Below are 57,671 nucleotides of genomic sequence, written 5' to 3'. Positions count from 1 at the left end.
TCATCGTCAGCGTCAACGGCAAGCAGATCCCGTTCACGCCGCTGCTCACCGCGCTCGCGGGTCGGCAGCGACGCCTGAAGCTCGTCGACAACTCGTACCTGTCCCTGGCCGACCCCGCGTTCGACCGGCTCAAGGAACTCATCGACGAGGCCCGCGACCTGGACGAGTGGGAGCCCGACCAGCCGATCGCCGTGACGCCGCTGCACGCCGGGCTGTGGACCGAGTTCGACCTGCTGGCCGACGAGACCTCGCACGACGAACGCTGGCAGGCGATCACCGCGGGGCTGCTCGGGGCGACTCCCCCGGGTGACGTCCCGGTGCCGGACACCTTGCACGCCGACCTGCGGCCCTACCAGCACGCCGGGTACGCGTGGCTGTCGTTCCTGGTGACGCACGGCATCGGCGGGGTGCTCGCCGACGACATGGGTCTCGGCAAGACGCTGCAGGTGCTCGCGATGGTCGCCGCCCGTCGTGCCGCGGAGCCCCACGCTCCCCCGTTCCTGGTCGTCGCACCGACCTCGGTGGTCGGCAACTGGGCGGCCGAGGCGGCGAAGTTCGTGCCGTCGCTGCGGGTCGCGACGGTGACCTCGACGTCGCTGAAGGACCCGGGGCTCGTCGCACGGACCGCCGCCGCGTCGGACGTCGTCGTCACGTCCTACGCGCTGCTCCGGCTCGACGCCCAGGCCTGGACCGACCTGCCGTGGTCGGCGCTGGTGCTCGACGAGGCCCAGTTCGTGAAGAACCCGCAGTCGCAGACCCACCGTGTCGCATCGGAGCTGCAGGCACCGGTGAAGTTCGCAATCACCGGCACCCCGCTCGAGAACGGGCTGACCGACCTGTGGGCACTGTTCCACATCGTCGCGCCGGGGCTGCTGTCGACCTGGACCCGGTTCGGCGACGACTACGTGAAGCCCCTCGCCTCACCCGAGCTCCGGGGCGAAGCCCGCCAGGAGCTCACCGGGCGGCTGCGTCGACGGATCCGGCCGCTCATGCTCCGGCGCACGAAGGAAGCCGTCGCGTCCGACCTGCCCCCGAAGCAAGAACAAGTGGTCCGGGTCACGCTCGACCCCGCGCACCGTGCGCTGTACGAGCGCACGCTCAACCGGGAGCGGCTGAAGGTCCTCGACCTGATCGACGACCTTTCCAAGAACCGGATGATCGTGTTCCGGTCGCTGACGCTGCTGCGGATGCTCGCGCTGTCGCCGGCGCTGGTGTCCGCCGGAGCGTCCGGGTCGGCGTCGTCCGACTCCGACGTCACATCCGGCTCGACCCCGATCCCCTCGGCCAAGCTCGACCTGCTGCTCGACGAACTCGAACAGCTCGCGGCAGAGGGGCGACGCGCCCTGGTGTTCAGCCAGTTCACCTCGTTCCTGCGGATGGTGTCCGACGCCCTCGACGCCCGCGGCATCGGCTACGAGTACCTCGACGGCTCCACCCGCAAGCGCCCCGAGGTCATCGAACGCTTCCGGCAGGGCACCGCCCCGGCGTTCCTCATCTCGTTGAAGGCCGGCGGCTTCGGACTCACCCTGACCGAGGCGGACACCGTGTTCGTGCTCGACCCGTGGTGGAACCCCGCCGCCGAGTCCCAGGCCGTCGACCGCACGCACCGCATCGGCCAGACCCGGTCGGTGAGCGTCCAGCGGTTCATCGCCGAGGACACCATCGAGGAGAAGGTCCTCGCCCTCGCCGCCCGCAAGGCCGAGCTGTTCGCCACGATGATCGACGACGACGCCCTGTTCGCCGACGACCTGACCGCCGACGACATCCGTTCCCTGCTGACCTGACCCGCCGCCTGCCGGCTCCCCCGCTGTTCGCCCGCCGCCGCGCTGCCCGCCGCCGCGCTGCCCCGCTGCCCCGCTGCCGTGCCAGATCCGCACCGTGCGAGATCCGCCAACCCGTGCGAGATTGCCCGCCCCGTGCCACCCCACAACTCCGCACCGAACAACACCGACCGCACACACCGACCAACCCCGCACCGTGCCCACCACGCTGCCCCGCCGCCGCGCCAGATCCGCACCGTGCGAGATCCGCCAACCCGTGCGACATTGCCCGCCCCGTGCCACCCCACAACTCCGCACCGAACAACACCGACCGCACACACCGAACAACACCGACCGCACACACCGACCAACCCCGCACCGTGCTCACCACGCTGCCGCGCTGCCGCGCCAGATCCGCACCGTGCAAGGTCGCTCAACCCGTGCGAGATTGCCCGCCCCGTGCCACGCCACAACCCCGCACCGAACAACACCGACCGCACACACCGACCAACCCCGCACCGTGCCGCGCGCGCCGCCCCGGTATGTCGGTCACGCACGAGATGATCGTCCCTGTCCCGCCAGACCCGCACCACCGCACCACGTTCCGCCCCGCACCACCTGGAGTCCCACCGCATGACGTCCCGCCGACGCCGCAGCCGCATCACCCTGACCTCCGTCCTCGTCGTCCTGGCCCTCGCCGTCGGTGGGTACGCCCTCGACGCCACCGGGGCCCTCGGCCCGGACGCCGACGCGGCCGGCACGACCGACGCGGCCGGCACGACCGCTGCGGGCGGCACGACCGCTGCGGGCGGCACGACCGCTGCGGGCGGCCCCACAGCCGTGGAGACGACCACGATCGGACCGCAGGACGCGTCGTCGGGGGCGAGCCCGGCCTCCAGTCCGACCGTCAGCCGCGGAACCGACGCCGACGCGGTCCGCGCACGCACCCAGCTCGCCGACCTGCCCGTCAAGGGCAAGGCGGCGGCCACCGGCTACGACCGCACCGGCGACTTCGGCAGCGCCTGGCTCGACGTCGACCACAACGGGTGCGACGCGCGGAACGACGTCCTCGCCCGCGACCTGGCCGGCATCACTCGCGAGGGTCGCTGCAAGGTCCTCACCGGCACCCTCGTCTCGCCGTACACCGGTGCGCGGGTGGACTTCGTCCGCGGCAACACGACCTCGACGCTCGTGCAGATCGACCACGTCGTCGCGCTCGAGAACGCCTGGCGCACCGGAGCCCAGCGCCTCACCGAGACCGAGCGGCAGGCACTGGCGAACGACCCGGTGAACCTGTTCGCCGTCGACGGCCGGTCCAACTCGCAGAAGGGCTCCGGCGACGCGGCGACCTGGCTCCCCGCGAACAAGGCGTTCCGCTGCACCTACATCGAGCACCAGGTCACGGTGAAGACGAAGTACCACCTGTGGGTGGCCCCGGCGGAGCGGGACGCGATGGAACGCGTGCTCGGCGCCTGCTGACGTCGGGCGGCCCGGCGCCGCTGAGTGTCAGCATGGAGGCCCGGCGCACCTCCGCCCCGCGTGGCAGGCTGCGGACATGGCTGAGCAACTCACAGTGCCGCAGGCGTTCGCGCTCCTCCAGGTCGAGCCCGGCGGCCGCAAGTCCCTCGACGGGCAGACGCTGGACACCGGTCTCGCGGGCGCGGTCCTCGCGGACCTCGCACTCCGCGGTGTCGTCTCGCTGCAGGACGGCCTGGTCACCGTCGTCAACGGCGCCGCCACGGGCGACCCGGTGCTCGACGGCGTCGTCGGGTCGATCGCGGCATCGGGTGCGCCGCGCAAGGCGAAGTGGTGGGTGAGCCGGCTCGGCAAGCAGCGGCTGCGCGACGACGTGTTCGCCGGGCTCGTCGCCAGCGGCATCATCAGCGTCGAGCAGGGCAAGGTGCTCGGCCTCTTCCCCACCACGAAGCACCCGGAGCGCGACGGAGCCCCGGAGGCACTGCTGCGATCGGGCATCGCGGACGTGCTGGCTCGGCGGGCGGGCCCGACACCGTTCTCCGCTGCGGTCATCGGGCTGCTCGACGCGACGAACACGCTCCGCAAGCAGTTCGGCGCGGTCGACAAGGGCCTGGTCGAGGAGATCACCTCGGGGACCTGGGCGAGCCCCGCGGTGCAGGCCGTGCTCGAGCAGATTCGAGCCGCGGCGATGATCGTCATCATGGCGGCGACCACCGCGACGGCAACCACGGTCATCACGAGCTGAGGTCGGCCGCGGGCACCCGCTGGGCACCCACTGACGAGGCCGTTGCGCGACAGGTGTAGTCTACTTTTATCGATGCGGATGCATTGATCGGACTCGCTGCTCCGCCGCGGACCCCGAGCCCTTCGCCGTCGAAGACCTCAGGAGGCCTCCCCCATGCCCGAAACCACCACCGGCACCACCCGCTTCACCGACCGTGTCGTCCTCATCACCGGCGGCGGCTCCGGCCTCGGCCGTGCGACCGCCGTCCGCCTGGCCGCCGAGGGCGCTGCGCTCTCCCTGGTCGACGTCTCCGAGCAGGGTCTCGAGGCGACGAAGACCGCCGTCCTCGACTCCACCCCGGACGCGCAGGTCCTGACGACCGTCGCCGACGTCTCCGATGAAGCCCAGGTCGACGCCTACGTCAGCGCCACGACCGAGCGCTTCGGCCGCATCGACGGCTTCTTCAACAACGCCGGCATCGAGGGCAAGCAGAACCCGACCGAGTCCTTCACCGCCGCCGAGTTCGACAAGGTCGTGTCGATCAACCTGCGTGGCGTGTTCCTCGGGCTCGAGAAGGTCCTCAAGGTCATGCGCGAGCAGGGCTCCGGCATGGTCGTGAACACCGCGAGCGTCGGCGGCATCCGCGGCATCGGCAACCAGTCCGGGTACGCCGCCGCCAAGCACGGCGTCGTCGGACTCACCCGCAACTCGGCCGTCGAGTACGGTCGCTACGGCATCCGCATCAACGCCATCGCCCCCGGGGCCATCTGGACGCCCATGGTCGAGAACTCGATGAAGCAGCTCGACGCGGAGAACCCCCGCAAGGCGGCCGAGGAGTTCATCCAGGTCAACCCGACGAAGCGCTACGGCGAGGCCCCCGAGATCGCCGCCGTGGTCGCGTTCCTGCTCTCCGACGACGCGTCCTACGTCAACGCGACGGTCGTCCCGATCGACGGCGGGCAGTCGGCCGCGTACTGAGTCCGTCACCTCCGACACCCGGCGCACGTCCGCGTGCGCTGGGCGTCGACCTGGAGGCGCGGCTCGGCCCCGCCGTCTCCTGCGGGCGTGACAGCATGGTCGGCGTGAGCAACGACGAGACGAACGGATCAGCCTTCGGCCGAGGCGTCGACAAGACCCCACCGACCGCTGCCGCCGAGCTGCGACGGAGGATGGCCGCCTCTCCGGCGGGCTTCCTGCGCAGCGCGGCGTGGGTGCCCTGGAAGCCGGCGGGCAGTCCGGAAGCCGGCAGCGTCGCCCACGTCATGATCCGTGACAAGCCGTTCGTGCCGGTCTTCACCGACCCCGGCGAACTCGCCGCCGGCCTGCCCGAGGCCGAGGGTCGCCCGGTGCCGATGTCCGAACTCGTGTCGGCGCTGCCCGAGGAGTTCGGCATCGTGGTCGACCCGACGAGTGCCGAGGCGGCGAACTTCCTGCACGCCGACGTCCTCGCGCAGATGCGGGTGCAGATGCAGAGCGGTGTCCCGACGAGCGACGACTGACCCGCACGCTCCCACCGTCCGCGGCGGGCGAGTGCGGAGCGTTTTCCGCTGTGTGACGGTTCTGGTTCACGATCCGCGGGGTTCATGAACCGAAACCGTCAAGCGGGCGTCAGGAACCCGACGCCGCCCCGACCACCGCAAGCGTCAGCGCGAGGGCGATCGCCACCGCCGCAGCCGTCCCGAGCGCGACGAGCCACCCGAGCGGCCGCTTCCGACGGACCTTCGCCGCGAGCACTCCGCCTGCAGTGCACACGACGACGAGGACGATCGCCTCGACCACTGCGGTCTGCATGCCCATCGACCGGTTGCAGACGCGCGTCGAGGACTCCCAGTCACACCCGTACTGCGACACCGTCCCGAGGACCCAACCGAACAGCACCGCGAAGCCGCTGAGCATCGCGATGACCACGAACAGGGCGATGGTGACGACCAGGTCGACCGTCGACGCCGTGTTCGCCTTCGGCGCCACGACCGAGCCCGGCACTGGTGCTGCTGCCGGCTGTGGTCCTTGCGCTCCTGCAGACATCGTCCCCCGCTCCCCTGGCCCCCTCGGCCTTCTGCAGCCTAGAGGATCCGCCCCGTCGCCTCGATCAGCGGCCCCGTTCGACGAGCTCGATGAAGCGGGACAACAGGGACAGACCGGCGATCGACGGGGGCAGGCCCGTGGTGAGCGCCGGCGAGTGCACGAGGTACGCCGCCCACTTCGCCCGCGAGATCGCCACGTTCAGCCGGTTGGGCATGAGCAGGAAGTCGAGCCCGCGCGGGATGTCCGCCGCACTCGACGCCGCCAGGGACACGATCGACACGACGGCCTCGCGGCCCTGGAACAGGTCGACCGTCCCGACCTGGGTCCCGGTGAAGCCCGCGCGGTCCAGCTCCTGCCGGATCAGGGCTCCCTGCGCGTTGTACGGCGCCACCACGATGACGTCCTCGTCGGTCAGGGCACGCGTGTCGGAACCGTCCGTCCAGGTGCGACCGACGACGTCACCGACGAGTGCGACGACGCGGGCGGCCTCCTCGGCCGACGACGTCGTGTTGCCCGCGTGGACGACCGGCACGGGGCGCACACCGGCGTCGACACCGTCGAGGTGCCGACCGGAGACCATCGAGGCCAGCTGCCCGTCGTAGGACAGGGCCGAGACGGACTCGGTGAGCGCGGGCTCCATGCGGCGGGTGCGGGCCAGGAAGTAGCCGAACTCCGGCGGCAGGACGTGCTGCCCGTCGGCGAGCCAGCCGAGCGCGGACTCGTCGACGGGCTCGGGGTGCGAACCCTGCGACACTTGCGGGAGCTGCTGGGGGTCCCCGAGCAGCAGGAGCCGGGTCCCCGCGACCGACGAGGCGATGGTCGGGGCGAGGGAGAACTGTCCGGCCTCGTCGACCACGAGCAGGTCGAGGGAACGACGCTCGATCGTCGACTCGTTCGCGAACGTCCACGCCGTGCCACCGACGACACCGCCGGTCCCCGAGCCCTCGCACGACGACAGGAACGCGGCGACCGCGGCACCGTTCTTGACGGGCGTCCACGCGGCGGCGTCGAGGTCGTCCTCGGTCGCGCCGGACTTCGGCACCTTCACGACCCGGTCCGCGGGGACGCCGGCGTTCACCACGGACGACAGGAGGTTCTCCGACGTCGCGTGGGACTGCCCGACGACGCCGACCCGCCAGCCGTACTCGCGGACGAGCCGTGCGACGACGTTCGACCCGACGTAGGTCTTGCCCGTGCCGGGAGGGCCCTGGATCGCCAGGTACGAGCGGTCGAGGCCGAGCAGGGTCGACACCACGGCCGACACCGTGTCGTCACCCTGCACCGGGACGATCGCACCGCGCGGGGGCACCCGACGCAGCAGGTCGAGCGCAGGGTCGGGCAGCATCGCCGGCAGCTCGTCGAGCACGGCCTGCCCCCACCACGCGATCGCCTCCGGCTGGGGCTTCGCTCGGGGCGGTGCCGACGGGGCGAGGGCCACCGGGAACTCGTGGTGCGGCTCGCCACCGACGGGCAATCCCTCTTTCACGAGGACCTCGACGGCATCCCCGTTGTCCCACACGTCCATGATCACGGCGCGCGACGACGCGCCCTTCGACCCGGGGCCCGGTGAGGCGACCGAGGGCGGAAGTGGGTCGTCGTAAACAAGGTGGGGCGTGCCTCCAGGCCGGAGCCGCGAGCCGGGCGCGAGCGTCCCCGACAACCGGAGCTCCCGCGACTGCGAGCGGGCACGCGGCAGCGTGTCCCAGTCGCGCTCGACGGACGCGCGCTCCACGACCAGGACGTCACGCGTGTCGGCCCAGTCGTCGACCGGGTTCCGCAGGCGGTCGAAGTGGTCCTGCCAGAAGGTCTTCGCCTCGCGGCGGTGGTAGTCGATCGCGGCTGCGGCGAGCGCCAACGCGGTTTGGTCCGGAGTGCGGTCGAGGGCGTCGACGTCCTCGAGCTGCGCGGCCAGGGCGACGTACACCGGATTGGGTTCGCGCTCGACGGGGATCGGCGGGACCTCGAGCTCGAGTGCCGGGTCGGCCGCGTCCGGGTCGTCGGTGCGCAGCGAGCGGAGCCAGTCGCGCAGGCGCAGGGTCGAGCGGCAGTCGTAGGCGTTGTAGTCGGCGACCTGGTCGAGCATCCGCTGCCCTTCGACGGCGTCGCCGCTCCGGAGTGCCTCGATCGCTTCGACGTAGGCGGTGATGCTGTCCGCGGCGTTCGTGACGTCGCTCTCGCGCAGGTCCGAGCCCATGTACAGCGGCTCGAGCTTCTTGATCGAGTAGCTGTGGCTGCCGACGACCAGGGCCTTGCGGACGATCGGGTACAGGTCGACCAGGACGCCGGCGCGCAGCAGGTCGTCGACGGCATCCTCACCCACGCCATGCCGGGCGGCGAGCGACAGCAGGTGCGTCCGCTCGTACGCCGCGTAGTGGTAGACGTGCATGCCCGGGTACTGCTGCCGCCGGGCCTCGATGAAGGCGAGGAACTGCTCCAGCGCAACCCGCTCGTCGCGGATGGTGTGCGCCCAGAACGCGGTGAACTCGGCGCGGTCGTCGACCAGGCCGAACAGGTAGTCGAGGCCCCAGTGCACGCCGTCCTCGGTGTGCAGGGGGTCGCCCTCGAAGTCGAAGAACACGTCACCTGGGTCGGGTGCAGGGATCGCATCGAGCGCGCGGGCGTCGAGGACCTCGAAGCGCGGCGTCACGGGCTGGCCCGGCCCGTCGGCACCGTTCCGTCGGGCGGTCTCCGTCTCGATCTGGAGGCTCGCCTGACGTACCAGCCGATCCTGCGTCGCGCGGGACAGGCCCGGTACTGCCCGGGTGCGGACCGCCAGGTCGTCGATCGTCCGCACCTCGTGCTTGATGAGCTTCGCCCGCTGGTCCAGGCGCATGCCGGCGACGAGCACGAGGTCGCGGTGCTCGGCCACCTGGGTCGAGCAGACGGCGCAGCGCCCGCAGCTGGAGTACCGCGGGTCGCCCCACTGCAGTGGCTCGTCGGCAGCGATGCGCTCGGCGATGATCCGCTGCAGCTCGGCGCGCTGCGTGCGGTACACCGGCGCGATGTCGGCGAGGTCGTGCGTCGTGGTCGTCCGGTCGCCGAGCACCAGGTGCACCTGCTGTCCGGTCGGGATGCCGTGCGCTTGCATCTGCTCGGCGTACGCGGCGAGCTGCAACAGGGCGCTGATCTTGGCGTGGCGGGCGAGCTTGGTGTCGTAGACCTCGTACTCGCCGCGTTCGTTGCGGATGATGAAGTCCGCGAAGCCGATGAACCCGGGGGCGTCGGCTGTCGGCGCCGCGTGGAACGTCGGCTGGTACAGCACGTCGGCACCGTCGGCGAAGGCCTGTCGTGCTTCGGCTGCGGCGCGTGCGTAGTCCGGCTGGGCAGGGCGGTCGAACTCGACGACGGCGCGGGTCTGCTTGAGGATGTCGAGGTAGTCCAGCTCGTGCTGGTCCCCCAGCCGAGCCGTGCGCTCGAGCATGTCGTCGTGCACGTCGGGCAGGGCTTCCCCGCGACCGAGCTTGGCGTCGAGGCGGCGCAGGAACGCCCACTCGCAGGCCGACCACGTGCTCAGGTCACTCGGGCTGAGCAGCACGTGCCCGTCGACGCCGATCTGCATGCGCTCCCCCTCGTCCTCTGGTGCGCTGAAAGCCTAGGGGCGAGCGCCGACACCGCTCGCTCGGGCGGTCAGCCGGCGACCGGCACGAACCGCGGGCCGTCGTACCCGTTGCGGGTGACGTGCGTGGTGAAGTCGGCGAGCGACCGGACCCAGTGCCCGCGTTCGCCGTACAGCGCCTGGTAGACGACGACCGGTTCCTCGGTCTCGACGTCACGGGCGACGAGCAGCACCTCGTAGTCGTTCCCCTTGAAGTGCCGGTACCGCCCAGGTGTCACGTCGATAGTCACAACCTCGATCGTAAGCAGGTGAGCCGGCCGCCGCCGACGCTGGAAAGGTGCGCTGTTCACGCCGCAGGTGTCCCCACCCCGGCGGGCGGCTCGTCTGACGGCTGAACGACGCGACGGCCGCGCCGAACCGCCAGACCGCCGGACCGCCGGACCGCCAGACCGCCCGGCACCGTCACGAACGGACACGTGCTTCCGTGCGGACAGCACCACGACGTACGGTCGCACCATGACCGTCATCGTGGCCGTCGCCGTGCTGGCGGGGGTTCTCGCCCTCGCCACCGTCCTCGGGCTGCTCCTGCGCTCCAGGACCGGCCGCGCGAAGCCCAGCCCGACCGCGCCCGACGGCACCGCCAGCACCGTCGACGGCCTCGCCTCCGCCGATGCGTTCGGCAGCCGCGCCACCCTCGTCCAGTTCTCCACGCCGACGTGTGCTCGTTGCCCGGCCACGCGCCGGTTGCTCGACGCCGTCGCAGACCACCACGAGGGCGTTCGACGCATCGAGATCGACCTCGCCGAGCACCCCGGCCTGGCGAGCCGCTTCAACGTCCTGCAGACCCCCACGGTCCTGCTCGTCGACGGTTCCCGGACCGTTCGCACCCGCTTCGGAGGCCCACCCCGCCCACCCGAACTCGCCGCAGCCCTCGACACCGTCCTGACCACAGGCAGAACAGACACCACACGCGGCACAGGTACCTCAAGCACCACCGGCACCCAGGAGTCCCGATGACTACCACGACCGACACCGACCGCGGCATCGACCCGCGCTCCCCGCGCTTCGGCGCCGCGATCACCACGGTGCTCCTCGCCGCGACGATCGTCCTCACGCTGATCCCCGCGACGTGGGTCGCCGGCATCGTGCTGCTCGCGGTCATCGTCGTGCTGTTCGCCGTCGGAGGCATCGCCGGCATCCGCCGTCACCCCTACGGCGCACTCTTCCGACGGGTCGTCCGCCCGCGCCTGGGCCCGCCCGCCGAACTCGAGGCCCCGGAACCCCCGACCTTCGCCCAGCAGGTCGGCCTGTTCGTGACCGCGGTCGCCCTGCTCCTCGCGCTGCTCGGCGTGCCGTACGCCGCCCCGATCGGTGCCGCGGTCGCCCTGGTCGCCGCGTTCCTCAACGCCGTCTTCGACGTCTGCATCGGCTGCCTGCTCTACGTGTGGCTGGTCCGCGCGGGCATCTTCCGTCCGCGGCGCGGCGTCGCCTGACGGCCGGGAGGCGCGACTCACCCCCGCGGCGCAGGCCGCGCTGGCAGGGCGGTCCGGTTTGGAGGCGCGCCTCGCCTCCGCGACGCACGCGAAGCGGGCGGTCCTCGTGGGTTGGAGTGCATGGGGGACTACGAGGGCATCGCCCGTCGCGCTCGGCGGCGGACGATCTGGATCGCCATCGGCGGGGTCGTCGCGAAGGCGGTCGTCGGGCTGTTGCTGCCGAGCGGCGACGATGCGCTGAGCCGGTTCCTGACCGTCCTCGGGTATGCCCTGGCGCTCGGCGGGTTGAGCGGGACCGGTTCGATCCTCCCGTCGACGATCAAGCTGGCTCAGACGATGCAGTGGCCGGTCCGCGAGCTCGACCGAACGGGACGACGGAGCGACCGCCGCGCCGTGTTCGCCGGGAGGCCGATCGAACCGCGCGACTCCGAGATGGCGCATCGTGCTTTCGACTGGGCTCGGAGTGCGGCGCTGTCGATGCCCCTCTCGCTCGCCCAGTTCCTGCTGCTCTACGCCGGGATCGCGGGACCGCAGATCCCGAACCTCATGAGCGACGACGACTCCTTACGGGTCAAGAGGAGAACGGCGGAGGCGCCCAGTGCGCACATCACGGTCAAGCGTCTACACCGCGGGGTCAAACTGCGTCGCTGTCTGCCACGTCCTCGAACAGCAGCACGCCGTCCGTCCCGCCTCCCACACTTGGCCAGCGCCGAGAGACGGAGCGCGGGCGATCACCGGACCATCCCTCGACCGCGGGAGGGTCTCAACTGCCTGACGGCTTCGACGATTCGGAAGGGCGCGGATTCAGCGGTGTCCCGAGCTTGGGTGGGTTTCCGGGCACGCAGTGCCCGTAGATGATGACTCCAACGAAGCCGGGATCGGTCTGGAACTGCAATCCGTACCCGTCGGCAGCGGTCCCGCCGTTGTAGCCGTTCGGGTAACCGATGACCGTCCGGGGAGGCGACAACGTCTCGTCCTGCTGTACGCGGATACCTTCCATGCCCAGCCTCGACTTGAGCGCGGCTGCAACACGCTTCGTCACATCATCCGGCGTACCGGAGAGAGGTTGATTCCGGATCGCGGTGAGCATGAACTGCGCCCCCGCTCCACCCTGCGAGGAGCAGCCGTTCCATTCCGACTCGGTCCCCTCGGCCCATCCATCCTCTCCGACAACCGACGTAATCGCGGCGAAGATGTCGAGCACATTCTGATGTGACTCCTGCAACGTCATGGATGAATCCTTGCTCGCTGGGGTGTGGGGTCCGGTGTCAGAGCAGCCGGTGATGAGAGTCGCAACGAGTGCGCACAACGCACCCACGACGGCCCGTCGGTCATTGAGTCGGATCACCGGTCAGTCCTGTCTGCCACTCGTACATGAACCAATTGTCTTTCGTCTGCTGCCGCATCCGATCGAAGGGAGCACCAGCTTCAGGGATCTGATCGCCAAGACCCATCGTTGCCTTCGCAGTGTTGTACTGCGCGGTCGTCGCATTGTCGAAGTACGAGTAGCGACCTTGATCATTGCCCTCGCGACCGTCGTACGGGCCGTGATGGGTGATGCCGTTCAGCGTGTCAGCACCGGACCCTTGCGTCTCGGCGCTGAAGTCATGGGCGCCCCAGGACGGGTCCGTCGGGTCCTGGCGGCCCGACAGGTTCTGCCCGGTGATCGCCCACCCGTCTTTCGCTCCTTGGCTTGCGAACACCTCACCCTTCGGCACCTGCAGTGCGTCGGCGTTCGGCGCAACGTCCGTGACCCCGGCGGACCCGAGGAGCACGACGTGGTCGGCGTGGGTCTTCGTCAGCGCGATCGTTGCCACGTTCGTGCCGTACGAGTGCGCGACGACAGACAGGCTCGAGTCTCTACCCGACGCTGCACGAACTGCGTCGAAGCCGTTCAAATCGGCGACGAGGGCGTCAGCGCCCGTGTGTGCGCGCCCGTTCGCCACGACAGATGCGAACGACAGGTCATCCGCCATCGGCCCGTGATACCCGATCCAGGAGACGACTGCCACATTGGAGGGGGCGGTCTTCCCGAGTACCGCTTGTTCCGCTCGCATACCGGCAGCAATCGTTGCGTAGTTCTGCACGGTCCCGTCCTGGTACGTCGCCGTGTTCATGCCGGGCACGATGTACGTCACGTGCACCGCGGTGTCCATGTCACCGGCGACGATCTGCGCCAACGGCGGCCTGTCATCGACGAGCGAGATGAGCGAGACAGGTTTCGTGTCCAACGTCATCTGAATGTTCTGATATCCGTCGCGCTGCCGTTCCCAAATCTGGAGTTGCGTCCGGGCGGCCGCGGCGGCCGCGGGGCTCGAAGCGCTCTTCAACTGCTTCTCCCAGTACGACGTCTTCTGCTTGGCTTCGCTGAGCTTGTCCGCGAGCACAGTCTTGTTCGCTCGCGCCCTCGCCCAGTACGCGACGCCGTTCAGGTTCCCGAGCGCCACCGGGAGCGCCGCGACGAACGCATCCTGCTCGGCGGAGTGCGCACCGGCCGGACCGGACATCGCGTTCCACCACAGCGCCACGTCCTTCGCGTCCATGCGCGCCAAGCGTGCAGCGATCGCCGGATCGTCCTGCAACGCGGCGATCGACTCCTTGTCAAGCGTGCCGAGCCACGTGAGGAACTGCCCGTCACTCATCTTCGCCACGGCCGCGGCAGACTTGAGCGTGCCGACGACCTCCGGAGCTTCCAGAGCCGAGGCAGCACGTCGATCGGCTGCATCGCGCCGCATCACCAGCTCTTCCCACTGCACGGACAACCGCCCCTGCAGCCCGGCGAGGCTCGCCGCTCCGTTCTGCAACTGTTGGAGCTTCACTGTGTCCGACTCCACCGCGTCCACGCTCTGCGCGGTCGCGGTGGCCGCGCGGATCGCGCGGGCATTCGCCGCGACGTCATCGGCTGCGTTCTGCTGGGCAGTCTGCACTCGCTGCGCTTCGTCCTGAATCTGCTGCACCTCGCGTGCATACGTGCCCAACGCCGAAGCGGCCTCGTCGAGCCGAGCCGCGATGCGCTGCGAACTCGCGGGCACCGTCGCCGCCACCGTGACGAACCGCTCCTGCGCCTTCCCGCTCCACCCGGACTGCGCTGCCTCAGCAGCGTTCACCACCTGCCGAGCCCCGGCACGGACTGCGTCGGCGTGCTGCGTGTGCAAGCGTGCAAGCCGACGGATCCCGTCCGGATCGCCCGCTGTCGGATCGGCAGTCATCGCAGCTCCTCCGCCAGACCCGCGTCCGTCTGCTCCATCTCCGAAACAGCGTCCTGCACAAATCGGCTCAACGTCTCCGCGTCCTCACCGAGCGAACGGACCATCGCGTCCTGTGCCCGCGCAGACGTCGTGAATGCCGATGCCACGACATCAGAACCGAAACACCCACCATCCGCCTCGGAGAGCGCCCGCTCCGAACCGAACTCCGCCGCCGCATTCTTCGCCTTCGTCGCAACCGCATGCATCGCAGACGCATCGACCGTCAAATCCCCCAACGTTGCCCCCTTCGCCCGCCAACGCTCCCCAAGCATAGCCCGATATGTCACCTCTTTGCGAGCGGTCGGGTCCGTCCGCTGGATGATCGCGACGGCCTCAATGCGGGTCGCTGAGGCCGCGGCTCCGACGCTCGACGGCTCCTCGCCGAGCCGGTTGCAATGTCAGTGTCGATTCGATCTTTGGAGCTTCGCGCGCGGCGGCAGACTCGTCTACGTCTACGTCTACGTCTACGTCTACGTCTAGGTCGGCGCCGGCACGCCGGGCCGGCTCGGCGTCCTCGACGCCAGCGAGTGCCCGCCCACCTTCGGCACCGACCCGAGCCAGGTGGTCGGCGTGATCGCCGGCGGCGGCCCCGCTCTGACCACCGCGGTGGAGGGCGCCGAGGACGACGAAGCAGCCGCCGTCCGCGACCTCGACGCGCTCGGCCTGACGGCCGACAACGTGGTGGTCGGGATCAGCGCGTCCGGCAGGACGCCCTACGTGATCGCAGCCATCCTGGAGGCCCGTCGCCGCTCCGCCCTGTCGGTCTCCGTCGCGTGCAACCCCGACTCGGCCGCGGGGCGGGAGGCGGACATCGCCATCGACGTCGTCGTCGGCCCCGAGTTCATCGCCGGCTCGACCCGCCTGAAGGCGGGCACCGCGCAGAAGCTCGTGCTGAACATGCTCACCACGCTCGCGATGGTGCGCAGCCACAAGACGTACGGCAACCGCATGGTCGACGTGCGGGCGACGAACGCGAAGCTCGTCGCCCGGGCGTTCTCGCTCGTGCAGGACGTCACCGGCGCTGCTTCTGCCGACGTCCAGGCGGCTCTCGATGCCTCGGACGGCGAGGTGAAGACCGCCATCGCCGTGATCCTGACCGGCGCCTCCGCTGCCGATGCCCGCGAGCGCCTCGATGCTGCTGCCGGCTCGTTGCGCGCCGTGCTGTGAACCCCGTTTCCCCGTTCGTTTCCTTCCCCCGAGGAGCACAGCAATGCCCGATGCACAGCAACTCGCCCAGCAGATCCTCGACGCCGTCGGCGGTTCCGCGAACATCGCCGACGTCGAGAATTGCATGACCCGCCTGCGGGTCGAGGTCGTGTCCGACTCCTCCGTCGCGCTCGAGGACCTCAAGGCCACCGACGGCGTCATGGCCGCCATCGCGGCCGGCTCGAACCTGCAGATCGTGCTCGGCCCGGGTCTCGTCGACCGCGTGGCCGACGGCCTGGAGGCCCTGCGCGCGGCCGCCCCGCCGGCTGCGGCTGGTGGGCCTGGTGCGTCGCCTGAGGAGCTCGCTGCTCGCGGTGCGTCCATCAAGGCGACCGCGCGGTCCCGTTCCGACGGCCGCACCATGCGCGCGATCCGGAAGATCTCCGCGATCTTCATCCCGCTCATCCCCGCACTGATCGCCTGCGGGCTGATCGCCGGGATCAACGGTATCCTGACGAACCTCGGGTGGGTGCCCGGCGTGACGCCGTTCCTCGGCGTGCTCTCGTCCGGTTTCCTCTCGCTGCTCGCCGTGTTCGTCGGGATGAACGCCGCGAAGGAGTTCGGCGGGACGCCCGTCCTCGGCGGTGCGGTCGGCGGCATCATCGTCGCGGCCGGTGTCGCCAACGTCACCGTGTTCGGCGAGACGCTGGCTCCCGGGCAGGGCGGTGTGCTCGGTGCGCTGGCCGGCGGCATCCTCGCCGCCTACGTCGAGCGCTTCATGCGCCGGGTCACGCCGGACGTCATCGCGCTCATCGTCGTGCCGACCGTGACCGTGCTCGTCGCCGGCTCGGTGACGCTGGGCGTCCTGATGTCCGTCGCCGGTGTCGTCTCGGTCGCGATCGGTACTGCTGCGACTTGGCTGCTCGCGAACGGTGGAGCCTTCGCCGGCTTCGTGCTCGGAGGCCTCTTCCTGCCGCTCGTCATGACCGGGATGCACCAGGGGCTCATCCCGATCCACACCACGCTGATCGACCAGACCGGGTGGACCGTGCTGCTGCCCGTGCTGGCGATGGGTGGTGCCGGGCAGATCGGTGCGTGCATCGCGCTGTGGGTGCGGTTCCGGTCGAACGCCTCGCTGGTGCGGACCATCCGGGGTGCGCTGCCGGCCGGGTTCCTCGGTGTCGGCGAGCCCCTGATCTACGGTGTGACGCTCCCCCTCGGGCGGCCGTTCATCACCGCGTCCATCGGTGGCGCGTTCGGTGGCGGTGTCGTCGGGCTGTTCGACCAGCTCGGGCACTCCGTCGGGGCGATCGCCATCGGTGCCTCGGACCTGTCGCTCATCCCGCTGCTGAACGGGTCGTCCGGGTACGGGTGGGCGCTGCTCGGGTACGGGTCGGGGCTCGTGGTGGCGTACGTCGTGGGGTTCTTGGCGACGCTGCTGTTCGGGGTGTCGGCGTCGGTGCGGGCTGACCTGGAAAACAAGTCCGGTCCTGGGCCAGGATCCGTCGTCGAAAATAATGGGGAACTTACTGCAGTAGCAGAAACACAGGTTGCAGCTCGAGCCCTCGAACCGCAACGACGCAGAATATAGCACCACGCGAACGTGTTCCATCGCGGCAAGCCCGGACTAAGACGCAGAAATTCAGCATCTCTCACCGTCAGGGATCTGCTCGAGTATTGAGATGGAGTAGGGAGCCATGCCGTTAGTGCCACTTTTTCTGGCCCAAGTTGATCGCCGAACTTTGCGTTCCAATGAGACACAAGGAACTAGGAACCGCAAATGAACAACGAAATAACAAAACTGACGTGAACTACCCGAAACGAACCTGAACCGCAACGGATTCCCCTGATTCCCGAACATCAGAAGGCTCGTAACTCGATAGCGAGCCCACCCTCCACAACGCGGGCCGGGGCCCGGGAACGTCGAGCGATGCAATCATCGCAGCCAAAGCAAGCGGCTTTGGTCCCGAAGGCACAAGCACGACCCGGTATTTCTGCGAAGCTGAAGAAATAAGCGAAAACAGCATCGCGTAACTTCTAGAGATCGAATTGAGTGGATAGGACAAGAGAGAGACGGAGTCCACTTCTCCGAACAATGATGCGTGGTTAGCAGTGGCCGCATCCGAAAAACTCGGATCGCTCGAATCGGCAACCATCGCCCAAATCCGCTCTGGCTCCAACAGTTCGACCACCCCGAGCCCTCGATGAAGCTCCATCCCGAGTCCCAAGATGAGACCGATTGGAGCGCTGAGAGGACGAGCGTCCCCAGCGAAAAGCGGTGAAACCGGCCCGGCTGTCAGATTCACATCCTTCAGCGCTGCTGCTCTACTACTTTCGAATGTGGGCTCGGAATAGATGAAACGAGCTTCCAGCGGGCGGGGCGCGTGCGCGAGCAGGCCAATGATGGCAGCAAGAACCTTCCGGGGCATGCTCGAATAGTCAATCGTCACTTCGTCTAGCCCGGCGTCCAGTCGCGCCGAGAGAAACGCCATACCCTCTTGCACTGAGAGTAATGACCATCCCGCCGATTCGAACAGCGCTACATTCTTTCTGTGTTGCTCCGACATTGGCCGGAGCGAATATACCAGTGCTACTCCCGGCGCCGCGAAATAGCCCGCCCTGAGCAGAGCGCTTGAACGCGTTTCGTATCCAGCGCTGGCAATCACGAAGCCTCGAGTTGGCTCCGATAGCACTTGATCTCGAATCTCCACCATCAGCTCCAATCAAACTCGAGCTGCACGTCGCGGTCAGCGCCACCATTTTGCGGCTGGACGATCGACGAGAGCCTGACATCTTTACCAAGCCTCAATGGGAACTCGCGCCCCGGCCGCAGGCCGAAGACATACGCTAGCCGAAATCGCTGGCCGGCGAACGTGTCGAGTACGTCCGGGCTCAGACGGTCCCGGACATGGACTATAGCCCCGGCATAAAGGCCGGTTATGATTGCATCAAGCACAGGTGGGGGTGCGTTTCGATCCACAGTGAAGACGTTCACAGGGTCAGCATGAAATGATCCAAGGTTCGCGTCACTCATATACTTCGCGACCACGTTTACCAAGTCCATGACCGACATTGAGTGCGCCATCGATTCCGGTCGCGGGAGAACACGAAGCAAGGCCTCGAAACGGCTTGACAAACCAAGTAGCGCGGATAGCTGGTACCCGGCGCTGACCTGTGAGCGCTTCATATCCCAATGATCGACCATTTCGGAAAAAGCGATTTTGATCCATCTGGGATTACCTTCCAGCGCAGTGGTCACCGCAGTCACACCAACGAACGGGTCCGTCGCTCGCCGCCCTGACCGTCGGCCGACGACGTTGCCATCCGAGAAGTTGAGCAGCGACCGCCGGAAGACGAGTAACGGATAGACTTTGCGAACCGTCGCCGAGTACTCCTGATAGGTCATCTCATCGATATGCGCCAAATCAACACGGCGACGTCTAACCCACTCGGCGAAGCTATTGTCTTCCAGGTATGCATCTTCTAAGTATGCGGCTATCCTAGCCTTACTCGTCTTACCTCGATAGCCATAATCGAATGTAGAACCGCCAAGAGCCCTTTCCATGGAGATTGCGGGCAATCCGCGTGACTTTAACGTCTCTCGCCAGAGACCGATTGTGATGCGCTCAATGTCGTGCCGAGCCTGACCGGACAGGTGCACTACCCGGAAGTCGTGCCCCGGTACCGGTACACCCGACGACTGATCCGAATCAATGAAACGGTCGAAGGGGCTCATTGACACCTTGATCAACAGCTCGCCACTCCCCCCTCGCACGTAAGCGTTCACTTCCTCGTGAATCACTCTCGGTGCGAGCTCCATCTCGTCAAGTAGAAGAGCCCATTTTTTCCCCACCCGGTCAACAACCCTGTTAAACGTTCGCACACTGAAATCGAGGAGACTTAGAGCGGTCCCATTGCCCAGCTCAAGCGCAGTTTGATCGCCCCGACCAACCGCTATCAGCCTACGGTCGACCTCTTGTTGGAGGCCAAGTAACGTCGGCGCGGCAACATCAAGGCCCCACCCCTCCGCCAAATTGGTGACTAGTTTGCGTTCCTCCCCAGGGCCAATTCGTACTCCACTTCCCGAACTCGGCAACGACAAGTAGCTCGCACTCTCAGTGAAGGCGTAGAGCCCCTGTAACGCAAACAAGGAACGAGCATGAGACTCGGAAGCTTGTTGGGACCACAATTGATCCGTCGGGAGAAATACAGACCAAAAGTTTATTTGCTTCTTGATCTCCTTCGCCTCTGCGCCTTGCCAAGCGTTAAGGCTTTCAGTTGTCAGCATACGAAGGAGGGTAGTTTTTCCACTTCCACGCGGGCCAATTAGGTAGCTGTGATCGGTGCCAGCAATTGATCTGAAGGTGTCTGGCACAACGAAAGACTTCGCGACTTCGGACGCAGTCAGCTTCTTGGCGTTGAACGCTTCAAAGCTAAGCTCTCGATCGATCATTCGGGCCCCTTCACAATTTGCTGTATCGCGCCGCTCGTGGAAAAAAGAATTTCAAGCTTCCGCGCCTGGAGATATTCCACCAGGTACTTTTGGTCCCTGGGCGACATATAAGGCAGATGCGGGATATGTGCCACAAGATCGCTCCACAACCAATGAGGCCTTGCATCCGCCTTCAATAGATCAATGATAGCCCGACCGCTAATTCGGAAGTCATCAGAACTACCGAAACCAGTAAGATGGGGCATTTCAATCCCCATGCCGTTCGCCTCACTCCAGCCCATGCCGAATCCCCACGACCAAGAGCGGACGCTGCCCCTGAGGGATCCGCTGAAGGCCGGGTCCTCGTCGGTCATTTCAACCAAATGGACTTGATTACGCGCAACACTATTTGCGGGAGGCCAGAGGATCGCTGAAGCAGAACCGGCACACAACATGAAGGGCCCGTTACTCGTATCTGCGCCCGCGGTGACTAGCTGGGGCAAATGCTTGTGTCCATGAACCACGAACCAGCGTCCAACCTCGGGCGTCGACGCTAGCATTCCGATCAACTCCGATCCCCTCTCCATCGGTCCATAGGTGTCTTGGAGGTAAGTGCGGTGCTGATGTTCTTGCGGATGGTGGTGCAGAACAGCTACGTTGAGCTTCGGCTCTAGTCCATGTAGAGCCGATTCGATCTCCTCTTGCATAGTCGCCGGAAAGGCTCCGCGATTGAGTGAGGTCAGATACTTCTGGAATTCATCGCTGCCCTCCGGGACGTGCTCCGGGAATGGAGGGAAACCAAAGGTTGAATCAATTAGAAGGAACCGCGCAGCAAGAGTTTCATGAATAACCCACCCGTGCTGCCAGAATTTTGAGTTGTCCTCGGGGCTTAGTGTTGGCACGTCAGGTCGCAATCCCTGAATTCCCGAACGCTGTTGAAGAGCGGCTCTCCGCGTTACAAGGTCGTGGTTACCCGGTACCGCTAGAGTTACGGCGTTCAGTCGATCGGCAATTCTCGTAAGCTGTTCCCACCCGAATGAGAGGCCAGCCGAGTCAGCTTTGTTACTCAGATCTCCCGCGTTGATAAGGAAATCCGCCGAGAGTACACTATCTCGAACAAGAGACTCGAGATCATGCAACGGGCTTTGACCCTCTCCAACATTCACGCGTGTTGAAGCATAGCTCTCGTTCCGGCCGTATTCAGAATCGACGTGTGCGTCCGACACGACAAAGAGCCGCAAAGTGGCCATCTCAGATCCCCCTGTCCAGCGACTCGCTCCTGACAATGATTTCGTGCGTGACTTGCCTCGAGAGCGTTTTCCCCGATATGCTTGAGAATCGCGACACTGAGGTGATGTTGAATCCTTTGAAAAGGTCACGGGTTTCTGTGCTTTCCGCGTTGACCAAGACGACGTGCACCCCTTCTCGCGAAAGCGCCTTGAATCGGTCAGCCAGCCGCCTTTGATCCTCCCAATCGAAGAGCGTCGCATTGTAGTCAGTGAAGCCCTTACGACGCCTCGGAGCCGCATATGGGGGATCGAGAAAGACAAAGTCATTCTTGCGAACGCGTTCCAGTGCACTATAGAAATCCCCGGAAATCAACTCCGCCCGCTGCAACGCTACGGAGGCTGATTCTAAAACACTGAGCGGTATGACGCTATCGTTCTTCGGTCGCCCAAAAGGGACATTAAACTGGCCCGACGCATTCTCGCGGTAGAGGCCATTGAAGCCGAATCGATTTAGATAGATGAAACGCGCAGCCTCTTCCAACGATCGAGGCGGAGGTTCACTGGCCCGAATCCTATAGTACGACTCAGAGTGAACCGGCCACCTTCGAAGAAGGTCGTGCACCTCTCCCGGAGCATCTCGAACAGACCTAAAGGTGTTGATTAGTCCGGGAATTTTGTCATTCAGGACGGCATCCGCTGCGTCATCGCTAGCACCAAAGAAGACGGCGCCTGAGCCCAAAAAGGGTTCATGATACGTGCCAAAGGCTGTAGGAATTATGCCCTGGATGTGCGGCACTAGCCACCGTTTTGATCCCGCCCACCTCAAAAAGGGCGTGGTCGATCGCGCAGGTCCCATTGCCTCGCTGTTGGCTGTCGTCGCGGTTTGCGGCGCCGATCCCATGTCTCCGATGACCGTCCTCGATCTGAATTGGCAGTTCCGGGATCCTACCGCGTGCCACGGTGTCACCTCGTGCACCAGACCGGCTCGAAGCCTGCTCCGCGGTCGAATGACGCGGAACCGTCTGGCCCTATCTTCCGTCGGTTCCGCGCCTGCTGGCTTGAGGACAACGACTCGGTGCTACCCAAGTATGTCGTTACGTTGTTCGAGGCCCAGGTCGTTGCCGATCAAGCACAAACCTTCAGTAGGACGACTTCTCGTCCGGTGGAAGCAACGAGCACGAGCTGGACTCGACCGACCTTGGTCGACTGCACAGGTCAGCTATGACCACCGACCAGGCAGTCGCGTCGGTCTCGGAAAATGCACGCCCAAGATCAGTCTCGTTCGAGCTCCAGTCATGATGCGACGAGGCTGACGTCGTGGCTTTGACTGACGGCAGCCGAACGGGAGCCATGGTTGCCGGTGGCGCGGTACCATCCGCGGCACGCCTCCCGTCCATCATCGCGTCATAAACTCACCACGTCAGCACGAACCGTCCCCGCGTCCCCCCGGCCTCCAACCGCTCATGCGCTTCCACAGCCCGCGCAGCCGGCAGCACCTCAGCCACCCGCGGCGTCAACGTCCCACTCTCCACCGCATGCCGCAGCTGCTCGAGCTTGTCGAATGACCGGTATTCCGAGAACACCATCACCTGCACGAACTCGATCCCCCGAGCCCCGTTGCCCTGCCACCCCCGCACGTCGAAGAAGACTCCCCCGTCGCGAACGGCGTCGACGACCTCGTCGCGCTGCACGGCAGCATCGGCGAGCGCATCGACCCCGTCCGGCACGAGTTCACGGACAGCGGAGGCGAAGGAAGCACCTCGCGGCACCACGTGGTCCGGCCCGAGCGACCGGACGAGTGCTTCGTCCGCCGGAGCAGCATCCGCGATCACGGTCAGCCCGGCGGCCTTCGCCAGCTGCACCACGTAGTTCCCGAGCAGCCCAGCGGCCCCGGTGACGGCGAGCGTCTGCCCCGGCGCGAGCGAAGCGTGCGACAGGATCTGCAACGCCGTCAGCCCGTTCATGGGCACGGTCGCCGCAGCTTCGATCGACGTCCCCCGAGGGATCCGCGTGAACGACCCCACCGGCGCGACGAGCTCCTGCACGTAGGCGCCACCGTGGGCGCTGAGCGGCAGGGCCATCGCCATGACCTCGTCGCCGACCTCCCATCCGGTGACGTCGGGCCCGACCTCGTCGATGACGCCGGCGGCGTCCATCCCCGGCACGTACGGCGGCGAGGCCTGCGAGCTGTCCCGCTGCCCGGCACGCACCCCCGTGTCGGTCGGGTTCACGGCGAACGCCTGCACCCGGATCCGCACGGACCCGGCGCCGGCGTGCGGCTCCGGCACCTCGTGGACGGCGAGGGCCTCGGGCCCTCCGAACTGTTCGACTCCGACGACCTGCATCCTCCCGGTCTACGCGCACGTTGCTTGACGCAACCTGACGCGCCCCTGCGGGCCGGCCGTTCCTGCCGTCCCGTCACTTGCGGCGCCGTGTAGCGCGGTCAGAGGTCCATCTCAGCGCGCTGCCGCCTATTCACATAACAGGCAAGATGTAAGAGTGACTCTCACTTCCCACGCTACGCTTCGAGACCGGCTCCTGACCTACCTCGCTGGTGTGGGAGGTTCCTCGAAGAGGGCCCAGGCACTGGACGCACTCGAGGCGCTCTATGCCGGCCAATGGACCGAAGCGGACCGTTCTCCTCAGAACACCAGACAGTTCGAAACCAAGTGGCGGAATCGCGTCAGCTTCGAACGGCAGCGGTTGGTAGAGCGCGGAGTCTTACAGGCTCGTTCCGACGGCATCTGGGCGTTGGCCGATGGCTTCGATTTCTCTCGCGTGGATCTCCCGCGACTAGCAGCTCGGAACGCAGAGATTCAACGTCGGGAGCAGATGTGGGTTGCCGCGAAAGCAGTTGGAGCCCCGGGCGACGTCCTCCCAAGGGAACTCGAACCGTTACACCTACGAGCGGGCGGCCGCGGCATCTATGTTGATGTGCCGACGACGAAAAGTGCGATCGCCCCTGCCGGGATCGCGGTTTCCTTCCTCGACCTTGGCGAGGCCTACGCCAATGAACGCAACGTCCATGGGGTCACCTATCGGCTGCCAAGCACAACGCGCGAAGGTCGAGATCAGGCAGAAATCGCAGCCACTGTTCGTGCATATGAGCTGGCGATGCCGGTGTTCGTGATCCTCCCCGGTGGGCGACCGACGTCCCGGTCTGTTCGTCGTGCGGTCGTCGAGAGCGTCGACCTTGCCCGTGGCTCTGTATTGATCACGTTCCTAGACGACGATCCGCTTCCGCCGGGACCCAAGACGGACGAGGACGACGAGTTCGAACTTGTGGTCGATGACGTCGAGACTCGTTGGCAGCGACGCAAGGCGAGGCCAAATCAAGCACGCTTCGCCTTCGCGGTTCTGCAGCGCTATGGGGCGCGATGCGCCGTGTGCGACCTCGACGCAGAACCGGTCATTGAAGCAGCCCACATCCGCGCGAAGGCGCTGCAGGGTTCAGACGATGCCCGGAACGGCCTGCCGCTCTGCAGTAATCACCACCGTATGTACGACGCAGGATGGTTCGCCTTCGAGCCTCAAACAACCGAAGTCGAATACGCCGCGACGCGGGACTCGGGTCGGTCGCAGGTGGTTAGGAGCGACCTCACTCACCTTCCGGCTCAACCGAGCACCGAGGCTCTCGGGGATGCATGGAAGCGATGGTCCGCCACTCCGTAGGGCACCATCCCCCGATCGGACGATGCCGACACCACCGCACCGGCCGATCCGCCATGGCGACCCGGCGGCGAAGCTGGACCCATGCCCGAGTCCCCCGCCATCGAGGTCCAGCACCTCGGCAAGCAGTACGCCACCGGTAAACGCGCCGTGGACGACGTCTCCTTCACGATCGAACGCGGCGAGACCTTCGCGCTCCTCGGCCCGAACGGTGCCGGCAAGTCCACGACGGTCGAGATCCTCGAGGGGTACCGGTCCCGCACCGCCGGCGACGTCCGCGTCCTCGGCCACGATCCCGCACGGACGAGCCGCAGCCACAACGCACGCATCGGCATCGTCCTGCAGACCAGCGCGGAGTCCCCGAACGTCACCGTCGCCGAGCAGCTGAACCACTTCGCCACGCTGTACCCGAAGCACCGCAGCATCGAGGAGCTCCTCACCGCGACGGGACTCGAGACGCAGCGCAACACCCGGATCAGCCGGCTGTCCGGAGGCCAGCGCCGCCGCGTCGACGTCGCCCTCGGCATCATCGGCCGCCCCGAGGTCCTGTTCCTCGACGAACCGACCACCGGCTTCGATCCCGAGGCCCGCCGGCAGTTCTGGGACCTCCTGCGGCAGGTGCAGCACGAGGGCACGACGATCCTGCTCACCACGCACTACCTCGACGAAGCCGCCCAGCTCGCCGACCGGGCCGCGGTCATCGCCGACGGGAAGCTCCTCGACCTCGCACCCATCGACGAGATCGGCGAAGCCGAGGCCCGCACGCCCCGGGTCCGCTGGCGTGACGACGGCGGGGAACTCCATGACGAGCGCACCACCGACCCGACGGCGCTCGTCCGCAGCAGCAGCGCCCCCATGCACGACCTCGAAGTCATCCGTCCGTCCCTCGAGGACGTCTACCTCGACATGGTGGGACAGCAGTGAAGACAGCAACCAGCCGCATCTCGTACGAGATCCGCACCTACTTCCGCGCTCCCGACTCGGTCTTCTTCACGTTCCTGTTCCCGATCATCATGTTGGCGCTGTTCTCGGTCGCGTTCTCCGGCGCCGCCGACATCCAGGCCGGCCCCGGCGTCAGCGCCGACTACGCCACCTACTACCTGCCCGGCCTGGTCGCGACGGGCATCCTGCTCTCCGGCACGCAGTCCCTCGGCGTCGACATCGCCGGCGAGCGCAGCGACGGCACGCTGAAGCGCCTCGGCGGCACGCCCTTGCCGGTCCTGTCGTACTTCGTCGGCAAGATCGGCATGGTCCTCGTCACCACGCTCGTGCAGACGGCCCTGCTGCTGGCGATCGCGAGCGTGGTGTTCGGCGTCGACCTGCCGACCGACGCGGGCCGGTGGGGTGTCTTCGCCGGGGTGATGGTCCTCGGGATCGCCACCAGCTGCGTGCTCGGCATCGCCGTCTCGGCGCTCCCCCGCGAGGGGCGCCGCGCCACCGCCACCATCGTCCCGATCGTCCTGGTGCTGCAGTTCATCTCCGGTGTCTACCTGCCCTTCACACAGCTCCCCACCTGGTTGCAGGACGTCGCGTCCGTCTTCCCCCTGCGCTGGATGGCGTCCGGCATGCGGTCCGTCTTCCTGCCCGGTGCGTTCGAGTCGGGTGAGCCGGGAGGCGCGTGGCACCTCGGCCTCGGAGCCCTCGTGCTGGCAGCGTGGCTGGTCCTGGGCACGGTGGCCTGCCTGTTGACGTTCCGTTGGAACCGCAAGGACGCCTGATGGCGCCCCGCTGGTGGGATGCTGGGCACATGAACGGCGAGACGTGGATGCGCAACCGCTGGCTGCACGTCTTCTTCGCGGGCACGATGGCCCTCACCGCGGTGATCACCGTGTTCGGCTGGTCCCCGTGGTCGATCCGCTGGCCGGCGTACGCCGCGGTCGTGGTGCTCGTCGTCGCCTACGTCGTGTTCGGCCACCGCGGCTACGACAGCCCCCGTGCCGCCGCGGCCTTCCTCCCGCTGGTCCTCGTCGCGGCCCTGGTGTTGCCCGCCGTGGTGCCGAGCACCGCGTTCGTGCAGTGCATCGCGTTCCCGCTCGTCTGGGTGCAGTCCGAGCGGGTCCGCACCGGCGTCCTGCTCTCGGTCGCGGTCGGCATCGCGAGCGGAATCGGCCTGCAGGTCTCCGACGGCCCGGACGCCCTCGTCAGCACCCTGCTCATCGAGGGCATCAGCGTCATCGGTGCCTGCGCGATGGGCGTGTGGATCTCGAGCGTCGCCGGCCTGTCCGAGGAGCGCCGCCAGCTCCTCGACGAACTCCGCGCCACCCAGCAGTCCCTCGCCGATGCCCACCGGAGCGCGGGCGTCGCGAGCGAACGGGAGCGCCTGGCCCGCGAGATCCACGACACCGTCGCGCAGAACCTCGCCGGCATCGTCATGCTCACCGAACGCGCCCGCAAGGACCTGGCGAACGACCGAGGAGCCGCGCTCGACGAACGGCTGGCGGTCCTCGAGGAGTCGGCACGAGCGGCGCTCGAGGACTCCCGTGCCCTCATCGCCGCCGGGGTCGCCGGTGCCACGAGCGGCAGCCTCGCCGGGGCCCTGCACCGGCTCGCCGAGCGGTACACCCGTGAGACCGGCACGCCCGTCGCCGTCGACGCGACCGACGGCCAGCTCGACCGTGACGCCCAGGTCGTGCTGCTCCGGGTCGTCCAGGAGTCCCTCGCGAACATCCGCGCGCACGCCGACGCCCGTTCCGTCCGGATCGTCCTGCGGCACGCGCCCGAACACGTCGGCGTCCGCGTGGTCGACGACGGCGTCGGGTTCGACACCGGCGTGCCGACTGCCGGGCACGGTCTCCGGGGCCTCCACGAACGGCTGGCGCTCTCCGGCGGTACCTGCACGATCACGAGCACACCGGGCGGCGGCACCGTCGTCGACGCGAGCATGCCCACCGGACCCGAGCCGAGCCTCCCGGCCGTCGAACGCCACGTCCTCGCAGAGGTGACCCGGTGATCCGTGTCGTGGTCGCTGACGACCACCCGATCGTCCGGTCGGGCATCGTCGCGCTGTTGCAGGACGCCGACGACATCGTGGTCGTCGGTCAGGCCAGCGACGGCCGCGCCGCGGTGACGGTGGCGCTGGCCGAACGCCCCGACGTCGTGCTCATGGACCTCCGGATGCCGGTGCTCGACGGCGATGCGGCGACGGCGGAGATCCTCGCCGCCGACCCAGGCATCCGCGTCCTGATCCTGACGACGTACGAGTCCGACGACCAGATCCTCTCCGCCATCGAGGCCGGCGCCACCGGCTACCTGCTGAAGGCAGCCCCGGAGTCCGAGATCCTCGCCGGCGTCAGGGCGACCGCACGGGGCGAGACCGCGCTGGCACCATCGGCGGCCGCAGCGCTCGTCCGCCGAGCGACGGGATCCCTCCCCGCTGCTGCCGGCCCGTCGCTGACCCCGCGCGAGCTCGACGTCCTGCGCCTCGTCGCCCAGGGCAACAGCAACCCGGCGATCGGGCGCGCACTGTTCCTCAGTGAGGCCACGGTGAAGACCCACCTCGGCCACGTGTTCGAGAAGCTCGGCGTGAACGACCGCACCCGTGCGGTGATCCGCGCGATGGAGCTCCAGCTCCTCCCCTGATCAACTCCGCAGTCAGGCGCCGCTGGTCACCGCAGCGAAGGCGTTCACGCCCTTGACCGCACTCCGGACGACCACCGCGGTGCGCTCCGGACGCAGGGTGACCGTTCCTGCACCGTTCTCCCTCGTCAGCGCACCGACGCCCTGGACGAACAGCCCGCCGACGCCTCTTCCGGTCTGGTGGCTCCAGCCGTTCACGGACCGCCACCGAGGTTCTGCCCAGGCACGCCGGAACCACGCGACGTCGCTCGGGCACGGGCCGGAGCGGTCCTCGTACTCCGCCCTCGTGATCGTGACCGGTTCACCGAAGCCGATCGATCCGACCGGGTCCACGTCGAGCCACCGGAGCAAGTGCGCGACGAGCAATCCTGGACGAACGACACCGAGCGACTCCGAACCGTCCTGGTGGCCGGCACGCACGACGCACTTCTGGCCCTGTGTCCAGCACGCCCAGCGCAGCGGCGGAGCGTCGCTCGCGGGGTCGTTCGACTCGACGACGAGCAGTGCATCGTGATCGATGACCGGCTCGACGAGCTCGCGTCCCGTGTCGGTGAGGCCGCCGAACCGGCCGACGAACCCGAACTCACGCGCAGCGACGCCGAGCTCCGAGCGCCGCGCCGCTGCAGGCACCAGGCCGCGGTCGCGGAACCGAACGAGGTGGTCGAGCACCCCGACCGGAGTGCGCCACCGCAGTGTCGGGCCCGTGCCGGCGGCTGCGGCAAGCGCACGGTTCCCGGTCGTCGGCGCGTCGAGGTGACGGCACCACCGCGAGTCGAGCATCCCGTCGACGACCACAGCGGCCTCGGGCCAATCACGGGCCGAGCACTCGACCGTGACACGGATCCGCAGTCCGCGGAGGATCCGGAGATCACGGATGACGACGTGGTCCGGTTCGGGCAGAGCGACGAGGACCCGCTCGTCAGTGGCATCCAGGACCAGCGCGTCCGGTTGGTCCCTCAGCCGACGAACCGCCTCGGCTGCCGGATCGCCGGATATCGGTCGCAGGTCGATTGACACTGCGCGGTCTGCGCGCTCGATCCGGACGCCGGATCCGACGCCGAAGACGCTCCACCCCTCGGGCACTTCGACCACGAGACCGTCGACGATTACCAGTGCATCCCAGCGGACGTCGGGCCAGGGGTCCCACGGCACGTGCCCGGTCATCGGCGAGCCGCCCGACGCGACCACCGTGGTGTCGCCCACAGCGCCCCGCCGAGCATCAGGCACAACCCGAGCACTCCGCACAGCACGAAGACCACCATCAGGACGAGCGCAAGCGCCACGGACCCGTTGAAGAACAAGAACGCGAAGCCCTCGCAGAGGAGTGCGACCCCCAACCAGAACCACCCGAAGGGCATCGACGGCGTGCTCCAGCGCATCCACGATCGCCACAGTCCGACGTACGCCAGTCCGCCCACGACGACGAAGCCCCCGCCGATCGCGATCAGCCAAGTCGCTGCACTCATGCTCGCCGCCCCCGGTTCTTCGCAGTCCCCCCTGCTCCGATCCTACGGCTCCGTGCACGACGGGGACCCTTCCCTGCAACGCGCGTGACGGTTCCGGTTCGCGATCCCCGGGGATCCTGAACCAGAACCGTCACCACGCGGACAAGAAGCGCGGTCCCCGCTGAAACGCAGAAAACCCCTGACCATGAATGGTCAGGGGTTCCCTGTTCTTACTACGTTAAGTCCGGCGGCGTCCTACTCTCCCACAAGGTCCCCCTTGCAGTACCATCGGCGCTGAGAGGCTTAGCTTCCGGGTTCGGAATGTGACCGGGCGTTTCCCTCTCGCTATGACCACCGGAACACTCTCGACCAGATCATACATTGGTCTCAAAGCTGTCCCAGCTACTGCCTTCCGTGAAGAGGGCAGAGCGGTGTATTCAGTTTCGATTCCCGATCGTCTGTCGGGAACCACAAAGTGGACGCGAGCCCGTGCAACAAGTGCACGGAAATCAGTGTGTTATCAAGTCTTCGGCTTATTAGTACCGGTCAGCTCCACGGGTCGTTAGTCCCCGCTTCCACATCCGGCCTATCAACCCAGTAGTCTGCTGGGAGCCTCTCACACTCAAGGTGCATGGAAATCTCATCTCGAAGACGGCTTCCCGCTTAGATGCTTTCAGCGGTTATCCGGTCCGAACGTAGCTAATCAGCGGTGCCCTTGGCAGAACAACTGACACACCAGAGGTTCGTCCATCCCGGTCCTCTCGTACTAGGGATAGATCTTCTCAAATTTCCAACGCGCGCAGCGGATAGGGACCGAACTGTCTCACGACGTTCTAAACCCAGCTCGCGTACCGCTTTAATGGGCGAACAGCCCAACCCTTGGGACCTACTCCAGCCCCAGGATGCGACGAGCCGACATCGAGGTGCCAAACCATGCCGTCGATATGGACTCTTGGGCAAGATCAGCCTGTTATCCCCGAGGTACCTTTTATCCGTTGAGCGACAGCGCTTCCACAAGCCACTGCCGGATCACTAGTCCCGACTTTCGTCCCTGCTCGACCTGTCAGTCTCACAGTCAAGCTCCCTTGTGCACTTACACTCGCCACCTGATTGCCAACCAGGTTGAGGGAACCTTTGGGCGCCTCCGTTACTCTTTGGGAGGCAACCGCCCCAGTTAAACTACCCATCAGGCACTGTCCATGAACCCGATCAGGGTCCTACGTTAGACATCCAAAGTGACCAGAGTGGTATTTCAACAATGACTCCACGAACACTAGCGTGCCCGCTTCACAGTCTCCCACCTATCCTACACAAGCCACTCCGAACACCAATACCAAACTGTAGTAAAGGTCACGGGGTCTTTCCGTCCTGCTGCGCGTAACGAGCATCTTTACTCGTAGTGCAATTTCGCCGAGTTCGCGGTTGAGACAGCTGGGAAGTCGTTACGCCATTCGTGCAGGTCGGAACTTACCCGACAAGGAATTTCGCTACCTTAGGATGGTTATAGTTACCACCGCCGTTTACTGGGGCTTAAATTCAGAGCTTCGCCCAAAGGCTAACCCTTCCTCTTAACCTTCCAGCACCGGGCAGGCGTCAGTCCGTATACATCGTCTTGCGACTTCGCACGGACCTGTGTTTTTAGTAAACAGTCGCTTCCCACTGGTCTCTGCGGCCTTCAACGCTCACGGAGTAAATCCGGTCACGTGTCCGGCCCCCCTTCTCCCGAAGTTACGGGGGCATTTTGCCGAGTTCCTTAACCACGATTCTCTCGATCTCCTTGGTATTCTCTACCTGACCACCTGAGTCGGTTTCGGGTACGGGCGGCTGCAACCTCGCGTCGATGCTTTTCTCGGCAGCATAGGATCACTGATTTCCCCTTACGGGTACGCGTCGGATCTCAGGCACACAGACGACGGATTTGCCTATCGTCAGCCCTACATCCTTACACCAGGTTCACCTTACGGATACCATCGCCTGGCTCAGCTACCTTCCTGCGTCACACCTGTTCATACGCTAACCGCACCAGCATGGGGTCGAGCGTTAGACCGGCCACCATCACCCCGAAGGGATCCGGTTGTACCGGGTTAGGACTCTTAGCACCACTGGATTAGCTTGGGCGGTTGTTCGCCGGTACGGGAATATCAACCCGTTGTCCATCGACTACGCCTGTCGGCCTCGCCTTAGGTCCCGACTTACCCAGGGCGGATTAACCTGGCCCTGGAACCCTTGGTCTTTCGGAGGACGGGTTTCTCACCCGTCTTTCGCTACTCATGCCTGCATTCTCACTCGTGTAGCGTCCACGGCTGGATCACTCCGCCGCTTCACTCGCCACACGACGCTCTCCTACCACTCCGCACGACTGAACCACGAAGGCTTGTCTATAGTGCGAAATCTACAACTTCGGTGGTGTGCTTGAGCCCCGTTACATTGTCGGCGCGGAATCACTTGACCAGTGAGCTATTACGCACTCTTTCAAGGGTGGCTGCTTCTAAGCCAACCTCCTGGTTGTCTGTGCAACTCCACATCCTTTCCCACTTAGCACACGCTTAGGGACCTTAGTTGGTAGTCTGGGTTGTTTCCCTCTCGACGATGAAGCTTATCCCCCACCGTCTCACTGCTGCGCTCTCACTCACCGGCATTCGGAGTTTGGCTGACGTCAGTAACCTGTTGAGGCCCATCGGCCATCCAGTAGCTCTACCTCCGGCGAGAAACACGCAACGCTGCACCTAAATGCATTTCGGAGAGAACCAGCTATCACGAAGTTTGATTGGCCTTTCACCCCTATCCACAGCTCATCCCCTCCATTTTCAACTGAAGTGGGTTCGGTCCTCCACGACGTCTTACCGTCGCTTCAACCTGGCCATGGATAGATCACTTCGCTTCGGGTCTAGAACATGCGACTCAAACGCCCTATTCAGACTCGCTTTCGCTACGGCTGCCCCTCACGGGTTAACCTCGCCACATATCACTAACTCGCAGGCTCATTCTTCAAAAGGCACGCCGTCACCCCTACTAAGGAGGCTCCGACGGTTTGTAAGCAAACGGTTTCAGGTACTATTTCACTCCCCTCCCGGGGTACTTTTCACCTTTCCCTCACGGTACTTGTCCGCTATCGGTCATCTGGGAGTATTTAGGCTTATCAGGTGGTCCTGACAGATTCACACGGGATTTCTCGGGCCCCGTGCTACTTGGGATACACATCCGGCCATAACACCATTTCGTCTACGGGGCTGGCACCCACTACGGCCCGGCTTTCAAACCGGTTCGACTATGATGCGCTGTAACCGCCCCAGTCCGGCAGAACTGAGTGACGTGTCCCACAACCCCGACCATGCAACGCCCGCCGGCTATCACACATGATCGGTTTAGCCTCATCCGCTTTCGCTCGCCACTACTCACGGAATCACATGTTGTTTTCTCTTCCTGTGGGTACTGAGATGTTTCACTTCCCCACGTTCCCTCTACCCGCCCTATATATTCAGGCGGGAGTCACCAGGTCGCAAAACGCCTGGCGGGGTTTCCCCATTCGGAAATCCTCGGATCACAGCTCGATTATCAGCTCCCCGAGGCTTATCGCAGATTTCTACGTCCTTCATCGGCTCCAGATGCCAAGGCATCCACCGTTTGCTCTTAGAAACTTGACCACAAAGATTAAAATTGCGATCCAACGTCACCACTCAACAACCCGAAGGCTGATCATGGATGACGCGAATCAAAGATGCTCGCGTCCACTGTGTAGTTCTCAACATACGATCGGCACCAGCACTCCCCCACCACAACAGCAGGATCACACTGGCCCGACGAAGGACCCGTAGGCCCAACCCCCACCACCACTCACGTAGCAGCAGGAAGCCTGGTCCCTCAGGACCCAACAACGTGCACCAGCTGAGCGCTCCACCCCCGACCCGTCCCAACCCTGCAAGCAGAGCGTACTGAGGTCGGAAGCATCACTCCCAACTGCACTGTCAATGTTCCACCCATGAGCTACCCGTCGGACACGTTCGGTCCGAAACAGGCGCCTGGACCAGCAACCAACCACCCCTAATGGGCGACCAGCACTGACCAGATGCTCCTTAGAAAGGAGGTGATCCAGCCGCACCTTCCGGTACGGCTACCTTGTTACGACTTAGTCCTAATCACCGATCCCACCTTCGACGGCTCCTTCCACAAGGGTTAGGCCACCGGCTTCGGGTGTTACCGACTTTCATGACTTGACGGGCGGTGTGTACAAGGCCCGGGAACGTATTCACCGCAGCGTTGCTGATCTGCGATTACTAGCGACTCCGACTTCATGAGGTCGAGTTGCAGACCTCAATCCGAACTGAGACCGGCTTTTTGGGATTCGCTCCACCTTACGGTATCGCAGCCCTTTGTACCGGCCATTGTAGCATGCGTGAAGCCCAAGACATAAGGGGCATGATGATTTGACGTCATCCCCACCTTCCTCCGAGTTGACCCCGGCAGTCTCCTATGAGTCCCCGGCATAACCCGCTGGCAACATAGAACGAGGGTTGCGCTCGTTGCGGGACTTAACCCAACATCTCACGACACGAGCTGACGACAACCATGCACCACCTGTACACCGACCACAAGGGGGCGACCATCTCTGGCCGTTTCCGGTGTATGTCAAGCCTTGGTAAGGTTCTTCGCGTTGCATCGAATTAATCCGCATGCTCCGCCGCTTGTGCGGGCCCCCGTCAATTCCTTTGAGTTTTAGCCTTGCGGCCGTACTCCCCAGGCGGGGCGCTTAATGCGTTAGCTACGACACAGAAACCGTGGAAAGGTCCCTACATCTAGCGCCCAACGTTTACGGCATGGACTACCAGGGTATCTAATCCTGTTCGCTCCCCATGCTTTCGCTCCTCAGCGTCAGTTACGGCCCAGAGATCTGCCTTCGCCATCGGTGTTCCTCCTGATATCTGCGCATTCCACCGCTACACCAGGAATTCCAATCTCCCCTACCGCACTCTAGTCTGCCCGTACCCACTGCAAGCCCGAGGTTGAGCCTCGGGATTTCACAGCAGACGCGACAAACCGCCTACGAGCTCTTTACGCCCAATAATTCCGGACAACGCTTGCACCCTACGTATTACCGCGGCTGCTGGCACGTAGTTAGCCGGTGCTTTTTCTGCAGGTACCGTCACTTTCGCTTCTTCCCTACTAAAAGAGGTTTACAACCCGAAGGCCGTCATCCCTCACGCGGCGTTGCTGCATCAGGCTTTCGCCCATTGTGCAATATTCCCCACTGCTGCCTCCCGTAGGAGTCTGGGCCGTGTCTCAGTCCCAGTGTGGCCGGTCACCCTCTCAGGCCGGCTACCCGTCGTCGCCTTGGTGAGCCATTACCTCACCAACAAGCTGATAGGCCGCGAGTCCATCCCCAACCAAAAAATCTTTCCACCACCAGACCATGCGGCCAGTGATCATATCCAGTATTAGACGTCGTTTCCAACGCTTATCCCAGAGTCAGGGGCAGGTTACTCACGTGTTACTCACCCGTTCGCCACTAATCCACCCAGCAAGCTGGGCATCATCGTTCGACTTGCATGTGTTAAGCACGCCGCCAGCGTTCGTCCTGAGCCAGGATCAAACTCTCCGTAAAAAAATACAGACCCAACACCCGAAGGCATCAGACCGAGTTGATTCTGACTGTTGACTGTCTACTGACAATCTTCAATCCAAAAGGAATTGCTTCATGACCCAGTCAGCAAGCCGACCAGGCACGAGGTCAATCAATAAATTGGCATTGACAATGTGCACGCTGTTGAGTTCTCAAGGACCAGACGCACTCCCCGCTCGACCCACAAAAGGATTCCGCCAGAGAGGCATTCGTCTTGTTCCACCGTCAGACACGTCGAATCACTTCGACTTCTTCGGGGGATGTTGCCTGAGCGGGACCCCGTCCGGACTGCGCATCCAGGGCTTGCACCCTGTGACCGTCTCGGCCGTTCCGTTCTCCGCCTCAGCGGCAACGAGTGATTACTCTACACAGGCCCCAGGGGGCCCGCCAACCGTCCTTCCTCCCGGGCGTGTCGCACTCCGGTGAACGGGAGCTGTCCCCCGGGTTTCCGGTGATCGACGGGGTGGACGCACCCCGGGAACGACGGAAGGCACGGTGCGAACCCGCACCGTGCCTCCCGAACGAACAGACGACCAGACCAACTGGACCGGACCGGACCGACTGACCGGACCGACCTACTCGGCCGCGGCCAACTGCCCGCACGCCCCGTCGATCTCCTTGCCGCGGGTGTCGCGCAGGGTCGTCGGGATGCCGGCGGCGTTGAGCCGGCGGACGAACTCGTCCTGCACGTGCACCTCGGACGAGGTCCACACGGAGCCCGGCGTCGGGTTGAGCGGGATCGGGTTGACGTGCACCCATCCCTTGCCACGCTTGTTGAGCTTCTCGGCGAGCAGGTCGGCTCGCCAGGCGTGGTCGTTCATGTCCTTGATGAGCGCGTACTCGATCGAGACACGACGGCCCGTCTTGACGTAGTAGTTGTGGGCGGCGTCGATCGCCTCGTCGGCCTTCCAGCGCGAGTTCACCGGGATGAGCTCGTCGCGGAGTTCGTCGTCGGGGGCGTGCAGGGACAGCGCGAAGGTGAGCGGGATCCCTTCGTCCGCGAGCTTGATCATCGCCGGCACGAGGCCGACGGTCGACACCGTGATGCCGCGGGCACTCATGCCGAGGCCGTTCGGCTGCGGCGCGACCATCAACCGCACCGCGTCCATCACCCGCTTGTAGTTCGCGAGCGGCTCCCCCATGCCCATGAACACGATGTTCGTCACGCGTTCGGCGTCGACGCGGTCGTTGCCGCCCTTGCGGGGATCGCCCCCGAGCTCTCCGGCGGCGATCGCGGCGTTGGCCCGGACGATCTGCTCGATGATCTCGGCGGTGGACATGTTGCGGGTCAGCCCGGCCTGGCCGGTGGCGCAGAACGGGCAGTTCATGCCGCACCCGGCCTGGGACGACACGCACAGCGTGATCCGGCCGGGGTACCGCATCAGGACCGACTCGACCAGGGCGCCGTCGTGCAACTTCCAGAGGAACTTGATGGTGTCGCCGTTGTCCGTCGCGAGCCGCCGGGTCTCGGTGAGGAGCGGCGGCAGCATCCCGGCGACGAGCTGCTCCCGCTGGGCGGCGGGCAGGTCGGTCATCTTGGCCGGGTCGGACGTGTAGTGCTGGAAGTAGTGGGTCGCGAGCTGCTTGGCGCGGAACCCGGGCAGACCGAGCTCCTTGACGCGGGCCTCGCGTTCCTCGGCCGTCAGGTCGGCCAGGTGCACGGGCGGCTTGCCGCGCTTCGGGGACGCGAACTGCAGGAGCGGCCGGCCGTCGGTGTCGGTGGCCTGCTTCCAGCCCTCGGTGCGCGGGCGCACCTGCGGACGAGCAGACTGCTGCTGTTCGAACGGGGTGCGGGTGTCGGAAGCCATCACTCCAGGATACGGGAGGCCCGTGATCCGTGGGGACGCCCCGTCCGGGTGGTCCTGCTGGTCACCACCAGGGCCCCAGCGCGGTCCGCCGGGTCAGCTGCCGGCCGGCAGGACGCGGGCGAAGTGGTGCGCCGCCGAGTACATCGGGACGATGTCGACGACCTCGCCCGGGTGCGGTGCCTGCAGCACGAGCCCCTGGCCGAGGTACAGGCCGACGTGGTCGTCGTCGTCGTACACGACGAGGTCGCCCGGCAACGCCTCGGACTCGGGGATCGTGGTGGCGACGGCGTCCTGCGTCGGCACGTAGTGCACGAGCTGGATCCCCACCGCCTGGTACGCGACCATCGTGAGCCCGGAGCAGTCGATGCCCTCGTGGCTCGCGCCGCCCTCGACGTACGGGTCCCCCATGTACTGCAGGGCGGTCGTCAGGATCGTGGCCCGGTCGCCGCCGGCCGACAGCGCGGCGGACAACGCGGACTGTGCCTGCGCCGTCGTCACCCCGAACCGCAGGTCGAGCGTCGGGTAGGACACGATCGTCGTGGTGGTGGTCATGCCGTCGGTCGAGACCACGGGGACCTGGACGTCGTGCGCCACCGTGAAGGTCTGGGCGTCCTGTGCCGTGGTCGTGCCGGAGCGGGTGTCGACCGGCAGCGTGTCGGCGTTCGCGGGCAGGGCGAGCGTCAGGCTCGAGGTCACGGCGATGGCGGGGGCCAGCAGGATCGCGGCGCGCTTCGCGTTCGCGGAACGACGGATGTGCCGCGGGTCGAGCGCTCGTTCGGCACGCAGGGTGGCCGTCCGGCTCAGCACCGCGCTGCCGGCCGACGACGCGACGGGGGCGGGACGCGGCTGCATCCGCACGGTCCGGGCTGGCTTCGGGTGCTCGACGAAGGTGGAACGGGCGGCTGCGGGGCCGAGGGCCGAGCGGCGTCCGCGGGGACGGGACTGCTGCGTGTCCGGCGTCAGCGGCGCGGGATCGGCCGCGGGGTGCGTGTGCGGTCGCGCGGGGTGCGTGTGCGTCCGCGCGGGCTGACGGTCGTCGGCTGCTGCAGGCAGGGTGTGGCGTCCCATGGGTCCTTCCGGGTCGGGACCACTCGGCGGTCCGGAAAGTAACGTATTGGTCACGACGGTGTCCGCGGCTGGGCAGCGCCGGAGTGTTCCTGCAGCTGGTCACAGGAACGATCACCGCTCGCAGGCCACTCCGACGACGCGCACGGCTGTTCCGGAGCCGGCGTGCGGCTGTGGAGACCGGCTCAGACCGACGCGACCCGCATGGCGGCGGCGATCCGGGCCTCCCGGTCGGCGGCCAGACGGTCGAGGCGGGCCGACAGCGCGAGGACGGACGCGTCCACTGGACTGTCCCCCGAGATGTCCCCCGAGATCGGGACACCGGCGCGGACCGCGAGTGGCAGGACGCCCGCCCAGACGGTGTGGTCCTCGCCGTCGGCCGGGTCCTCGCCGACCCCGTGGGCACGGACCTTGACGCTCGCGCGGTCGAGGGGCAGCTGGAGGACCTGGGTGGCGCGGACCTCCTTCGCGGTCATCTCGCGCACCTCGGCTCGGCGCCCAGGCATGAGGTGGTCCGCCACCTGCCAGAGCGCTTCGGCACGCAGGTCGGTCGGGACGACGGTGGCGCGGCCGGCGATCATCGCGCTGCGGTAGTTCGCGGAGCTGTCGTTGGTGGAGCGGGCGAACACCAGGCCGTCCAGGTGGGTGACGGTCGCGGCCACCGGGACACCCTCGGCCCCGGCGTCGAGGAACAGGCCGCCTCCGGTCGAGCCGTGCAGCAGCATGACCGGGCCGTCGCCGAGGTCCCCGACGGCGCAGAGGAAGGGCAGGACCACGGGGTGGCCGCCGCGGACGATGCCGACGTGCGCGACGTGGGCCTCGGCGAGGATCGCGTCGAGGACTCCCGGGTCGTCGGACTGGCGGTCGCGCAGGCGGCGGACGCGGAGCGAGGGACCGTCGGCGGCGGGTTCCGTGGGGTGCGGCTGGGCGTTCGGGGTGGGCATGCGCTCACGCTAGGGTCGCCAGTGGTCCGATGCGTGGACCAGTTCGGAGCGATCACGGTGGACCAGTCGAGCAAGGTGTCCGGTGTCGTGGCCCGGGTCCGTGCGATGGTGCACGACGGCACCCTGCGCGAGGGCGATCCACTGCCGTCGACGCGTGCACTGGCGGCAGAGCTCGGGGTGGCGCGCGGCACCGTCGTCGCGGCCTACGAACAGCTCGACGGCGAGGGGTACCTGCGCACGCGGCACGGTGCGGTGGCCCGGGTCGCGGCGGACGTGCACGGCCGGACGCCGGGTGGGTCGGTGGCGGGCGGCGCCGGGCCCGGCTCGCCCGTCGCCTTCGCCGCCGACGCCGTCCTGGCCGATCCGTCGCCCGCGGTGCGCATCGACTGCCGGCCGGGCATCCCCGCCGTGACCGCGATCCCCCAGCGGGACTGGCGGGCCGCCTGGCGCGCAGCGGCGTCGGCACCGCTCCGGAACGCGATCGCGGAGCCGCTCGGCTCCCCCGAGCTGCGGGCACAGGTCGTCGCCCAGCTCGGCCTGACCCGCGGGTTCACGACGACGGTCGACCGGGTGCTCGTGACCGCGGGGACCTCGGAGGCGCTGTCGCTCGTCACCGAGGCGCTGCGGGGCCTGCTGGGTCGTCCACCCGTCTTCGGCGTCGAGGACCCCGGCTACCGCACCGGGCACCGGGCGATCACGAGCGCGGGCGGGACCCTCGTCGCCGTCCCGGTCGGGGAGGACGGACTCGACCTCGACGCGCTCGAGGCTGCGGGGCCGGTCGACGCGGTGCTGGTCAGTCCGACCCACCAGTACCCGCTCGGCTCGGTGATGCCGGTGGCCCGGCGCCGTCGGCTGCTCGCCTGGGCGGCTGCGACCGGCACGGTGGTGGTCGAGGACGACTACGACTCGGAGTTCCGGCATCGCGGGACGCCCGTGCCCGCGCTGGCCGCACTCGACGCCGAGGGCGTGGTGCTGCACGTCGGCGGGTTCTCGAAGACGCTCGACCCGCGACTGCGGTGCGCCTGGGTCGTCCTGCCCTCCGCAGCAGGTGCCGGGATCGGTGCACGGGTGGCGGAGGCGGTGCTGTCGGCGCGGCGTGCACGCGGCGCGGTGGTCGCCGAGCCGGTGCAGGCGGCACTGGCCCACCTGCTGCGCACGGGTGCGCTGCGGCGGCACCTGGGTCGGGTGCGCCGCGACTACGCGCATCGCCGAGCCCGGATCGCGGCCCGGCTCGACGACGTCACCGGACTGGAGGCCCGTGCCCTGAACGGCGGACTGCACGCGGTGGTCACGTGGTCGGGTCCGACCACCGGGGCCGACGTCGCCGAGCGGATGGCGGACGCCGGGGTACGAGTGGCGACGCTCGAGGAGTACGGGCTCGCGCCCGGCAGCGCACCGGCGGGCATCGTGTTCGGCTACGGCGCCGTCACGCTGCCGGAACTCGACCGGGCGCTCGACGCGCTGGTGGAGTCCGTCGCGCACGGCTGACCGGTCGCCCGCCCGCACGCACGGCCACGCGGGGTCAGCGGGACTCGGCGATGCCGTTCTTCCGGGCGTTCACGAGGTCTGCGAGCGACGGTTCGCCGACGTCGCCGGGCAGTGCGTGCCCGCGGCGTGCGGCCTTGCGGACCTGTCGGTAGGTGGTGACGCGCAGGGGGTCCACCCCGTCGGCGGACTCGTAGTTCGACGGGGTGCTGGTGGTGGTCGAATCGGTCATCGCGACGGACGGTACGCGTGCCGGAGCCCGCTGGAACCGCGCCTGCGTTCCGCGGCCAAACGGCGTCCGAGCACGGTCTCGAGGGGCGGGTGACCCCTGGTGCCGAGCGGGATTGTTCGCATAGAATGCGAACATGTTGATCACCGTCGACCCGGGGGCCCGCGCGACCCTGGCGGAACAGGTCGCCACCCAGATCCGCCACGCGATCGCCCGCGGCGAGCTCCGGAACGGCGAGCGACTGCCCGCAGCGCGCGACCTCGCGGCCTCGGTCGACGTCAACATGCACACTGTCCTGCGTGCCTACGCGCTGCTGCAGGACGACGGACTGATCGAGTTGCGGCGTGGCCGCGGTGCGACGGTCCTGCGGTCGGGCAACGCCTCGTTCGACCGGTTGCGCACGCTCGTCGACGAGCTGCGCGACCAGGCGGACACCCTCGGCGTCCCGCTCGACGACCTGTTCACGATGATCAAGGGGGCACGATGACGACACGACCGATGACCACGGGCACACGGCTGGCGGTGGTGGCACCAGGGCTCCTGGTCGCGGTGGGACTGGTGCTCACCGCGGTCCTCGCGGCGCCCGCCATGCCGTCACGGATCGTGATCCACTTCCGGACGGACGGCACAGCGGACGGCTGGGGCTCCCCCTGGACGGCGTTCTGGGTCACCCTGGCGGTGGCGCTCGTGGCCGTCGGGCTCGCGATGGGCGCGCTGCGGTGGCACGACAAGCGGACCGCGGCCACCGTGCTGCTCGTCGCGAACCTGCTGGCCGGGACCCTCGGGTCGGCCTGGGTCCTGCTGGCCTGGACGAACACTGCCGGCGACGGCACCCTGTCCCCGTGGTGGACGGTGCCGTTCCTGCTCGTCGCCGTGGTGGTCGCCGCCGTCCCCGTCCTCGCACTGTTCCGGGTCGCTGCCCCCGTGCCGGCGTACGACGTCGCACCCCTGACCGTCGGGCCCGACACCCGGGTGGCCTGGCGTGCACGCGTCGGCAGCCGGTGGTTCGCGCTGCTCGGGGCGCTCGTCGTGCTGCTCGGCGTCGGGACCGCGGTCTGGACGGTGTCGGCGGGCGTGACCACGGCGGTCGTGTCCGGTCTGGCCATGGTGCTCGCGGGGCTCGCCGTGCTGGTGCTGGCGCGGGTGGAGCTCACGGTCGACCGACGGGGCATGCGGCTCACGTCCACGTGGACGAGGATCCCGCTCATGCGGGTGCCGTTGGAGCGCATCGAGTCGTGCGGGTGGGAGCAGGTGTCCCCCGGGCAGTGGGGTGGCTGGGGCTACCGGATCTCGGGCCGTGGCGTCGCCTACGTCGTGCGGTCCGGGCCGGGGCTGGTCGCACGGCTCCGCGGCGGGCAGGCGCGGATGGTGACCGTGCCCGACGCTGCGGGCGGCGCCGCAGCGCTGGGCGCACTGCTCGCCGGGCGCGAGACGGTCTGACGGGGCCGGACCGGGCCTCCAGGGCGGCTGGCGAGGAGCAGCCGTGGCGGCACGGGGAACGCCCCGCCGGAAGGGGGTCGGCGGGGCGTTCCGGTCCGTGGGGACCGCGGGTGATCAGCGCCGGACGGCGTCGATCTTCAGCATCTTCGCGATGACCGAGTCGAGCTCGCTGTCGTCGAAGACCTGCTTCCAGTCCTCCTTGATGAGCTTCTCGCGGCCGTAGCCCATCGCGATGTGGCAGGCGTCGGAGAACGGGTTCGAGCCGCGCAGGCCGTTCGTCAGCGCGATCCAAGTGTGGCCGTGGAGCATGGCGCGGGCGGCCTCGCGGGGCACGCCGACACCGGTGACCGTTTCTTCGAGGGCGTCGTTGAGGAAGTCGCCGATCATGCAGGCGATGGTCTCGACCAGGGTCGGCTCGAGCACGGCGAGCTGCTTCACCGTCACCCAGTGCACCTGGATGACGGGCGCGTACATGGTGGTGATGACGGCCTCGGCGACGGCCTTGGCGCGCTCGTCCTGGTCGCCGAGCGACTCCGACGCGTCGAAGGCCGCGATCACCTCCTGCGGGGCGGCGATGCCACCGAAGGTGTCGTCCCACTCGGCCTTGGTGGTGCGCTCGAGGAACACCGACGGGTGGCACGGGTGCGCCACGGCGTAGTGGACGTCCTCGCGCTTGGCGAGCAGTCCGGCGTAGGCGGCGGCGGGGTCGAGCGTCAGGATCGTGGCGCCGGGCTGCATGACGGGGACGAGCTGCTCGGAGACGGTGCCGAGCAGGACGTCGGGCACGGCGAGGATGACGACGTCGGCGGCCTTCGCGGCGTCGAGGCTGTCGGTGATCTCGCGGCCGAGGGCCCGGATGCGCTCCTGGCCGGCGGGCGAGGCCTCGCTGTACAGGGTCGTGTACTCGCTCTTCGCGAAGTTGTTCGAGACGCGGGTGCCCATCTTGCCGCCGGCACCGATCACGGCGACGGTGACGTCGGCCGTGCCGGATCCGGCAGCGACGGTGTGGGGGGTGGTGACGGTGTCGGTCATGATTCCTTGCTCCTGATGTACTCGATGGTGTGTTCGGTCCACGCCGCCTCGATGCGCGTGGTGGTCTGTGCGGGGGTCTCCCCCGGCAGGGGTTCGGCGCCGGCGTGCTCGTCCTGCCACGGCAGCCAGAACTCGATGACGCGGTTGATCCCCCGGGCATCGGGCTCGATCGCGGCGCGGACGGCGTCGTGGTCGAGCAGTCCGGTACCGGTGCGGACGCCGGTGTACTGGAACCCGACCCAGCCCGGTGAGCGGGTGAAGGCTGCGTCCTTCACGTGCCAGTTGACGACGTGCGGGGCGGTCATCGTCACGACGTCGGCCGGGTGTTCGAGCCGGGCGACGGTGTTCGCCGGGTCGAGGCAGATGCCGAGGTGGTCGGAGCCGATCGCTTCGACGACGGCGACGAGGTCGGCGGTGGCGACGACCTCGTAGGTCTCCAGCGCGAGGGTCACGCCCGCGCGCTCGTAGGCGGGGAGCGCCTGCCGCAGGCGTCGTCCGGTCTCGGCCGCGTCGGGCTGGTCGTCGCCGCTCGTCCACATGCTCCGGACGAGGGTCGCGCCGAGCTGCTGCGCGACGTGCAGGTACCGGGCCAGGTGCTCCGGCCGGGTGCCACGGGTGCCGACCTCGAGTGTGATACCGAGGTCGGTGGCCAGGGACCGGATCGACGCCAGGCGCGCATCGGTCGCGGTGTCGAGCGGCAGGTGGTCGCAGATCTGGAACAGGTCGACGCCGTCGTGGCTCGCGGCGTCGCGCAGGGCGTCGTCGAGGGACATCGGCGACGGCACGCGGTCGGACATGCGCCAGAAGTAGGCGTAGGTGGAGAGGCCGAGCAGGGAGGTCACGCCGGTGCTCCGTCCTGCGTCGCGGCCAGCGCCTCGGCTTCGTCGAGGATCGTGCGGATCGCCTCGGGGTCGTGGGCGAAGCGGCCGAGGAACAGGCCGCCGATGCGTCCGGCACCGCGGGTCAGCAGGCCCGGACCGGCACTGCCGCCGTAGATCGCGACCGAGCCGGCGAGCTCCGGCCGGGTCGCCAGGTGCTGCTCGATCCCACCGAGCACCGCGACGATGTGCTCGTCGGGTGCGGGCTGCGGGGCACCGATCGCCCACACCGGCTCGTACGCGGCGATGAGCGGTCCGGCGAGACCGTCGGCGGTGGCCGTGGTGGTGAACCGGTCGAGCTGCGCGGTGACCTCGGCGATCGCGGCTGCGGGGTCGTCGTCGGCGGCGCGCGCGGTCTCACCGATGCAGATCAGGGGCCGCAGGTGGTTGCGGAACGCCGCGTGCACCTTCCCCGCGATCTCGTCGTCCGTCTCGTGGAACAGGGAGCGGCGCTCGGCGTGTGCGATCTCGACGAGGTCGACACCGATCTCCCGGAGCTCCACGCCGGAGACCTCGCCGGTGAACGCGCCCTCGTCCGCCCACGCCAGGTCCTGCGCGCCGAGCGTCACGGGGGCGTCCCCGATCACCGCACGCACCGGCACGAGCGACGGGAACGTCGGCACCACGAAGAGCTCGACCGCGCCGGAGCGCACCGCCGGGTGGCTCCGGGCGATGTCGGCCACGGCGGCCGCCCACTCGAGCGTCCGGGCGTGCGAGAAGTACATCTTGAGCGACACCCCGATCGTCACGGGGGCGGCCGCCGCGGTCGCGGGCATCAGGCGTCGGTCCCCACCGGTGCGGAGCCGTCGTAGGCGCAGATGGCCTGGACCTTCGACGCGCTCGCGCTGGTCTGGTCGAAGGTGTAGCCGAGCCACTCCTTCGCCATCCGGCGCGCGACCTCGACCCCGACGACGCGCTGCCCCATGCAGAGGACCTGGGCGTCGTTCGACAGGATCGAGCGCTCGACCGAGAACGAGTCGTGCGCGGTCACGGCGCGGATGCCGGGGACCTTGTTCGCCGCGATCGCGACTCCGAGGCCGGTGCCGCAGACCAGGATCGCGCGGTCGGCCTCGCCGTTCGCCACCAGACGGGCGGCGTCGACGGCGACGTGCGGGTAGGCCGTGTGGCCGTCGGCGTCCACGCCCACGTCGACCACGGAGGCCACGCGGGGGTCCTTCGCCAGGTCGGCCTTGATGGCCTCCTTGTGGTCGAAGCCGGCGTCGTCCGAACCGACGACGATGCGGAACTGCTGCTCACTCATGCGGGTGTGCCTTTCGTGGTGGGGGTCAGGCGGGGACGGCGATGGTCGAGCGGACCGCGGCGGTGATCAGCGCGAACGAGACCGCGCCGGCGTCCGGGGTGCCGACGGCGTCCGCACCGTGGGTGCGTGCACGGCCCATCCGCGGCAACAGGTCGGCCGTGGCGTCGGCCGCGGTCTGCGCGGCGGCCGACGCGGCCGACCAGGCGTCGACGAGTTCGTCGCCGGCGTCGACCCGGGCGGAGAAGACCTGGTCGAACGGCACGAGTGCGTCGACCATGGTCTTGTCGCCGGGGACGGCCCCGAAGGCCAGGACGGCCTCGGTGGCGGCGTGCACCGCGCTCTGGACGGTGGCGGATGTCGGACGGGACTCGTCCCCGAGGACGCGACCCATGGCCTCCAGGGCAGCACCCCAGATCGCACCGGACGTGCCGCCGGCCTTGTCGGACCAGGCATCACCGGCGATCGCGAGGACCGAACCGGCGCCGGCGCCACGGGCGGCGGCGTCCTGTGCCGCACGGTCGGCGGCGGTGGAGCCGCGCTGCATGCCGATGCCGTGGTCGCCGTCGCCGGCGACGGCGTCGATGCGGCCGAGCTCGTCGGCGTGGTCGTCGATCGTGGCGCGGATCGCGGAGACGGCGCCCGCGACGCGGACTGCTGCGGCCCGGGACTCCTCGGTGCCGGGCGTCACGGGCACCACCACGCCGGCTTCGAGCACCTCGGCCGGCAGCGGCTGCTGCGGGACGGCGCCGCCCTTGCGGTACGCGGGGGCGTCGGCGGGCGCGGCCCAGAGCTGCTCGAGTTCGTCGTCGAGCCAGAACAGGGTGAGCGAGACGCCCGCCATGTCGAAGCTGGTGACGAGTTCGCCGACCTCGGGCTCGACCACGACGATGCCGGCCTCGGTGAGCTTCCGCTGGACGGCACCGAAGACGACGAAGAGTTCCTCGTACTTGACGGAGCCGAGGCCGTTGAGGATCGGGACGACGCGCGCACCGTCCGCTGTGACGCCGGACGGCAGCTCGGTGAGCAGCTCGTCGACGAGCAGGTCGGCCAGGCCGTCCGCGGTGGGGACGTCGGCCTCGGCGATGCCGCGTTCGCCGTGGATGCCCATGCCGATGGCCATCCGGCCCTCGGGGACGGTGAAGAGCGGTTCGTCGGCGCCGGGCAGGGAGCAGCCGGAGAAGGCGACACCGAAGCTGCGCGTGCGGTCGTTGGCGCGGGTCGCGATCGCGGTGACCGCGTCGAGGTCGTCGCCGCGTTCCGCGGCCGCGCCGGCCACCTTGAACACGCAGAGGTCACCCGCGATGCCGCGGCGCTGGTGCGCCTGGTCGGCGGGCGCCGAGGCGATGTCGTCGGTCACGCGGACCGTGCGGACGTCGATGCCCTGTGCCTCGAGCGCCCGTGCCGCGGCGTCGAAGTTGAGGACGTCGCCGGCGTAGTTGCCGTAGCTCAGCAGTACGCCGCCGCCGTGCTCGGACGCCTTCGCCACGGCGGTGACCTGCTGGGCGCTGGGGCTGGCGAACAGGTTGCCCATCGCGGCACCGGCAGCCAGGCCGTGCCCGACGAGGCCGCCGAAGGCCGGGTAGTGGCCGGAGCCACCGCCGACGACGAGCGCGACGGTCCCCTCGGGGCTGGTGGTGGAGCGGGCGACGCCGCCGTGCACCCTGCGGACCCGGGCGCGGTTGGCGGCAACGAAGCCGTCGACCATCTCGTCGGCGAAGTCCGCCGGGTCGTTGAACAGGCGGGTCATGCGCCGGCCTCCTTCGCGATGGCGGTCGGTCCGTCCGTGGCCGCGGCTGCGGTCTCGGCTCCGGTCGCGGCGACGGCCGCTTCGTTGCGCTTGGTGTTCCGGCCGAGGACGAACATCAGCACGCTCGACAGCACCATGAAGAACCCGACGATGAACATCGGCACCTGGTACCCGCCGGTCCACTCGCTGACCGCGCCCGTGATGTACGGGGCGGCGAACCCACCGAGGTTGCCCACGGTGTTGATGAGGGCGACCCCCGCGGCTGCGGCGGCACCGGTCAGGAACTGCGTCGGGACCGTCCAGAAGTTCGGCAGGGCCGCGAAGATCGCACACGCGGTGATCGCGATGACGGCGACGGTGGCCGCCGGGCTGTTCATGTACAGCGCGACCGGGATCGTCAGACCGCCGACCAGGGCCGGGACGGCGATGTGCCAGACCCGGACGCCACGACGGAAGGCGTCACGCGACCAGAAGTACAGGACGACCGCGGCCGGCACGTACGGGATGGCCGTGATGAGGCCCTTCTGGAACAGGTCGAACGTCGTGCCGAACTGCTCCTGGAAGCCGTCGATGATCGTCGGCAGGAAGAAGCTGAGTGCGTAGAGGCCGTAGATGAAGCCGAAGTACACGGCGGCGAGCATCCAGACGCGGCCGGAGCCGAAGGCCGCACGCAGGCCGCCCTTGCCGTGACCGTCGCCGCCGCCCTTCGCCGCGCTCTCGGCAGCGAGCGTCGTCTCCAGCCAGACCTTCTCGTCCTCGTCGAGCCACTTCGCCTGCGACGGCTTGTCCTTGAGCACGAAGAGGCACAGGACGCCGACGATGATCGCCGGGATCGAGACGCAGAGGAACATGAAGCGCCAGCCGGCCAGGCCGCCGAGGATCCCCTCGTGGGTCATCAGCCAGCCGGCGAGCGGGGAACCGATGACGCTCGTGAGCGGCTGGGCCAGGTAGAACAGCGCGAGCATCTTGCCGCGGTGGCGAGCCGGGACCCACGTCGACAGGAACAGGATCGCGCCGGGGAAGAACCCCGCCTCGGCGATGCCGAGCAGGAAGCGCAGACCGACGAGCTGCGGGTAGTTCTGCACCCACGTGAAGAGCAGGGACACGATGCCCCACGTGATCATGATGCGGGCGAGCCAGATCCGGGCGCCGAACTTGTGCAGCGCGAGGTTGGACGGCACCTCGAGCACGAGGTAGCCGATGAAGAACACACCGGACGCGAAGCCGAACTGGGCGGCGGTCAGGCCGAGGTCGGCCTCCATGCCGTTGGGGGCGGCGAAGGAGATCGCGGTGCGGTCGAGGAAGTTGATGAAGAACATCAGTGCCACGAACGGCACGATGCGGATCGCGATCTTGCGGATGGCCGTCTTCTCGACGACCGAGGTGGGGATGCCTCGTGTGGCGGGGATGTCCACGATGACTCCTGCTCGGTGGGGGTGGTACGACTCCGCCCGGCTGCTGCGCCGGGTTGCCCGGTCGGCTGCGTCGGGGTGGTCCGGGCTGCTGCGCGGATCGGGAGCGGGCGCATCGGTGCGCCTGATCCAGTGTGCGTCGCGCTCGTTCAACTTGTCAACCGGTTGACCATTTCGCGCGTCGGCTCGGACGAGGCCGCCCGCCCGGCGCGCTGGCTCCGCTCCCGCCGCAACCGGTTGACCGACCGGTACGCTCACTGCATGCCCGCGTTCAGCCCGGACGACCCCCTCAACATCCGACTCGAACTCGAGTCCGTGCCCGTCGGGTCACCCGCCTCGGTGGTCGCCCGACAGCTCGTCTCGCTGCTCACCGCCGGCGAGCTGGCCCCCGGGTCGCGGCTGCCGGCGGAGCGGGTCCTGTCCGAGCGGCTCGGCGTGGGTCGCTCGGCCGTCCGCGAGGCCCTCGCCGCCCTCGAGATCCTGGGCATCGTGCAGATCCGCCCCGGTTCGGGCACGTACCTGCGCGGCGGCACCTCGGACCTGCTGCCGACGACCCTGTCGTGGGGTCTGATGCTCGCCTCGAACCGCACCCGCGAACTGCTCGAGATCCGGTCCTCGCTGGAGCGCACGGCCGCGATCCTCGCCGCGCAGCGCGCCACCGACGAGCAGATCACCGAGCTCGGCGAGTACCTGGTCCGGCAGGAGGCGACGCTCGACGACCCGCAGGCCTTCATCGACGCCGACGTCCGCTTCCACGTCCTGCTGGCACGGGCGTCCGGCAACGACGTGCTCGCCGACCTGCTGCAGAGTCTGCGCTCCATGCTGAGCGTGTGGGTCGCGCGCCGCGTGCAGACCCGGCAGGCGACCGAGGCCGCGTTCCACGAGCACCGCGCCGTCTTCGAGGCGTTGCGCGCCCGCGACGTGCCCGCCGTGCAGCGCGCGATGGACGAGCACATGGCCACGGCGAGCGCCCGCATCGAGCACGCCGAGCCGCTGCCCGCCGACGAGTAGGGCTCGTGCGCGGTCGCGCGCGCTCGCGCTCGCGGTCGCGCTCGCTTCGTGAGCAGGAATGGTCGGGTCCGTCGAGCCGACCCGACGTCCTGTGCTCACGATCAGGGCGGACGGGAGGCCCGGGGCGCGCCCGCCCCGCACCGTGCGGGGGCAGCGCCCGCCTCAGCGCGGGAGCGGGACCGCTTCGGCGAAGGACGCCACGACGCGGGCGACGACCTCGGCGGGCGGGGTGTCCCAGATCGCCTGGTTGAAGAGCTCGACCTCGACGTCGCCGGAGTAGCCGGCACCCATCACCGCATCGGTCACCGGCCCGAAGTCGACGTGCCCGTCGCCCGGGTAGCCGCGTGAGAGCAGCGGGTCGGCCGCGATCGGGGTGGTCCAGTCGCACACCTGGTACGACGCGATCCGGCGGGCGGCACCGGCCCGGGCGATCGAGGCCGCGAGCGCCGGGTCCCACCAGACGTGGAAGGTGTCGACGACGACCCCCACGGCCGCTGCCGGGAACGGGGCCGCCAGGTCGAGGGCCTGCGCGAGCGTCGACACCACGGCGCGGTCGGCGGCGTACATCGGGTGCAGGGGTTCGACGGCGAGCTGCACGCCGGTGTCGAGTGCGTGCGGCACGAGGGCGGCGAGGGCGTCCGCCACCCGCGCACGCGCACCGCCGAGGTCGCGCGAGCCCGCTGGCAGGCCGCCCGCGACGAGCACGAGGACGGGCACCGACCCCGGAGCACCCGCGGCGGCCAGGGCAGCGGTCTCGTCGATCGCCCGGCGGTTGTCGTCGAGTGCCCGCTGGCGTGCGGCCCCCTCGGGCAGGGTGAAGAACCCGCCACGGCAGTGCGACGACACCCGGAGTCCGGAGTCGGCCACCCGGCGCACGGCCTCGGCGAGCCCGAGCTCGGCGACGGGTTCGCGCCAGGTGCCGATCGCCCCGACCCCGGCACGGCGGACGGTGTCGAGCGCCTCGGGCAGGGTCGCGTACTTGATCGTCGCCTGGTTGACGGACAGCCGCGGGTGCGGCGCGGGCGACCCCGGCGCCACCGGCACGGGTGCACCGACCTGCGCGGCCGTGCCGGACGGCGTGCTCACGCGACCACCCCGGCTGCGGTGCGGTCGACGGCGGGTGGGGCGGGCCTCCCGGCGGTCGTGTCCACCCCGTTGACCGCGAGCAGGGCGTGCCAGCGCGCGGCGGCGAGGTCCGGGTCCTGCAGGGCGCCGCAGGCGTTCGTGAGCCGGACCGTCTCGGACAGGTGCGACAGCGAGCGGCCGGCGTGCTGGCCACCGACCATGGCGAAGGCCGGCTGGTGCCCGTTCAGCCAGGCGAGGAACGCGATGCCGGTCTTGTAGTGCCAGGTGGGGGCACTGAAGAGGTGTCGGGACAGGGCCTCGGTCGGTCCGAGCAACGAGCGGTAGGCGGCTTCGTCTGGCAGGGCACGCACGGCGGCTGAGGCGAGCGGTGCGATCGCGGCGAACGCCCCGAGCAGGGCGTCGGAGTGCACGCCGTCGCGGTCCGCGATCAGGTCGACGTAGTGGAAGTCGTCACCCGTGAACATCCGGGCGGTCTCGGGCAGCCGGGCGCGGAGTGCCACCTCGGCCGTCGCGTCGAGCAGGCTCATCTTGATGCCGGAGATCCCCGGCCCGGCGTCGCGCATGATGTCGAGCACCGTGTCGGGGCCCCGGTGCCCGCCGAAGTACCCGGCGAGGGCGGGGTCGAACGCCTCCCCCAGCCAGTGCAGGACGACGGGGGCGTTCGCCCGCTCGACGACCCGACGGTAGACGCGGCGGTAGGTGTCCGGATCGTCCAGCGCGAGTCGTGCCAGGTGGCGGCTGGCCATCAGGACCACGCCCGCCCCGGCGTCCTCGGCGTGGTGGAGCTGCCGGGCGTAGGCGTCGACGACCTGCTGCTCGGTGACGGGTTCGTCGGGCAGGTCGTCGGTGTTCACGCCGACGACGATGCGGCCGCCGACCGACTGCGCCTCGCGGGCGGAGCGCGTCACGAGCTCGCGGGTCGCCGCCGGGTCCAGTCCCATGTTTCGCTGCGCGGTGTCCATCGCGTCCGCCACACCCAGCCCCCACGACCACAGGTGGTGCCGGAACGCCAGGGTGGCGTCCCAGTCGAGGTCGGCCGGGGCTCCGGGGGTGTTGTCGGCGGCGGTGCGCGGGACGACGTGGGCGGCCGCGTAGACGATGCGCTCGGTGAGCGGTGCCGCGGGCACGGCAGTGGCGTCGACGGCAGGTGCGCCCAGCGGCGTCCGGCTCGTGGTGCCGTCGGGCGCCAGCAGGGTCAGGTCCGTCATGCGGACGCCCCGATGGTCTCGGTGCGCTGGGCGACCTCCGGCGTCTCGACCGGGAGGCGCGGCTCGGCCCCGGCGGGCAGGGTCAGCTCCGGCAGGTCCACACGCCGGCCCTCGGCGCTGGATCGCAGACCGGCTTCCGCCAGCGCCACGCCGCGGGCACCGGACAGCAGGTCGTAGGGGTGCGGGCGCCCGGCGACGAGGTCCTGCAGGAAGTCCTCCCACTGGGCGCGGAACCCGTTGCCGTAGACCTCGTTGTCGGGGACCTCGAGCCACTGGCTGCGGTAGTCGGCGTCGTCGCGCAGATCGGGGTTCCAGACGGGCTTCGGCGTCGCCGTGCGGGGCTGGATCCGGCAGCCGAACAACCCCACCACCGCGCTGCCGTCGGTGCCGTCGACCTGGAACTCGACGAGCTCGTCACGGTCCACCCGGACCGCCCAGCTCGAGTTGATCTGCGCCGTGACGCCGCCGGCCAGGTCGAACACGCCGTACGCGGCGTCGTCGGCGGTCGCCGGGTACGGCACGCCCTGCTCGTCGGTGCGCTGCTCGATGTGCGTGACCGCGCGGGCGTAGACGGACTCGACGCGGCCGAACAGCTGCTCGAGCACGTAGTTCCAGTGCGGGAACATGTCGACGACGATGCCGCCACCGTCCTGCCGGCGGTAGTTCCAGCTCGGGCGCTGCGCCGACTGCCAGTCCCCCTCGAACACCCAGTACCCGAACTCGCCGCGGACGCTCAGCACCCGGCCGAAGAACCCGGAGTCGAGCAGGCGACGGAGCTTCCGCAGCCCGGGCAGGTAGAGCTTGTCGTGCACGACGCCGTTCGGGACGCCGGCCTCGGCCGCGAGCCGGGCGAGTTCGAGGGCCTCGGCGGAGGTCTCGGCCGTCGGCTTCTCGGTGTAGACGGCCTTGCCGGCGGCGATCGCGCGGCGCAGCGCGTCGGCACGGGCACTCGTCACGGCGAAGTCGGCGAAGACCTGCCAGCGGGGATCCGCCAGGGCGGCGTCGAGGTCGGTGGTCCAGTGCTGCAGGCCGTGCCGGGTCGCGATCTCCTCGAGCTTCGCGGCGTTCCGACCGACGAGCATCGGTTCGAGCTGCACGCGCGTGCCGTCGGGCAGCCGCAGACCGCCGTCGTCGCGGATCGCCAGGATCGACCGCACCAGGTGCTGCCGGTAGCCCATGCGCCCGGTGACGCCGTTCATGATGATGCCGATGGTGCGCGTGGTGGTCAACGCGTGCTCCCTTGCTCGCTGCGGCCCGCTCTCCGTCGTCGTGGAAAGCGCTTGCCGGAACCGTACACCACGGGGTGCGCGGTGGCGAGGTCAGCGGGCGGTGCTGGCGCGCAGGACGACCTCGCCGTCGACGGCACCGTCGGCCTCGAGCCCGAGCGCACGGCGGACGGCCCGCTCGCCGATCTCCTCGAGCGGCAGCCGCACCGTGCTGAGCGCCGGCACGACGTCGGCGAGCATCCGCACGTCGTCGAACCCCGCCACGCCGACGTCCACCCCGGGCACGAGCCCGCGCTCCCGGATCGCCGCGACCGCCCCGACGGCCATCAGGTCGGTGACCGCGAAGACGCACCGGGGCACCGCGGCCCCACCCTCGGCAGCTCGGTCCAGCAGCGACACCATCGCCCGGTACCCGCCGTCGCGCGTGAACTCGGAGGGCACCACGTCGTCGTCGGGCACCCGCAGACCGTGGGCCGCGAGGCCGGCGACGAACCCCTCGACCCGGGCGTGGGCGGTGACGAGGTCCGGGTCGCCGGCGAGCACGGCGAACGAGTCGTGCCCCTGTTCGACCAGCGCACCGGCGAGCGCCGCAGCCCCGCCGAGGTTGCGGATGACGACGCCGTGCACGCCCGGGACGCCCGCTGCGGCACCGTCCAGGTCGGACACGAGCGCCGACACCCCAGCCCCCGCGGCGACGAGGCCACCGACCGCCGCCGCGACTTCGGACGGGCCGGAGCCCGTCGCGGATCCGGAGCCGATCCCGAGCCGACGGCTGACCGCCAGCACGACGGCTCGCGGGCGGAGTCCGGCGACCACGTCGAGCACCGCCACTTCGCGCGACGGGTCGCCGCCGGTGGAGGTGATCGTGACGACGAGCCCGGCGTCGTCGGCGGCGCGGATCGCGCCGGCGGCGATCGCGGCGAAGTACGGGTCGGCGATGTCGCCGACGACGAGCGCCAGGGTCGTGGTCGACCCCCGAGCGACGGCCTGCGCCTGCACGTTGGCGGTGTAGCGCAGGGCCCGGGCGGCGGCGCGCACCCGGTCCACCGACTCCTGCCGGACCTTGCGGGTGCTGCCGTTGAGTGCCCGCGAGGCGGTCGCGAGCGACACCCCTGCCCGCTCGGCCACGTCGGCCAGGGTGACGGTGCCTCGCTCGGGCATGTCGTGCCTCCAGTCAGGGTCCGCGCCGTGCGCGGCCTGTGGCGAGGATAGCGATTCCCCGCCGACCAGGGCGGGGTTCCGAGCGGCCGGTCACGCCGTCGAGACCACAGGTCACGTTGTCAGAACAACCCTCAGGAAAGCGCTTGCCAGAACGGCGGGGGTCGTGTAGACCTGGGGTCCTCGGCCGAGACACCCCGAACGCTCGCCCACGGCACATGCACGTGGTCCCGAACGAAAGCAGTGACGATGAAGTCATCCAAGAGAATGCTCGCACTCGCCGGCGGGATCGCCGCGCTCGCGCTCCTGAGCGGCTGCGCCTCCGGCGGGTCCGGGGACGGCGGCAAGGTGGACGAGCTGACCTTCTGGCTCTCCACCTCGTCCGCGCAGGAGAAGGGCTACCAGGACCTCGCGACCGCCTACGAGAAGCAGACCGGCGTCGCGGTGAAGATCGTGAACCTGCCGTACGACGGCCTGCAGACCAAGCTGCGCGAGTCGGCGCAGGCGAACTCGCTGCCCGACGTGGTGCGGGCCGCGGGCATCGACCCGATCTGGAGCGGCAAGACCGTCGACCTCGCCTCGATCGTCAGCGACAAGGCGAACGGGATCGACCAGGACCTCATCGCGAAGGACAAGGACGGCAAGGTCACCTCGATCCCGTCCGACGTCACCGCGGCCGGACTGTTCGTGAACAAGTCGCTGTTCGACAAGGCCGGCGTCGCGTACCCGACCGACCCCGCGAAGGCGTGGACGTGGAGCGAGTTCCTCGACGCCGCCGACAAGGTGAAGGCCGACACCGGCGCCAAGTACGACCTGGTCTTCGACTCGTCGCCGTCGCGCCTGCGGGCCTACATGTTCACCAAGGGCACCGACTTCATGCAGCAGGAGAAGGACGGTTCCTTCCCCACCGACGCGAAGACCGTCGACGCCCTGCAGGACTTCGCCGACATGAACGACGACTCGGTCATGCCGAAGTCGGTGTGGACGAGCGGCCAGGACCCGAACGCCCTGTTCAAGAGCGGCCAGGTCGTGGCGTACTTCTCCGGTGTCTGGCAGTCGTCGGACTTCGCGTCGAACATCACCGACTTCGACTGGGCCAGCGCCGCCACCCCGGCCGACCCGACCCACGCCACCGAGATCAACTACGGCGGCAACATCGTCGGGTTCGAGAACTCCGACACCCGCGGCGCCGCGGCGAAGAAGTTCATCGACTACATGTACGACCCGACGAACTACGCGAAGCTCGTGACCACCAACGGGTTCCTGCCGGTCGAGTCCGGGCTGGACATCACCTACCCCTTCACGTCGCAGGCAGCAAAGGACTCCTTCGCGCTGTACCAGAAGGAGATCGAGGCGGCCGACCCGATCTCGAGCTCGTACGCCAAGGCAGCGTCGGAGTGGGCGGTCGAGGGCAAGGAGATCGGCACCGACCCGACCACGGCCGAGGTCGGCAAGCTCATCAACGGGCAGCAGTCGGCCAAGGAGACGCTCGACACGATCACGAAGTACTACGAGGAGCACGTGGGGTGACGGAACGGGGCCGGGCGCATGCGTCCGGCCCCGTTGTCCCTCCTTCCACAGCAGCACCACGTCGAACGAAGAGGATCATCGTGAGCATCCCCACCGCAGCCGGTGACGTGCAGACCGCCGTCCCCACCCCGGTGCCGCCCCGCCGGCCCGGAGCCGCGAAGACGACGAAGCGCCGCCGCTCCGGCGTCAGCAAGCCCGTCCTCGCCCCGATCCTGTTCGTCAGCGTGAACGCCGTCCTGTTCGTGGTGTTCTTCGTGTGGCCCGCCGTGATCGGCCTCGGCTACTCGTTCACCGACTACAACGGCGTCGTCGACCCGAAGTTCGTCGGCCTGGCGAACTACTTCGAACTGTTCGCCGACGACACCTTCTACGCCGCCCTCGGTCGCACCTTCCTGTACGCGATCGTCGCCGTGCCGCTCGGCTTCGTCCTGTCGCTCTCGATGGCGCTCATGCTCACGAGCCCCGCGGCGAAGGGACGGAGCGTCGCCCGCATCGTGTTCTTCGTTCCGTGGCTCATCTCCCCCATCGTCACCGGTGTGATCTGGCGGTGGATGTTCGGCGAGAACTTCGGCCTGGCCAACTTCGTCATCGAGTCCCTGGGCGGCAAGGCCGTCCCGTGGCAGTCGAACGCCGACCTGTCGCTGCTGGTCGTCGTCTTCGCCACCGCGTGGGCCGGGGCGGCGTTCAACATGCTGCTGTTCGTCGCGGCGATCCGGAACGTCCCGCAGTCGTACTACGAGGCCGCGTCGCTCGACGGTGCCGGCGCCTGGCACCAGTTCCGCTACATCACCCTGCCGAGCATCGCGCCGACGTCGTTCATCGTGATCCTGCTGTCGTCACTCAGTGCGTTCAAGGAGTTCGCCACCGTGCAGGCGCTCAACGGCGGCGGCCCCGGCACCGACAACAACCTGCTGGTGCAGTACATCTACACGAACGGGTTCCAGAACGCCCACATCGGCTACGCGAGCGCGGCGTCGATGGTCCTCATGCTCATCCTCATGGCCATCGCGCTGATCCAGCTGGCCGTGAACCGCCGGACGGAGTCCCGTCGATGACCGCCACGCTCCCCACCGAGACCGACAAGACCGGAAGCGGCCGTCGGGCCGGTCGCTCCGGCTCCGGCTCCGGCCGCTCCGGCCGCTCTGGCCGCTCGAAGGCTGTGGACACCACGCCGCGGCCCCAGGCCATCGCCGCCACGGCCCTGCTCTGGGTGTTCATCATCGCGTTCGGGTTCCCGGTGCTGTGGTTCGTGCTCAGCGCGTTCAAGCCGGGCGGCGAGCTGTTCTCGTACCCGCTCACCCTGCTGCCGAAGAACTGGTCGGTCGAGGGTTTCGCCGAGGCGTGGTCCAGCTACGACTTCGCCCAGTACTTCGGCAACACCGTGATCGTCGCCCTGGTCACCACGGTGCTGACGGTCCTGGCGAGTGCGGCCACCGGGTACGCGCTGGCGAAGTACGACAACCGGTGGCTGAAGGTGTTCTTCGTCTGCATCCTCGCCACGACGATGCTCCCCACCGAGGTGATCCTCGCTCCGACGTTCATCGTCATCCGCGACCTCGGCATGTACGACTCGCTGGCCGGCATCATCGTGCCGTCGGTGATCACGGCCACCGGCATCTTCATGTTCCGGCAGTTCTTCATCACCGTGCCGGACGACCTGGTCGAAGCGGCCCGGATCGACGGTGCGAGCGAGTTCGGGATCTTCTGGCGGATCATGCTGCCGATCTCCCGCCCGATCATGCTGACGCTCGCGAT

47 protein-coding genes, 3 rRNA genes and 1 pseudogene (2 of these 51 cut by a window edge) are annotated in these 57,671 nt (G+C 68.1%); 21 read left to right on the top strand and 30 right to left on the bottom strand.

Going from position 1 to position 57,671, the window contains the following annotated elements; genetic code table 11:
* The 5 genes from ACL00U_RS06450 to ACL00U_RS06430 form a co-directional block, all read left to right on the top strand.
* Positions 1-1,784 carry the 3' portion of an SNF2-related protein gene (locus tag ACL00U_RS06450; RefSeq protein ID WP_412873970.1) on the top strand. 1,648 nt of this gene lie to the left of the window's left edge, so the window shows 1,784 of its 3,432 coding nt (coding positions 1,649-3,432); its start codon lies beyond the left edge, outside the window; it ends in the stop codon at positions 1,782-1,784.
* A gap of 609 nt (positions 1,785-2,393) precedes the next feature.
* Complete coding sequence (locus ACL00U_RS06445) at positions 2,394-3,239, top strand: HNH endonuclease family protein (protein WP_262117400.1); 846 nt, start codon at positions 2,394-2,396, stop codon at positions 3,237-3,239.
* A 76-nt stretch (positions 3,240-3,315) separates the two neighbouring features.
* Positions 3,316-3,981: a GOLPH3/VPS74 family protein gene (locus ACL00U_RS06440; RefSeq protein WP_262117399.1), complete on the top strand. Its 666-nt coding sequence runs from the start codon at positions 3,316-3,318 to the stop codon at positions 3,979-3,981.
* Positions 3,982-4,134: 153 nt separating this feature from the next.
* Complete coding sequence (locus ACL00U_RS06435; protein WP_056068171.1) at positions 4,135-4,938, top strand: glucose 1-dehydrogenase; 804 nt, start codon at positions 4,135-4,137, stop codon at positions 4,936-4,938.
* 104 nt (positions 4,939-5,042) lie between these two features.
* Complete coding sequence (locus ACL00U_RS06430) at positions 5,043-5,459, top strand: SseB family protein (protein WP_159556558.1); 417 nt, start codon at positions 5,043-5,045, stop codon at positions 5,457-5,459.
* Between the two features lie 109 nt (positions 5,460-5,568).
* Here the strand turns inward: ACL00U_RS06430 and ACL00U_RS06425 are convergent, their stop codons facing one another.
* From ACL00U_RS06425 to ACL00U_RS06415, 3 genes are all read right to left on the bottom strand, one after another.
* Positions 5,569-5,985, bottom strand: coding sequence for a hypothetical protein (locus ACL00U_RS06425; RefSeq protein WP_371830553.1), 417 nt, complete (start codon positions 5,983-5,985; stop codon positions 5,569-5,571).
* A 64-nt stretch (positions 5,986-6,049) separates the two neighbouring features.
* On the bottom strand, positions 6,050-9,544 hold the full coding sequence (locus tag ACL00U_RS06420) for a TM0106 family RecB-like putative nuclease (protein WP_262117398.1): 3,495 nt from the start codon (positions 9,542-9,544) through the stop codon (positions 6,050-6,052).
* Positions 9,545-9,612: 68 nt separating this feature from the next.
* Positions 9,613-9,831, bottom strand: a complete 219-nt coding sequence (locus ACL00U_RS06415; protein WP_262117397.1) for a DUF1653 domain-containing protein — start codon at positions 9,829-9,831, stop codon at positions 9,613-9,615.
* 226 nt (positions 9,832-10,057) lie between these two features.
* Between ACL00U_RS06415 and ACL00U_RS06410 the strand changes: the two genes are divergently transcribed.
* Together ACL00U_RS06410 and ACL00U_RS06405 are read left to right on the top strand one after the other, a co-directional pair.
* Positions 10,058-10,558, top strand: a complete 501-nt coding sequence (locus tag ACL00U_RS06410; protein WP_262117396.1) for a TlpA family protein disulfide reductase — start codon at positions 10,058-10,060, stop codon at positions 10,556-10,558.
* The gene (locus ACL00U_RS06405; protein WP_017886528.1) at positions 10,555-11,034 is read left to right on the top strand and encodes a DUF4395 domain-containing protein; all 480 of its coding nucleotides are present in this window, start codon (positions 10,555-10,557) and stop codon (positions 11,032-11,034) included. Before ACL00U_RS06410 ends, ACL00U_RS06405 begins: the two co-directional genes overlap by 4 nt.
* Positions 11,035-11,797: 763 nt before the next feature.
* On the opposite strand, the gene ACL00U_RS06400 is transcribed toward ACL00U_RS06405, so the two are convergent.
* The 3 genes from ACL00U_RS06400 to ACL00U_RS06390 all read right to left on the bottom strand — a co-directional run bounded on the left by ACL00U_RS06400 (position 11,798) and on the right by ACL00U_RS06390 (position 14,518).
* Entirely contained in the window at positions 11,798-12,265 is a 468-nt protein-coding gene (locus ACL00U_RS06400) for a hypothetical protein (protein WP_412873969.1), read from the bottom strand.
* Between the two features lie 100 nt (positions 12,266-12,365).
* Positions 12,366-14,243 carry an alpha/beta hydrolase gene (locus tag ACL00U_RS06395; protein WP_017886526.1) on the bottom strand — a complete coding sequence of 626 codons (1,878 nt, stop codon included), beginning with the start codon at positions 14,241-14,243 and terminating at the stop codon, positions 12,366-12,368.
* Positions 14,240-14,518, bottom strand: coding sequence for a hypothetical protein (locus ACL00U_RS06390; protein WP_139179786.1), 279 nt, complete (start codon positions 14,516-14,518; stop codon positions 14,240-14,242). Before ACL00U_RS06390 ends, ACL00U_RS06395 begins: the two co-directional genes overlap by 4 nt.
* A gap of 256 nt (positions 14,519-14,774) precedes the next feature.
* On the opposite strand from ACL00U_RS06390, the pseudogene ACL00U_RS06385 reads away from it, so the two are divergent.
* Positions 14,775-15,449: pseudogene (locus tag ACL00U_RS06385) on the top strand (N-acetylmuramic acid 6-phosphate etherase); the annotation flags it as partial.
* A 43-nt stretch (positions 15,450-15,492) separates the two neighbouring features.
* On the top strand, positions 15,493-17,019 hold the full coding sequence (locus ACL00U_RS06380; protein WP_412873968.1) for a PTS transporter subunit EIIC: 1,527 nt from the start codon (positions 15,493-15,495) through the stop codon (positions 17,017-17,019).
* A 220-nt stretch (positions 17,020-17,239) separates the two neighbouring features.
* Here ACL00U_RS06380 and ACL00U_RS06375 read toward each other — a convergent pair whose 3' ends face one another.
* From ACL00U_RS06375 to ACL00U_RS06355, 5 genes are all read right to left on the bottom strand, one after another.
* The gene (locus ACL00U_RS06375) at positions 17,240-17,995 is read right to left on the bottom strand and encodes a hypothetical protein (protein ID WP_412873967.1); all 756 of its coding nucleotides are present in this window, start codon (positions 17,993-17,995) and stop codon (positions 17,240-17,242) included.
* Between the two features lie 146 nt (positions 17,996-18,141).
* Positions 18,142-19,881, bottom strand: coding sequence for a hypothetical protein (locus tag ACL00U_RS06370; protein WP_412873966.1), 1,740 nt, complete (start codon positions 19,879-19,881; stop codon positions 18,142-18,144).
* On the bottom strand, positions 19,878-21,110 hold the full coding sequence (locus tag ACL00U_RS06365) for a metallophosphoesterase family protein (protein WP_412873965.1): 1,233 nt from the start codon (positions 21,108-21,110) through the stop codon (positions 19,878-19,880). The genes ACL00U_RS06370 and ACL00U_RS06365 overlap by 4 nt, the downstream gene beginning before the upstream one ends.
* Before the next feature lies 1 nt (position 21,111).
* Positions 21,112-21,945 (bottom strand): DNA adenine methylase, encoded by an 834-nt coding sequence (locus ACL00U_RS06360; RefSeq protein ID WP_412874064.1) that lies wholly within the window; start codon positions 21,943-21,945, stop codon positions 21,112-21,114.
* A gap of 556 nt (positions 21,946-22,501) precedes the next feature.
* Entirely contained in the window at positions 22,502-23,434 is a 933-nt protein-coding gene (locus tag ACL00U_RS06355) for an NADP-dependent oxidoreductase (protein WP_412873964.1), read from the bottom strand.
* 154 nt (positions 23,435-23,588) lie between these two features.
* Here ACL00U_RS06355 and ACL00U_RS06350 point away from each other — a divergent pair, with 154 nt between their 5' ends.
* The 5 genes from ACL00U_RS06350 (at position 23,589) to ACL00U_RS06330 (ending at position 28,337) form a co-directional block, all read left to right on the top strand.
* Positions 23,589-24,761, top strand: coding sequence for an HNH endonuclease (locus ACL00U_RS06350; protein ID WP_412873963.1), 1,173 nt, complete (start codon positions 23,589-23,591; stop codon positions 24,759-24,761).
* An 81-nt stretch (positions 24,762-24,842) separates the two neighbouring features.
* A complete protein-coding gene (locus ACL00U_RS06345) occupies positions 24,843-25,682 on the top strand; it encodes an ABC transporter ATP-binding protein (protein WP_250894488.1) in 840 nt (279 codons plus the stop codon).
* Entirely contained in the window at positions 25,679-26,476 is a 798-nt protein-coding gene (locus ACL00U_RS06340) for an ABC transporter permease (protein ID WP_412873962.1), read from the top strand. Before ACL00U_RS06345 ends, ACL00U_RS06340 begins: the two co-directional genes overlap by 4 nt.
* Positions 26,477-26,505: 29 nt before the next feature.
* Entirely contained in the window at positions 26,506-27,708 is a 1,203-nt protein-coding gene (locus ACL00U_RS06335) for a sensor histidine kinase (protein ID WP_412873961.1), read from the top strand.
* A complete protein-coding gene (locus tag ACL00U_RS06330) occupies positions 27,705-28,337 on the top strand; it encodes a response regulator transcription factor (protein WP_259496224.1) in 633 nt (210 codons plus the stop codon). Before ACL00U_RS06335 ends, ACL00U_RS06330 begins: the two co-directional genes overlap by 4 nt.
* A 12-nt stretch (positions 28,338-28,349) precedes the next feature.
* Here the strand turns inward: ACL00U_RS06330 and ACL00U_RS06325 are convergent, their stop codons facing one another.
* The 8 genes from ACL00U_RS06325 to ACL00U_RS06290 form a co-directional block, all read right to left on the bottom strand.
* Positions 28,350-29,537, bottom strand: coding sequence for a hypothetical protein (locus ACL00U_RS06325; RefSeq protein ID WP_412873960.1), 1,188 nt, complete (start codon positions 29,535-29,537; stop codon positions 28,350-28,352).
* Complete coding sequence (locus ACL00U_RS06320) at positions 29,495-29,800, bottom strand: hypothetical protein (protein ID WP_274008265.1); 306 nt, start codon at positions 29,798-29,800, stop codon at positions 29,495-29,497. Before ACL00U_RS06320 ends, ACL00U_RS06325 begins: the two co-directional genes overlap by 43 nt.
* A 221-nt stretch (positions 29,801-30,021) precedes the next feature.
* A 5S ribosomal RNA gene (gene rrf / locus ACL00U_RS06315) occupies positions 30,022-30,138 on the bottom strand.
* A 157-nt stretch (positions 30,139-30,295) separates the two neighbouring features.
* Positions 30,296-33,423, bottom strand: a 23S ribosomal RNA gene (locus ACL00U_RS06310).
* 433 nt (positions 33,424-33,856) lie between these two features.
* Positions 33,857-35,378 (bottom strand): 16S ribosomal RNA (locus ACL00U_RS06305).
* Together the 16S, 23S and 5S rRNA genes form the textbook arrangement of a ribosomal RNA operon.
* 593 nt (positions 35,379-35,971) lie before the next feature.
* Positions 35,972-37,204, bottom strand: coding sequence for a 23S rRNA (adenine(2503)-C(2))-methyltransferase RlmN (gene rlmN / locus ACL00U_RS06300; RefSeq protein ID WP_017885785.1), 1,233 nt, complete (start codon positions 37,202-37,204; stop codon positions 35,972-35,974).
* Positions 37,205-37,297: 93 nt separating this feature from the next.
* On the bottom strand, positions 37,298-38,272 hold the full coding sequence (locus tag ACL00U_RS06295) for a C40 family peptidase (protein WP_263137288.1): 975 nt from the start codon (positions 38,270-38,272) through the stop codon (positions 37,298-37,300).
* A 182-nt stretch (positions 38,273-38,454) separates the two neighbouring features.
* Entirely contained in the window at positions 38,455-39,213 is a 759-nt protein-coding gene (locus ACL00U_RS06290; RefSeq protein ID WP_056073357.1) for a pyridoxamine 5'-phosphate oxidase family protein, read from the bottom strand.
* A gap of 33 nt (positions 39,214-39,246) precedes the next feature.
* Here ACL00U_RS06290 and ACL00U_RS06285 point away from each other — a divergent pair, with 33 nt between their 5' ends.
* Entirely contained in the window at positions 39,247-40,701 is a 1,455-nt protein-coding gene (locus ACL00U_RS06285) for a PLP-dependent aminotransferase family protein (protein WP_412873959.1), read from the top strand.
* Positions 40,702-40,735: 34 nt separating this feature from the next.
* Here the strand turns inward: ACL00U_RS06285 and ACL00U_RS06280 are convergent, their stop codons facing one another.
* The gene (locus ACL00U_RS06280; RefSeq protein WP_042540396.1) at positions 40,736-40,930 is read right to left on the bottom strand and encodes a hypothetical protein; all 195 of its coding nucleotides are present in this window, start codon (positions 40,928-40,930) and stop codon (positions 40,736-40,738) included.
* 133 nt (positions 40,931-41,063) lie between these two features.
* On the opposite strand from ACL00U_RS06280, the gene ACL00U_RS06275 reads away from it, so the two are divergent.
* Together ACL00U_RS06275 and ACL00U_RS06270 are read left to right on the top strand one after the other, a co-directional pair.
* Positions 41,064-41,414: a GntR family transcriptional regulator gene (locus tag ACL00U_RS06275; protein WP_017885790.1), complete on the top strand. Its 351-nt coding sequence runs from the start codon at positions 41,064-41,066 to the stop codon at positions 41,412-41,414.
* Positions 41,411-42,367: a DUF1648 domain-containing protein gene (locus ACL00U_RS06270; protein WP_412873958.1), complete on the top strand. Its 957-nt coding sequence runs from the start codon at positions 41,411-41,413 to the stop codon at positions 42,365-42,367. Before ACL00U_RS06275 ends, ACL00U_RS06270 begins: the two co-directional genes overlap by 4 nt.
* Positions 42,368-42,481: 114 nt before the next feature.
* On the opposite strand, the gene ACL00U_RS06265 is transcribed toward ACL00U_RS06270, so the two are convergent.
* Genes ACL00U_RS06265 through ACL00U_RS06240 form a run of 6 tightly spaced genes read right to left on the bottom strand, consistent with a single transcriptional unit; the run spans position 42,482 to position 48,700 of the window.
* Positions 42,482-43,399: a phosphogluconate dehydrogenase C-terminal domain-containing protein gene (locus tag ACL00U_RS06265; protein WP_017885792.1), complete on the bottom strand. Its 918-nt coding sequence runs from the start codon at positions 43,397-43,399 to the stop codon at positions 42,482-42,484.
* Positions 43,396-44,241, bottom strand: a complete 846-nt coding sequence (locus tag ACL00U_RS06260; protein ID WP_284761624.1) for a sugar phosphate isomerase/epimerase family protein — start codon at positions 44,239-44,241, stop codon at positions 43,396-43,398. Before ACL00U_RS06260 ends, ACL00U_RS06265 begins: the two co-directional genes overlap by 4 nt.
* Positions 44,238-45,053: a triose-phosphate isomerase family protein gene (locus tag ACL00U_RS06255; protein ID WP_284761625.1), complete on the bottom strand. Its 816-nt coding sequence runs from the start codon at positions 45,051-45,053 to the stop codon at positions 44,238-44,240. Before ACL00U_RS06255 ends, ACL00U_RS06260 begins: the two co-directional genes overlap by 4 nt.
* Positions 45,053-45,538: a ribose-5-phosphate isomerase gene (locus ACL00U_RS06250; RefSeq protein ID WP_042540403.1), complete on the bottom strand. Its 486-nt coding sequence runs from the start codon at positions 45,536-45,538 to the stop codon at positions 45,053-45,055. The genes ACL00U_RS06255 and ACL00U_RS06250 overlap by 1 nt, the downstream gene beginning before the upstream one ends.
* Positions 45,539-45,563: 25 nt before the next feature.
* Positions 45,564-47,285, bottom strand: a complete 1,722-nt coding sequence (locus ACL00U_RS06245) for a dihydroxyacetone kinase family protein (RefSeq protein WP_017885796.1) — start codon at positions 47,283-47,285, stop codon at positions 45,564-45,566.
* Entirely contained in the window at positions 47,282-48,700 is a 1,419-nt protein-coding gene (locus ACL00U_RS06240; RefSeq protein ID WP_056073375.1) for an MFS transporter, read from the bottom strand. The genes ACL00U_RS06245 and ACL00U_RS06240 overlap by 4 nt, the downstream gene beginning before the upstream one ends.
* A gap of 258 nt (positions 48,701-48,958) precedes the next feature.
* On the opposite strand from ACL00U_RS06240, the gene ACL00U_RS06235 reads away from it, so the two are divergent.
* On the top strand, positions 48,959-49,708 hold the full coding sequence (locus ACL00U_RS06235; RefSeq protein ID WP_017885798.1) for a FadR/GntR family transcriptional regulator: 750 nt from the start codon (positions 48,959-48,961) through the stop codon (positions 49,706-49,708).
* A gap of 162 nt (positions 49,709-49,870) precedes the next feature.
* On the opposite strand, the gene ACL00U_RS06230 is transcribed toward ACL00U_RS06235, so the two are convergent.
* The 4 genes from ACL00U_RS06230 to ACL00U_RS06215 all read right to left on the bottom strand — a co-directional run bounded on the left by ACL00U_RS06230 (position 49,871) and on the right by ACL00U_RS06215 (position 54,389).
* Entirely contained in the window at positions 49,871-50,746 is an 876-nt protein-coding gene (locus ACL00U_RS06230) for a sugar phosphate isomerase/epimerase family protein (RefSeq protein WP_412874063.1), read from the bottom strand.
* Positions 50,747-50,790: 44 nt separating this feature from the next.
* A complete protein-coding gene (locus ACL00U_RS06225; RefSeq protein ID WP_412873957.1) occupies positions 50,791-52,002 on the bottom strand; it encodes a DUF993 family protein in 1,212 nt (403 codons plus the stop codon).
* Entirely contained in the window at positions 51,999-53,201 is a 1,203-nt protein-coding gene (locus ACL00U_RS06220) for a Gfo/Idh/MocA family protein (RefSeq protein ID WP_412874062.1), read from the bottom strand. The genes ACL00U_RS06225 and ACL00U_RS06220 overlap by 4 nt, the downstream gene beginning before the upstream one ends.
* A gap of 120 nt (positions 53,202-53,321) precedes the next feature.
* A complete protein-coding gene (locus ACL00U_RS06215; RefSeq protein ID WP_042540409.1) occupies positions 53,322-54,389 on the bottom strand; it encodes a LacI family DNA-binding transcriptional regulator in 1,068 nt (355 codons plus the stop codon).
* 246 nt (positions 54,390-54,635) lie between these two features.
* Between ACL00U_RS06215 and ACL00U_RS06210 the strand changes: the two genes are divergently transcribed.
* The 3 genes from ACL00U_RS06210 to ACL00U_RS06200 form a co-directional block, all read left to right on the top strand.
* Positions 54,636-55,916 (top strand): extracellular solute-binding protein, encoded by a 1,281-nt coding sequence (locus ACL00U_RS06210; protein WP_284761630.1) that lies wholly within the window; start codon positions 54,636-54,638, stop codon positions 55,914-55,916.
* Between the two features lie 80 nt (positions 55,917-55,996).
* The gene (locus tag ACL00U_RS06205) at positions 55,997-56,971 is read left to right on the top strand and encodes a carbohydrate ABC transporter permease (protein WP_197068670.1); all 975 of its coding nucleotides are present in this window, start codon (positions 55,997-55,999) and stop codon (positions 56,969-56,971) included.
* Positions 56,968-57,671 carry the 5' portion of a carbohydrate ABC transporter permease gene (locus tag ACL00U_RS06200; RefSeq protein ID WP_250898610.1) on the top strand. The gene runs 232 nt beyond the window's last position, so 704 of the gene's 936 nt are visible here — the first part of the coding sequence; the start codon lies at positions 56,968-56,970; its stop codon lies beyond the right edge, outside the window. The genes ACL00U_RS06205 and ACL00U_RS06200 overlap by 4 nt, the downstream gene beginning before the upstream one ends.

The sequence above is a fragment of the Curtobacterium poinsettiae genome, from assembly GCF_047226435.1.
Classification (GTDB): domain Bacteria; phylum Actinomycetota; class Actinomycetes; order Actinomycetales; family Microbacteriaceae; genus Curtobacterium; species Curtobacterium poinsettiae.
Note: the sequence above shows the minus strand (reverse complement) of the source record. Positions and strands in the feature narration are given on the sequence as shown.

Coding starts and splice junctions, on each gene's coding strand:
- ACL00U_RS06440 (WP_262117399.1), top strand. CDS start 3,316: ATGGCTGAGCAACTCACAGTGCCGCAGGCGTTCGCGCTCCTCCAGGTC.
- ACL00U_RS06375 (WP_412873967.1), bottom strand. CDS start 17,995: ATGTCGGAGCAACACAGAAAGAATGTAGCGCTGTTCGAATCGGCGGGA.
- ACL00U_RS06355 (WP_412873964.1), bottom strand. CDS start 23,434: ATGCAGGTCGTCGGAGTCGAACAGTTCGGAGGGCCCGAGGCCCTCGCC.
- ACL00U_RS06245 (WP_017885796.1), bottom strand. CDS start 47,285: ATGACCCGCCTGTTCAACGACCCGGCGGACTTCGCCGACGAGATGGTC.
- ACL00U_RS06425 (WP_371830553.1), bottom strand. CDS start 5,985: ATGTCTGCAGGAGCGCAAGGACCACAGCCGGCAGCAGCACCAGTGCCG.
- ACL00U_RS06210 (WP_284761630.1), top strand. CDS start 54,636: ATGAAGTCATCCAAGAGAATGCTCGCACTCGCCGGCGGGATCGCCGCG.
- ACL00U_RS06400 (WP_412873969.1), bottom strand. CDS start 12,265: ATGACGTTGCAGGAGTCACATCAGAATGTGCTCGACATCTTCGCCGCG.
- ACL00U_RS06320 (WP_274008265.1), bottom strand. CDS start 29,800: ATGAGTGCAGCGACTTGGCTGATCGCGATCGGCGGGGGCTTCGTCGTC.
- ACL00U_RS06345 (WP_250894488.1), top strand. CDS start 24,843: ATGCCCGAGTCCCCCGCCATCGAGGTCCAGCACCTCGGCAAGCAGTAC.
- ACL00U_RS06250 (WP_042540403.1), bottom strand. CDS start 45,538: ATGAGTGAGCAGCAGTTCCGCATCGTCGTCGGTTCGGACGACGCCGGC.
- ACL00U_RS06280 (WP_042540396.1), bottom strand. CDS start 40,930: ATGACCGATTCGACCACCACCAGCACCCCGTCGAACTACGAGTCCGCC.
- ACL00U_RS06380 (WP_412873968.1), top strand. CDS start 15,493: ATGCCCGATGCACAGCAACTCGCCCAGCAGATCCTCGACGCCGTCGGC.
- ACL00U_RS06265 (WP_017885792.1), bottom strand. CDS start 43,399: ATGACCGACACCGTCACCACCCCCCACACCGTCGCTGCCGGATCCGGC.
- ACL00U_RS06225 (WP_412873957.1), bottom strand. CDS start 52,002: ATGACGGACCTGACCCTGCTGGCGCCCGACGGCACCACGAGCCGGACG.
- ACL00U_RS06215 (WP_042540409.1), bottom strand. CDS start 54,389: ATGCCCGAGCGAGGCACCGTCACCCTGGCCGACGTGGCCGAGCGGGCA.
- ACL00U_RS06335 (WP_412873961.1), top strand. CDS start 26,506: ATGAACGGCGAGACGTGGATGCGCAACCGCTGGCTGCACGTCTTCTTC.
- ACL00U_RS06220 (WP_412874062.1), bottom strand. CDS start 53,201: ATGAACGGCGTCACCGGGCGCATGGGCTACCGGCAGCACCTGGTGCGG.
- ACL00U_RS06235 (WP_017885798.1), top strand. CDS start 48,959: ATGCCCGCGTTCAGCCCGGACGACCCCCTCAACATCCGACTCGAACTC.
- ACL00U_RS06255 (WP_284761625.1), bottom strand. CDS start 45,053: ATGCCCGCGACCGCGGCGGCCGCCCCCGTGACGATCGGGGTGTCGCTC.
- ACL00U_RS06295 (WP_263137288.1), bottom strand. CDS start 38,272: ATGGGACGCCACACCCTGCCTGCAGCAGCCGACGACCGTCAGCCCGCG.
- rlmN (WP_017885785.1), bottom strand. CDS start 37,204: ATGGCTTCCGACACCCGCACCCCGTTCGAACAGCAGCAGTCTGCTCGT.
- ACL00U_RS06275 (WP_017885790.1), top strand. CDS start 41,064: ATGTTGATCACCGTCGACCCGGGGGCCCGCGCGACCCTGGCGGAACAG.
- ACL00U_RS06435 (WP_056068171.1), top strand. CDS start 4,135: ATGCCCGAAACCACCACCGGCACCACCCGCTTCACCGACCGTGTCGTC.
- ACL00U_RS06405 (WP_017886528.1), top strand. CDS start 10,555: ATGACTACCACGACCGACACCGACCGCGGCATCGACCCGCGCTCCCCG.
- ACL00U_RS06290 (WP_056073357.1), bottom strand. CDS start 39,213: ATGCCCACCCCGAACGCCCAGCCGCACCCCACGGAACCCGCCGCCGAC.
- ACL00U_RS06410 (WP_262117396.1), top strand. CDS start 10,058: ATGACCGTCATCGTGGCCGTCGCCGTGCTGGCGGGGGTTCTCGCCCTC.
- ACL00U_RS06445 (WP_262117400.1), top strand. CDS start 2,394: ATGACGTCCCGCCGACGCCGCAGCCGCATCACCCTGACCTCCGTCCTC.
- ACL00U_RS06395 (WP_017886526.1), bottom strand. CDS start 14,243: ATGACTGCCGATCCGACAGCGGGCGATCCGGACGGGATCCGTCGGCTT.
- ACL00U_RS06365 (WP_412873965.1), bottom strand. CDS start 21,110: ATGGCCACTTTGCGGCTCTTTGTCGTGTCGGACGCACACGTCGATTCT.
- ACL00U_RS06270 (WP_412873958.1), top strand. CDS start 41,411: ATGACGACACGACCGATGACCACGGGCACACGGCTGGCGGTGGTGGCA.
- ACL00U_RS06360 (WP_412874064.1), bottom strand. CDS start 21,945: ATGGGACCTGCGCGATCGACCACGCCCTTTTTGAGGTGGGCGGGATCA.
- ACL00U_RS06420 (WP_262117398.1), bottom strand. CDS start 9,544: ATGCAGATCGGCGTCGACGGGCACGTGCTGCTCAGCCCGAGTGACCTG.
- ACL00U_RS06370 (WP_412873966.1), bottom strand. CDS start 19,881: ATGATCGATCGAGAGCTTAGCTTTGAAGCGTTCAACGCCAAGAAGCTG.